Source organism: Microbulbifer bruguierae, assembly GCF_029869925.1.
In the GTDB taxonomy this organism is placed as follows: Bacteria; Pseudomonadota; Gammaproteobacteria; order Pseudomonadales; family Cellvibrionaceae; genus Microbulbifer; species Microbulbifer bruguierae.
The window spans coordinates 1973015-2030685 of record NZ_CP118605.1 but is presented as its reverse complement, the minus strand read 5'-3'; the positions used below and the strand labels follow the sequence as shown (position 1 = coordinate 2030685).

Sequence of the window (57671 nt, the reverse complement as noted above, 5' to 3'; positions counted from 1 at the left end):
CGCTACCGCGCGCGATGACAGCGCCTTCTGGAATTACTGCCGCACCATGGAGATCCCCGATACACTCGCACAGAAAATCGAGCAGTTCCGCGCAAGCGGCCGTATCGTCCGCGCCAACAGCGAACTGTTCAATGAATTGAGCTGGATGGAAGTGATGCTGGGGCAGGGGATAACTCCGCGCGGCTACCACCCCCTGGTGGATGCCATGCCGGAAGAGATGTTTGCCGGAAGAATGCGGGAAATAAAATCCGTGATTGAGCGCTCGGTGGAGGCGATGCCTGCGCACAAGCAGTTTATTGCTCGTCACTGCGAATCCAGCGCTTAGTCCGATTCTTCGTTCTAGTTTTGTGGCGGTGAAGGTCTCATAAGTTTGTACCCTGTCACGACACCTTCGCCCAAAGCCGCGGGTTCTTTTCTAGTATCTGCTGCGTCTTATTCACCCCACTAATTTGACTTTATCCACAGTGTGACACTTTGTCGCAGCCAGGTGGGTGTTATGCCCGAACCTGGCCCGTCCCGTCTTCAGCAGTAAACCCATAAAAGGTAGAAAAAGAGGACGCGATGATGAGAAACCCGTTTTATCGTAACGGCCTGACCGCACTGGCGCTTGCGCTGGTGGCGGGCGGTGCCTTCGGCCACGGCCTGATCGTCGAGCCGCCGGCGCGCAATGCGCACTGCGGCCTGAATGAAAAACCCGATCAGGCCACCACCCCCGCTTGTGTGGAAGCTGCGGCAATCGATTTCAGTGGCGGCTACCAGTTCATGAGCGTGCTCACCCACGCCCAGGGCCACGCGCAGGCAGACAGCACCAATGTGTGCGGCTTCGACAGTGAAACCTGGAACGGCGGCCCGACGCCCTGGGACTATCAGCTGGACTGGCCCACCAGCCCCATGAATGGCGGTACCCAGACCCTCACCTGGAACATAAGTTGGGGGCCCCACTGGGACGATACCGAAGAATTCCGCTACTGGATCACCAAGGAAGGCTTCGATTACCAGGTGGGGGGGACGCTTACCTGGGATGACTTTGACGACGAAGCCTTCTGTGTCCTGAAATACGATGACAAAGATCCCACCGGCAACCCGCTCGTGGTGGCGGAAAAAGCCAACAACCTGTTCCACACCACCTGTGAGGTACCGGAGCGGGAAGGGCGGCATATTATCTACGGTGAGTGGGGGCGCAATTACTACACCTGGGAGCGTTTCCACAGCTGTGTGGATGTGGAGTTTGACGGTAGTGGTTCGGGGGGTGGTTCCGGGGGTGGTTCGTCATCTTCATCCAGCAGCAGTTCTTCGTCCTCCAGCAGTAGCTCCTCTTCCGGTGGCTCTTCTTCCAGTAGTTCATCCAGTTCTTCTGGCGGCTCTTCCTCCAGCTCATCCAGTTCGTCTGGCGGCAGCAGCAGTTCTTCCAGTAGCGGTGGCTCATCCAGTTCCAGCTCCAGCTCCGGTGGTACCGCGGGTACCGGCGCGAACTGTGAGTATGTGGTGTCGAATGAATGGAATACCGGCTTTACCGCAGAAGTGCGCCTGACCAACACCGGCAGTGAAGCCCTGAGTGGTTGGCAAGTTGAGTGGGGTTACAGCGATGGAACCCAGCTGGTGAACACCTGGAATGCGGTGGTGAATGGCATGGGGCCCTTTAGTGCTACCAGTATGGGATGGAACGACACCATTGGTGTGGGCCAGACCGTGAGCTTTGGTATGCAGGGTAACAAGGGCGGCAGCAGTGCCGAAGTGCCGGTAGTGACCGGTAATGTGTGTGAATGATTTTTTGACGTAAGCCGCAGTAACGGAAAAAGCCAGCGGATTTCCGCTGGCTTTTTTATTATCCGTATCCCGTTCTTATTACCAGTCGTGCATGCCGCCATCTTCCAGCCGGTTCACCGGCAAAAAGGCGCGCTGGTAGGGAAAATCCTTGGCCGCTTCCTCGTCAATATCCACTCCCAGTCCCGATTTTTCTCCCGGGTGCAGGTAGCCATCGCTGAAGGTGTAGCTGTGAGGAAATACGGCGTTGGTTTCATCGGTGTGGTGCATATATTCCTGAATGCCGAAATTCGGAATCGACAGGCCGAAATGCAACGCCGCCGCCATGGTAACTGGCGACAGGTCGGTGGCGCCGTGGCAGCCGGTGCGCACGTTGTACAGCGCCGCCAGATTGGCGATACGGCGCAGGTGGGTGATGCCGCCGGCGTGTACTACGGTGGCGCGGATATAGTCGATCAGTTGTTCTTCGATCAGTTGTTTGCAGTCCCAGATACTGTTGAATACTTCCCCCACCGCCAGCGGCGTGGTGCTGTGTTGGCGGATCAGGCGGAAGTTGGCCTGGTTTTCTGCCGGTACTGCGTCTTCCAGCCAGAACAGGCGGTAGGGCTCCAGGTCTTTCGCCAGGCGCGCGGCCTCAATAGGAGACATGCGGTGGTGAGCATCGTGCAGCAGGTGGATATCCCAACCCAGCTCTTCCCGCGCTGCGGCAAACAGCTCCGGTACGACGCGCAGATACTTTTCCGTGGACCAGATATTTTCCGAGGGCAGGTCTGCGTCGGCGGGCTCGTAGCGGGTCTTGTCTTTACTCACGCCATAGGTGGAGCCCAGCCCCGGCACTCCGCACTGCAGGCGCACCGCGCGGTATCCCTGGGCAATATATTTTTTTGCCTCGGCAATGGTTTCGGCAATGCTTTCGCCATTGGCGTGGGCGTACACCAGGTTGCCCTTGCGGCAGGCGCCGCCCAGTAATTGATACAACGGCAGGCCGGCCACCTTCGCCTTGATATCCCACAATGCCATATCCACCGCGGCAATTGCCGACATGGTTACAGGCCCGCGACGCCAGTAGGCGCCCTTGTACAGGTACTGCCAGATATCCTCGATCTGATGGGCATCGCGGCCAAGCAGGCAGGGAACAATGTGGTCTTCAAGATAACTCGCGACCGCCAGCTCGCGGCCGTTGAGCGTGGCATCGCCGACACCGTAAGTGCCGTCTTCGGTTTCAATTTTCAGGGTAACGAAATTGCGTCCGGGGGAGCTGGTGATGACCCGGGCGGATTTGATATTCAGCATGCGGTACTCCCTCTACGCCGCTAGCGCATGATTTAGCCGGAAGTTATTTCAACTTGCCAATCGGGGTGAAAATCTGTGTTATGGTCTTGTTTTGATAGCGCTACCATTTTAGCCTCGGGAGCCGGCGTAAAGAAAGTCCCAATAAAGATCCGCGAAAGATCAAAGAAAGATACAAGAAAGTCCCGCGGCTACAGATTCCGTATCAGAAATAATAAAAAGCCCTCGAGGTCACCATGCATAGCGATGCGTTTTTTCCGCCCAGAACCCTGCTGCCGTTCTCGGTCCTCCTATTCTCCGCCTTCCTGTTTGCGGCAGCTGCCGCAAAAGCGGAAGACGGCTACGACCTGTGGCTGCGCTACCAGCCGCTGGAACAGGAAACCCGGCATCAGTACCGACCGCAGTTGCGCCAGCTGCTCATTCCCGGGCGCGAGCAGTCACCGGCCCTGAATACCATTGCCAGTGAACTTGTGCGCGGTGTCGGCGGTTTGCTGGAGCGGGCGCCTGCAGTTTCAGAGCATATTCGCGGCGACGGCTTTGTACTGGTGGCAACACCGCAATCGTCGCCTCTGGTACGCGCGGAAAAACTTCCGCTTAAGGGCCTGGGGGATGAGGGCTATCTGATTCGGTCTGTGAAGATTCGCGGCCACCAGGGAACGGTGATCACCGCCAATTCCGAACGGGGATTGCTGTACGGCGGTTTTCACTTCCTGCGACTTTTGCAGACCCGCACATCTATCGCGGAAGTCGATATTTCCGGCCAGCCGCGCATCGGCCTGCGCCTGCTGAACCACTGGGACAATCTCGACCGTACCGTGGAGCGCGGCTACGCGGGCCAGTCCATCTGGGACTGGTGGAACCTGCCGGATGTTCTCGATCCCCGTTACACCGACTACGCCCGCGCCAACGCCGCCATCGGCATCAATGGCACGGTGCTGAACAACGTGAATGCCAGTGCCGACAGCCTGACCCCGCGCTATCTCGCCAAGGCCGCGGCCCTGGCAGAGGTATTCCGGCCTTACGGTATCCGGGTGTACCTGTCCGCGCGTTTCAGTGCGCCGGTGGAAATTGGCGGGCTGACAACGGCAGATCCGAAAGATCCTGAGGTGCAGCGTTGGTGGCAAGGCAAAGCGGATGAGATTTACCGCCTGATCCCTGATTTCGGTGGTTTTCTGGTAAAGGCCAATTCCGAGGGGCAGCCGGGCCCACAGGATTACGGGCGCTCCCACGCCGAGGGCGCGAATCTGCTGGCTCGAGCACTGAAGCCCCGCGGCGGTGTGGTGATGTGGCGGGCGTTCGTCTATCAGCAGGACAATCCGGAGGACCGCGCCAAGCAGGCTTACAGCGACTTTGTGCCGCTGGATGGTCAGTTTGATGACAACGTCATCGTGCAGGTGAAAAACGGCCCCATCGACTTCCAGCCGCGGGAACCCTTCCACCCTATGTTTGGCGCCATGGCGAAAACCCCATTGATGATGGAGTTCCAGATCACCAAGGAGTACCTCGGTTTTGCATCCCATCTTGCCTACTTGGGCCCCATGTACGAAGAAGTGCTGAAGGCGGATACCTTTGCCAGAGGCGCGGGTTCCACCGTCACCAGGGTGGTCGATGGCAGCCTGTACGGGCACCGTCTCACCGGCATCGCCGGGGTGGCGAATATCGGCAGCGACCGGGACTGGAGCGGCTCCACTTTTAATCAGGCCAACTGGTATGTGTTCGGGCGCATGGCCTGGAACCCGGATCTGAGCGCGGAGGAAGTGGCGCGGGATTGGTTGAAAATTACCTTCTCGAACAATCCCACGCTGCTCGACATCGGATTGGAAATGATGCTGGCGTCGCGCCAGGCGGTCGTGGATTACATGACGCCGCTGGGACTCGCACACCTGATGGCCACCGGTCACCACTATGGCCCTGGTCCCTGGGTATCGGATCTGGCGCGGCCGGAGTGGAATCCGGCCTACTACCATCGCGCGGATCGCAACGGCATCGGCTTTGACCGCACCGGGGATGGCAGCAACGCCGTTGCCCAGTATGCGGCTCCGGTGGCCGCGCGCTTTGCCAGCCGCAGCGGAGTAGGGGATGACCTGCTGCTCTGGTTCCACCATCTGCCCTGGGACTACCCTGTGGCGTCCGGGCGCGACCTGTGGGGGGAACTGGTGTACCGCTACGATCGCGGTGTGGCCACGGCGCAAAACTTACAGGATCAATGGCACTCTCTGGAAAACCACATAGATCCCGAGCGCTTCGACAAGACCGCGCGCTTGCTGGCGGTGCAGGCGCGGGAGGCAAAGTGGTGGCGGGATGCGTCCGTTGCCTATTTCCAGTCGGTATCCGGGCGCAGATTACCTGCCGGTAGCGCACAGCCGTCGCACAGCCTCGAGTATTACCAGCAGCAGCAATTTCCCTGGGCGCCGGGGCACTGAGCCTGGCGTTTCCTCACTTCTTTTTTCATGTTTTTCTGATTTGTTCTGGCGGTGGCGCTCTTGGCGTCGCCACATCTGTCACCTGTTTCCGCTTCTCTCGCAGGATTATTTGTCCTCAGGGGGGACTATCCCCGCCAATCACTCGTCTCTCCAAATAGATAGGGACTAAACCGCTTGACTCGTCGAGTCAGCAGGCGTATCTCTATTATGGTAGCGGTACCATAAAGATCGAAAATCAAACAATAACCAAAAATGGCCGCCAAGTTCTTCCCGGAGCGATCCAGTCGGGATATAGCGACCGCGGCGAAATGCGAAGAGGGAAATCCAAAATGTTCAAACGCACAAAATTGTCCGGTGCCGTGGTAGCAGCCATTGCTTCCATGACCTGCGCACCGCAATTGTTCGCCCAGGAAGGCGCCGCGCTGGAAGAGGTTACCGTTACCGGTATCCGCGCTTCCATGGAACGGGCCATGGATATCAAGCGTGACTCCGCCGGTGTGGTTGACGCCATCTCTGCCGAAGATATGGGCAAATTCCCCGACACCAACCTGGCGGAATCCCTGCAGCGGATCTCCGGTGTGTCCATCAACCGGGTGAATGGCGAAGGTTCTGAAATTACCGTGCGCGGCTTCGGTCCCAGCTTCAACCTGGTGACCCTGAACGGACGCCAGATGCCCACGACGAATGTTACCACCGTTGGTGGTGACCAGGATTCCGACTGGAAATCTGGCACCGGCCGCTCCTTCGACTTCTCAAACCTCGCCTCTGAAGGTGTGTCCGGCCTTGAGGTGTACAAAACCGGCCGCGCTTCATCCCCCACCGGCGGCATCGGTGCAACCGTAAATATCAACACCGTGCGCCCGTTGGACAATCCGGGTATCCAGGCGTCCGTGGGTGTGAAAGGCATGCACGACACCGGTGTGAACTTTGATGGTGATGACTTCACCCCGGAAACCTCGGGTCTGTTCAGCTGGACCAACGAAGAAGAAACTTTCGGTGTGGCTCTGTTCGGTTCCTACCAGGAGCGCCATGGTGGTACCCGCAGTGCTACCGTCAACGACTGGGATATCCGTACCGGTGCCTCCATCAACGACGGTTCCAGCGAGTTTGTGGGTAACGATACGGTGATCAACAATGCGCCGGCGGACGATCAGCTGGTTGCGATTCCCAAAGACAGCCGTTACCACGTCTCCAGTAATGAGCGCGAGCGCACCAACGCCCAGCTCACCATGCAGTTCCGGCCCCGCGAAGATCTGACCCTGACCGCCGACGCGCTGTACGCGAACAACGAGCAGCTGGAACAGCGTACCGACCAGGGCAACTGGTTCAACGCCATCCGCAGTGAAATGACCTTCGACGGCAACTCCACCGTCGCCACGCCGCTGTATCAGTACCAGGACATTCCCGGTGACGTAAAAGACCTGGGCTTCGAACAGCAGTTGCGCTCCAGTGAAGACGAACTACAGTCCTTTGGTTTTAATGCGGAGTGGGATGCCTCGGATGATCTGAGCTTCAGCTTTGATGCCCATACCTCCAAGTCCGAGTCCAACCCGAATGGCCCGCTGGGTACCAGCTCTATCCTGTTCGGTATCGGTGCCTTCGTAGTGGATGCGCATAGCCTGGATGTAAGCAGCGGCTTCCCGGTAGCGGATATCGTGTTCAATGACGATCACTTCAATGGCAATGGCCAGATCGATGCGAATGAACTGTCCACGTCTGTTGCGCGCACCGCGACTTCCAGCCAGGAACATCAGATCGATCAGTTCAGCCTCGACGGCAGCTGGGAGTTCGACAATGGGCGCATCGACTTTGGCCTGAGTTCCATCGGCTCCGAAATGACCCAGCAGAAAATGCAGACAACCCAGTCTCTGGGTGGTTGGGGTAACCGCACCCCCGACATTCCCGCGGACCTGGTGGAAGCCTTCTGCATGACCTGCATGTTTGACGACTACAATCCGGGCAGTGCAGGTCTTACCGCTTATCGCGGCAACGCCGGTGAATTGCTTATGGCCCTTGCCGGGCCCTGGTCGGAAGACGAAATCGATACCCGGGAATACAACATGGTGGAGGAAGACATTCTGTCTGCCTACTTCCAGTTCACCCTGGAAGGTCAACTGGGCAACTTCCCCACACAACTGGTTATTGGTACTCGCTTTGAAGAAACCGATACCAAATCCACTTCGCTGGTGGCGGTACCCCAAAACATCATCTGGAAATCCGACAACGACTTTGGCCGCACACTGACTGGCGAACAGATGCCGGTGAGCCTCAGTGGCAAGTACAACAACCTGCTGCCGAGCCTGGATTTCTCCATCGACCTGCGTCAGGACCTGAAGGGTCGGGTTTCCTACAGCAAAACCATTGCCCGTCCTGATTACGGCCACCTGTTCGCATCGACCACCGCAAGCAACCCGTCCGGTCCCATCGCGCTCGGCGCTGTGCCCGGTGGTAGCCGCGGTAACCCGGGTCTGCTGCCGCTGGAATCGGACAACTTCGACCTGTCTGTGGAGTGGTACTACGGCGACAGCAGCTATGTATCCGCCGGTTTCTACGAGAAGCGCGTTGCCAACTTTATCGGTGACGGCAAGTTCAGTGAGTCGTTGTTTGACCTGCGTGACCCGACCTCTGGCGCGGCGGGAAGCCGTTCCGGTGATGCCCTCGCGGCCTTGGACGAGATGGGCGTAGATGCCAGTGAAGCGCACCTGTTTACCTTGACTGCGCTGATCGACAACTTTGGTATTGAAAGTGCCAAAACCATGTTCGAAAGCGAACTGGTGGATGGCAACCTTCCACAGGGCTATATCGATGAGATTCTCACGGAATACGATGTGGTCGCCGATTCCAGCGATCCGCTGTTCATGTTCGACGTGGCGGTGCCGGTGAATAACCGTGAAGCGAAGATTCACGGCTTTGAGCTTGCGGCACAGCACTTCTTCGGGGAGACCGGATTCGGTCTGCAGGCGAACCTGACTACCGTGCGTGGTGACGTGGGCTACGACAACGGTGCAGATCCGGCAGATACCCAGTTTGCGCTGCTCGGCCTGAGCGATAGTGCCAACCTCGCGGTGATCTACGAAAACTTCGGTGTGTCCGCGCGCCTCGCGTACAACTGGCGTGATCAGTTCCTGTCCCAGGTCAACCGCGGTGCGTCCAACAACCCGGTGTATGTGGATGAGTACGGTCAGCTGGATGTGAATATCAGCTACGAAGTGACCGATAATTTCACCGTGCTGTTTGAAGGCCTGAACCTCACCGAGGAGAGTATGAAGACCTTCGCTCGCGACGAGAACAACGTCTGGTTTGCTCAGGAACTGGATGCTCGCTATCTGATCGGTGCGCAGTACAAGTTCTGATATAAACCGGCAATGCAAACTTGCCAACAGAAAACAGATTGTTCAATCTGGAAGGGCCGCTGCGAATGCAGCGGCCCTTTTCTGCTTTGAAGTACTGGTTTGAATTGTTAGTGACTGAATATCCAAAAAAATAATAAAACCCAGGTGAGAGAAATGACCCAAAGTGTATTACTGGACAACGTCAATCATCACGACCTGAAAGTGATTACCGGTTATTCCGAGAAATTTGGCGACAATGTCAATCAGGTGTTAACCCTGCCCACGGAATACCTGGATATCCAGAAGGAATACCCGATTTTTTTTCATCGTGACAACACCAGTGGTGAGTATCAGTCTGTTGCCTTGTTAGGGCTGGACCGGGATGAAAACCTGTTTCTGGACGAGAATGGCTGGAATGCCACCTATATTCCCGCCGTGCGTGCCCGCGGCCCGTTTCTGATTGGCCTGCAGGGCGCGTCCGGCAGTCCCATGATTCATGTGGATATGGATAACCCCCGGGTCAACCGCGACCGTGGGCAGCCGGTATTCCTTACCCATGGCGGCCATTCCCCATACCTGGAGCGTATCAGCGGTATTCTGCAGTTGATTCACCGCGGTGTGACGGAGAGCAAGGGCATGTTCGCGGCCTTCGAATCCTGCGGTCTGATTGAACCGGTGAGACTGGAACTCAAACTCAACGAGGGCGAGCAGTACACCATTGAACATTTCAGTACCATCAGTCGGGAAAAACTGGCGGCTTTGGATGGAGCGCAGTTGGAGGCCCTCAACCGACAGGGATATTTGCAGCTAGCATTTCATGTACTCGCATCCCAGGGCAATGTCTCCCGTTTGATCGAGTTGAAGAACCGCCGCTCTGCCGCAGCGGTTACCTGAAACACTCGCGACTGACAATAACAATAACACCGGGATTGCCATGATCCAGATCGACAACAAAGTGCCTGAAATGGACGGCACGAAACTCGCACATTTTCCTCTGCAGCAGCTCATTGAGAGCGATGTGCCTGTGGTGGTCAAAGGGTTTGCACGCAGCTGGCCAATGGTGCAGGCCGGACTGGAATCGCCCCAGGCAGCGATGAACTATTTACTGCGGTTTTATAACGGCTCCCCACTGGTGGCTTATATCGGTACCGCGGAAATTGACGGGCAATTCGGCTACAACGACGATCTCACCGGTCTCAATTTTGCCAGCGAACGCCTGAAACTGGACGATTTTTTCCAGCATATTGAACAACACCTCAGCGAGCAAAAGCCCCCGGCTTTCTATATCGGCTCAACTACGGTTGACGCCTGCCTCCCCGGTTTCCGTGACGCCAATGACCTGGTTCGCCAGAGCGAAAACCTGGAACAGTTTGCGCCGCTGGCGAGTATCTGGTTGGGCAATCGCACTGTGGCCCGGGCACATTTTGATAAGTCCCACAATATTGCCTGTTCGCTGGTCGGAAAGCGTCGCTTCATCCTGTTTCCACCGGAACAGGTGGCCAATCTCTACCCGGGGCCGCTGGAGCCGACACCGGGGGGGCAGGTCGTGAGCATGGTGGATTTTTACCATCCGGATCACACACGCTATCCAAGTTTCCGCGAGGCCCTGAAGGTGGCACAGGTAGCGGATCTGGATCCGGGGGATGTACTGTTTTACCCGGCCCTGTGGTGGCATCAAGTGGAGGCGCAGGCCCCGTTCAACGCCATGGTGAATTACTGGTGGAACCCGTCGCCGGCCTTTATGGATACGCCGATGAACACGCTGCTGCACGGTATTCTCAGCCTGCGCGACAGACCGGACAGTGAAAAGCAGGCTTGGCGTGCGTTGTTTGACTACTACCTGTTTGGCCCAGCGGAAACACCGCGCGCGCACTTGCCAGAACACGCGCGTGGCGCCCTGGCGGAGCTGGATACCCTGAGTGCGCGCCGCTTGCGCGCACAATTGCTGCAGCGGTTGAACCGCTGAATGGGTGTAACACGGGATGACAGGAGAAAAGAAAAATGAACAATAACCAGGTTAAAAAAGTGGTGATCGCCGGGGGTGGCACCGCTGGCTGGCTCGCTGCCGCCGCGCTTTCCAAACAGCTGGGATCACTGCTGGAAATAGAACTGGTGGAGTCCGATGCTATCGGTACTGTGGGAGTGGGGGAATCCACCATTCCCACCATCTGTTCTTTTCACGCGCTGCTGGGTATCGACGAAGCGGAATTTATGCGCGCAACCCAGGCCACCTTCAAACTGGGTATCGAGTTTGCCAACTGGGGCCGGGATGGTGACCGTTATGTGCATGGTTTCGGGCATCTCGGCAAAGCAAACTGGATGGGTGAATTCCACCAGTTCTGGCTACACGCAAGAAGCCTTGGATTTGGCGGCGAACTCGGTGACTACTGTCTGGAAACCCAGGCGTTAAACAGTCGCAAGTTCGCCACTTCGGAAAAGCCAATGCTGAATTACGCCTATCACCTGGATGCCACCCGCTACGCGCAGTATCTGCGCGGACACTGTGAGGCGCGTGGGGTAGTGCGTAGCGAGGGAAAGATTCGGGAAGTGCGTACCAATGCTGCGGACGGTTTTATCGAGTCACTGGTACTGGAGTGCGGAAAGCAGGTGCGAGGAGACCTGTTTATCGACTGCACCGGCTTCCGTGCATTATTGATGGAGGAAATCCTGCAGTGCGGGTTTGAGGACTGGAATCAGTGGCTGCCCACGGATCGCGCCTATGCGGTGCAGTCGGAACTGGCGGGCCCGGCCCGCCCCAACACCCGCGCTATCGCCCGCAGCGCCGGTTGGCGTTGGCAGATTCCACTGCAATCGCGCATGGGCAACGGCATGGTCTTCTGTGGTGATTATCAGTCCGACGACGAGGCGCTCGCGCAGTTCCTGGCGGAAATTGATGGCGAGCCGCTGTTCGATCCGCGCCTGATCCGCTATCGCGCCGGTCGCCGCAAAAAAGCTTGGGAAAAGAACTGCATTGCCCTCGGTCTTTCCAGCGGCTTTGTGGAGCCCCTTGAGAGCACCAGTATCCACCTGATCATGATTGGCATCACTCGCCTGATGCAGCTGTTCCCATTTGACGGCATTGTTCCTTCGCTGCAGCAGCGCTTCAACCAGCAGTCCCGCGATGAGCTGGAAAAAGTGCGGGATTTTGTCGTGCTGCATTACAAACTCACGGAGCGCGAAGACAGCGAATTCTGGCGTTACTGCAAACATATGTCGGTACCGGACTCTCTCGCCGAGCGTATCGCACTGTTCCGTGAAAGTGCCCAGGTGCATCGCAACGCGGACGAACTGTTCCGCACCGACAGCTGGGTGCAGGTGATGCTCGGCCAGCATCTGTATCCACAAACCTATCACCCCATGGGGCGACTGATGAGCGAGCCGCAGTTGCGCCAGGCATTGGCGGGGCTGCAGGGAAATATTCGCAATGCGGTGGCGCGTCTGCCGGAGCATCAGGTCTTTATCGACCGCTACTGCAAGGCCGCTCCCGCAAATAATACCGCGATGAACAAGCCGGAAACCGCCGCGTTGTAGCCTTGCTGCTTGGCCGGACAAGGCCCGGAGTTGCCCACACCGATGGAACATTGGATCATTGGCCACCACTGAATTGATCGGGCCAGCGAAATCGTGAAACCAAAGCAGAGCCGCCGCCAGGGCAGCGGCCCCACCATAGCCGATGTGGCCCGCGAGGCGGGGGTCTCGCCGATGACCGTATCCCGGGTGATCAACGGTGAAGACAACGTGCGTGCGCGCACCCGCGAAATCGTCAATGCCGCGATCAAAGCCCTGGGGTATACCCCCAACAGTGCCGCCCGCAGTCTCGCCGGCGGTGCACAGATCAAGATCGGTCTGCTGCACAGTAATCTCAGCGCGTCCTACCTGAGCGCTTTCCTGATTGGCGCGCTGGAACAATCCAGCCGCTACAACATCCAGCTGGTGGTGGAGCACTGTGATGTGTCGCTGAACGCGGAAGCGGTGGCCGCACGGATGCTGAGTGGTGGGGTAGAGGCGATGCTGTTGCCACCACCGCTGTCGGATCTGCCCGAGGTGCTCGAAGTGCTGGAGAGCAGCGATACCCCCGCGGTGCTGATTGCCTCCGAGCAGGCGCGCAACAATATTTCCGTGGTCAAGATCGACGATTACCAGGCTGCCTATGAGATGACCCGGCACATCGTCTCCCTTGGTCACCAGCGCATCGGGTTTATCACCGGCGACTGTGGTCAGCAGGTGAGCCGGCGGCGCCTCGAGGGCTACCGCCGGGCGCTGAAGGATTCGGCGTTGCCGCTGATCGATGAACTGGTAGTAGACGGGCTGTTTACCTACCGCTCCGGCCTGAGGGGCGCGGAGCGCCTGCTGGATCTGGCGCAACCGCCCAGCGCAATCTTCGCCTGCAACGATGAAATGGCCGCAGCCACCATCTCCGTGGCCCAGCGCCGTGGCCTGGATGTGCCCAGAGATCTCACCGTGTGCGGTTTTGACGACACCGCGGTCGCCACCACCATCTGGCCGGAGCTGACCACGATTCACCAGCCGGTTGTGGATATGTCGCGCGCGGCGGTGGATCTGCTGGTGAGGAAAGTGCGCGCAGTGCGCGCCGGGGAAGCGGAAAACGGCCAGCAGGTACAACTGGACTTCACCCTGATCCGCCGCCGCTCCGACGCACCGCCGAAACGCTGATTTCTGTGCGCGCCGGTCTTGTGACTCGCGTGCGGGAGGCAAAGAAAAGCCGGCGCAAGGCCGGCTTCAAGCAGAGATACGATGAGAGAGTTCGGTCACCACACGCTTTCACGGGCGTGACCTGGGGGAACTGATTTCTTTGACGGGGCGCTGACGCTCAAGTTCCCCGAAGGCGTAAAAAAATCTGATTTTCTGCAAAACAGCGTCTTTCTAACTGCTTTTTAGCGTGTTCTTCGTCTTTTATGGCGCAATTCTTCCCATCGTCATCAAGCGGTGGTAGCTTTTCCTGTTTCCAAGCGATGATTGCCGTCTATTGGCGTGTTTATTGCTGATGTACGTTTACTGCTGATCTACAAAGCAGTGAACACTGAGCACAGAGAACTAAACGAGTGCTGAAAATCATCGACCTGATATCGACCTGATAAAGATGCGCGGGTAAATCCCGGAGAGGTATTCGCATCCAATAACCAATAACAAGAAAGCTACGGGGAGCGAACATGGCGGATCTGGTAATACTGGCAGCACCTGGTATGGGGGCCGTTGACGAAGATTTTGCCGCGCCCTTGTTCCGGGCGCTCGAACAGGCACTTGGCGACGACTGGTCCCGCGTTCATGCGGATACCATCCTCTGCCAGGGCCACCTGCAGCCCAATATCGAGCGGGTATTCGACGCCATGCAGAAGCGCGATATGGACTACCTGCGCGCGCGCAAATTCATGCTTTACGGCCTCGCCGAAGCCTCTGCACAACTGGCGGATATCGACCAGCGCGGAGGCAACTATGACAAAACCCAGCAGGCCATCTACCAGACTCTGGAACGCGCTGCCAAAGCCACCTCCGACACCACGCCGATCATTCTCCTCAGCCATTCCATCGGTTGCAGTATTCTTTCCAACTATCTGTGGGATGCCCAGCGACCAACCGTAAGCCATGGCATTTGGCGCGACGGTGGCCCCAAGGGCGTCCACAAAGGCTCTGCCAAAGATCTGTTCCTGCGGGGCAAAACCCTTGCCCACTGGTATACCCTCGGTGCCAGTAATCCCCTGTGGAGCGCCGGTATGGCGCGCGACCAGATCCAGGCCGTCACCTCGGATACCCGCGGCTACAACTTCCGCTGGAAAAATTTCTACCATCCCGACGACTTGTTCGGCTGGCCCCTGAAACCCCTGAGCCCTTCCTACAACCAGGCGGTTTACCGGGATTTCGAAACCCGGCCCCTGGCAGACTGGAGCGCCGCAAGCTGGGGACCCCAGCTGGTGTCGCACGATGGCTATTGGCAAAACGAGCTGGTGCAGAAGAGTCTGGTGGACGATGTAAAAGACGTATTGAAGAAGTCGAATGGGCGCAGAGCGAGCTCGTTACAGCGGGCCTCGGTTGCGGCAGTCTAGGTCAGTTAAGTCGTGGGGAGCAAAGCGCTACGCACCTGGGCCACCTTAGCCGGATAGGCGTGCGGGCGTTATACTCGGCACCGAAGACTCAACAGGTAATCCCATGGCTTTGCAATTTCACTCGGTCCCCGTCACTCCTTTTCAGCAAAACTGCACCCTGCTGTGGTGTGACGACAGCAAACGCGCCGCCGTAGTGGATCCGGGCGGCGATATTGACCGCATACTGGCTGCCGTCGAAGAGCGCGGCCTCAAGCTGGAAAAAATTCTCCTTACCCATGGTCACCTCGACCATGTCGGTGGCACCGCGCCCTTGTCCCGCCAGCTGCACTTGCCCGTAGAGGGCCCCCAGCAAGCCGACCAGTTCTGGATTGAAAAAATCGTCGTACAGGCCCAGATGTATGGCTTCCCCCCGGTGGAAACCTTTACCCCCGACCGCTGGCTCAACGACGGCGATACGGTCACCGTCGGCGACGAAGTCCTTGAGGTCGTACACTGCCCCGGCCACACCCCCGGCCACGTCATTTTCTTCCACCGCCCCACTAATCTGGCGCTGGTGGGTGACGTCCTGTTCGCCGGCTCCATCGGTCGCACCGACTTTCCTATGAGCAACCACCAGGACCTGATCGACTCCATCACCCAAAAGCTCTGGCCTCTGGGTGACCAGGTCAAGTTCATCCCCGGTCACGGCCCCATGTCGACCTTCGGTCAGGAGAGACAGACAAATCCCTTCGTCGCGGACAAACGCTTTGGCTGATTCAGGAATGATTCACCCGGGAGCGGGCTAAATAGAAACGGTGAACACCTTCGGTGGCGGTACCTTGCCGGAGGCCAGCGTTGGGTTTAACACATGGAATCGCAGGCCGGTCATGAAACTCTGGAAAATCCTCACCCTGATCTCGCTCTCTACGGCCGTGGCGCTGGCTGGTGGCTGCGCGGTAATTTCTGAAAATGAGTGCCAGGCGGGCCTCTGGTACGAGCGCGGCATCGAAGACGGCGCTCGTGGTCGCAGCCAGGCCACCGTCTACCAGATCGCGCAGAAGTGTCACGAATACGGCGTGCGCACCGACACCGCTGCCTGGCTGCGGGGCCATGAAGAGGGCGTGGAGCAGTACTGTACCCCGGAAAATGGTTTTACCGTCGGCCGCTACGGCCGCGACTACGAAGGGGTATGTACCGGCCCAACTGCGGATTTGTTTATGGCCAACTACCAGCGTGGACTGGTGGTGTACCAGGCGGAACAACAATATAACGCGTTGGCCAGCCGCTACGATAACGTAGAGCGGGAGTACTATCGGATCACCAGAGCGTTGGATGAGGCCACGACGGAAAAGGAGGCGCAAGCCCTGCGCAGTCAGCGGCGCTCCCTGATGCGGGAAATGCGTCATCTGGAAGGTGAGATGATGCGCTTTGGTGGCTTTGGTGCTTTCAATCCTCTGCTGTTTTACTGATATTCACTGCCGTTTATAGGTGAATTCAAAGAGGTGATCTCATGTCGATCTGGTATGGCAACCCCACGGTGGAAGAAGTGAATCAGAGTCTGGGTAGTTGCATGCCCGGCTATCTGGGAATGCAGGTGATTGAAGTCGGCGAAGACTACCTCGTAGGTACCATGCCGGTGGAAGATCGCACCCGCCAGCCGTTCGGTATTCTTCATGGCGGCGCCAGTGTGGCGTTGGCGGAAACCCTGGGGTCGGTCGCGGCCAATTTCGTTGTGGATAACAGCAAGTTTTATTGCGTTGGTCAGGAGATCAATGCCAATCATCTGCGCCCGGTAGTGGAAGGTACCGTTACCGCGAAGGCGTCGGTGGTTCACCTCGGTCGTTCCAGTCAGGTGTGGGAAATCCGTATCCATGATCCGAAAGGCAAACTCAACTGTATCTCCCGCATCACTATGGCAGTGGTGCCGGTGCCCACACGATAATTTTGCTGCTTGATGATATTTTTGTTGTGACTGCGGATCTGTTTACTTTTGAGGAAGTGTCCTACCGTTTATCCCGCTCGCCGCGCCGCAAGCGCCTGGGGTTGGTCGTAACGGAAAAGGGTGCGGAAGTGCGGATCCCACAGCGCTGTGCTGAACGTCACGGTCATCAGTTCCTGCGAGACAATATTGCCTGGGTGCGCGAGCAGTTGCGCGGGCTGGAGCATCGTCAGGCGCAAGTGCCGGATCACCAGTATGTTTTCGGTGCGCGCTTTCCATGGCTGGGTAAAACCCTGGAGCTGGACCGTGCTGGGCGCGCGGCGGATGCGGGAATTCGCGATGGCTATATCCAGCTGTATTGCCGCACGCGGGAGCCGGATGAAGATCAGATTCAGGCGGCGTTGCAGAAGCTTTATCAGCGCGAAGCACTGGCAACCCTGAACGAAAAATCCCGCTATTTTTCTGGCCTTTTGGGGCTTAACTTTTCTTCGGTAAAAGTCCGGCGCACCCGCAGCAAGTGGGGACATTGCACCATCCGTGGAGAACTCCAGTACAACTGGCTGGTTTGTCTCGCACCTGAGCCCGTGGTGGATTATCTGGTGATTCATGAGGTCTGCCATTTGCAACATCACAATCACAGTCGGGCATTCTGGGAACTGGTGGGAAGTCTTTGTCCGGAATACCGCGTGCTGCGGCGGTGGTTGAAAGAAAATGGACACCGGTTGCAGCTTTAGTTTTTGTTTTATCGCGGTCCCTGGGTATAGCTTCGTAGTGGTTTCGGTGGCGCCGGAGTGCTGGGGATTAGTTTTTGGAACCGGGCTAGGCGCCCCCCTTCAATACGTCCCTGTAAGCTGCGTCGCAAACGTCCTGTTTGCGACGAAGCGCCCAGGGATGGGTTCACAGCGGTCCTGAAAACCCGCGTCCGGCACTTTGCCGCCCCGGACTCGCTACTAAGAACCCCAGAACCCGAATCTCCATCCTGGTTCTGAATAAAGAACCATCCACAACCCAGCGCAAGTTTCTACTTATCCCGCCCAATCTGACGTAAACTCCCAACATTATTTTCAAGGCAAGCCGGTATGGAATTGGAACCTCTCGGAGACGATTTTGAGGAAAACTGCGCCCGCTTTCTGCCAGAGGCGGTAGAGCAAGGGTGTGTGTGGGCGTTGGAGGGGGAAGAGGGGTTTGCCCTGTGTGAATCGGAAACCCGTCCGGGTAGCGATGTCATGCCGTTCTGGTCCCAGCGGGAATATGCCGAAGCGCATATCGTCGACGACTGGGTGGACTACCAGGTTGTTCCCGTAGACCTTGAAGAATTTATGGACGACTGGCTCACCGGTATGCATGAAGACGTATTGCTGGTGGGCATCAACTGGAACGATGAGCTGGAAGGGGAAGAAATCGAACCCCTTGACCTGCTGGAACAGCTGGAGCAAGAACTGGAATAGTTCTGAGCCCGGCCTGCTCAAAATACAGACAACATAAAGTCGGCGTCAGCGCCGGAAATAATGCTCCAAACGGAGGTCTGAGGTGAGTCAGTTTTTGGGGTTACGCAGCATCATTTACGGTGTGAGTAACATACAGGAAGCGAAAGCGTGGTATACCACCCTGCTCGAGATTGAGCCCTACTTTGAAGCCGATGCCTACGTGGGTTTTAACGTCGGCGGCTTCGAGCTGGGGTTGGATCCCAATGCGCGCAATGTCACCAGCCGCGCGGATGGCGTTGTGGCCTACTGGGGGGTTGCGGATATCGCAGCCCAGGTGGAGCGGATCAATGGTCTCGGTGCGCGCCAGCACGGCGAGATTGTCGACGTCGGCGAAGGGATACTGATGGCCAGTTTTCTCGACCCCTTCGGCAACGTTTTCGGGTTGATCGAAAATCCCCACTTCAAACTGACAGACACACACTCAGATTGAGTTTACGAGTCGCCGTTGTGGAGCAGTAACGTGAGCAAGCCCCCTGCCAATCGGTTTCGCCCTTCCGATCACACCTTTGCTGCCGAGAGCCTTGCGCAGATCGGCCGCGGTTACGTGGTGCCGGATCGGGTGGCACTCATCACCGGCTGTTCCAGTGGTATCGGCCGCGAACTGGCGCTGGCGCTGCACGCTCGCGGTACCATCGTCATTGCCACCGCGCGTCGCGCCGAAAGCCTGCAGGAACTGGCGGATGTAGGGATTGCCACAGACGCGCTGGACGTCAATTCCCAGGCGGACATCAACCGCGTGGTACACGCCATCAAAACCGCGTACGGCCGCCTGGATATCCTCGTCAACAATGCCGGTTATGGCCAGATGGGGCCGCTGCTGGAGCTGGATACCCGCGCACTGGAAGCCCAGTTTCGCACCAATGTTTTCGCCCCCATGGCCCTGGCCCGGGCCTGTGCGCCGCTGCTCAAGTCCCGCCGCCACGGCATCATCTGCAATATCGGCTCGGTGTCCGGGATCATGCCGACGCCGTTTTCCGGGGCCTACTGCGCTTCCAAATCTGCCGTGCACACCCTGTCCGATGTATTGCGGCTGGAACTCAAACCCTTCGGAATCCGCGTGGTTACCGTGCAGCCGGGGGCCATTGCCTCTGAGTTCGGGCGCCACGCGGAGACGTCCCTGCGCGGCCTGTTGGCGCCGGATTCCTGGTACAAGCGGAGCGAAGACGCGGTGCGGGCGCGGGCGCTGGAATCCCAGCAGAACGCCACTCTGGCGCGGGACCTGGCCAAGCGACTGGCGGCGGAGCTGTTGCGCAAGCGGCCTCGCAGCCTGATTCGCATTGGCAACAAAAGCAGTCTATTGCCGTGGATGGCACGCTGGCTGCCGCGGCGTTTCCGCGACTGGCTGCTGACCCGCCGTTTTGGATTGCGTCGCCTGCAGTTGTCCAATCAGTAACGCCATTCCTCTTCTCCATTCCCCTCTCAGCCCGCATGCTTCCGCCTTCTGTGAAGCAGGGCTGGCACCATGCCGGGCAATCGCTTATCCACTATGGTTGTCAGTGCCCGGGTGAATTTCCCCGGGTCGCATAGTCGCTGGCAGACCCGGAATTTCCCCATCTATGACTCTCGATCAGATTGCCATACTGCTGATTCTCGCGGTCACCATCGTGCTGTTTGTCTGGGGCTCGTGGCGACACGACATGGTGGCGCTGGCCTCGCTGTTGGCCTGTGTGTTCGCCGGCCTGATAGAGCCGGAAGAGGCGTTTAGCGGATTTGGTCACCCGGCGGTCGTCACCGTCGCCTGTGTGCTGATATTGAGCCGCGGGTTGCAGAACACCGGCGCCATGGATGCGCTGGCGCACAAGGTGGTACCGCGAAAAGGCGGCATTACCCTCGCCATTGCCGCACTAACCGCACTGGGTGCCGCCATGTCCGGATTTATGAACAACGTCGGTGCCATGGCACTGTTGATGCCGGTGGCCACGGATCTTGCCGACCGCTACCAGCTGCCGCCGGGAAAAGTGCTGATGCCACTGTCGTTCGGCACCATTCTCGGGGGTATGACTACCCTGATCGGTACGCCGCCAAACCTGATCGTGTCCGGTTTTCGCGCCAGTGCCGGCGCCGGCAGCTATGGCATGTTCGACTTTACCCCCGTTGGGCTGGCGGTGGCCCTGGTAGGCGTGTTGTTTGTGGCGCTGATCGGCTGGCGTCTGGTGCCGGCGCGCAGCCAAGCGGGCGCCGCGACCTTTGAAACCGGCACCTATCTGACCGAGGCGTTGGTGGGTGAGAAAAGTGCGTCGATCGGTAAATCCCTGGCGGAACTGGTGAAAATGATCGGCGATGAAGACGCTCAGGTTATCGGAGTCGTGCGCAACAATGCGCGGGTATCGACCGCCATGCCGGGCCTGCGGATTGGCGCTGGCGATCTGCTGGTGATCGAGGCAGAACCGGAATCCCTGTCCGCGGTACTTTCCAGTCTGGGATTGACCCTGGCGGCGGAGCAGGGTGACGGCGAAAAGGAAGGCGATGGCAAGAAAAAAGAGCGAAAGAAGCCCAAAGAGCAGGGCCCGGATATAAACGGCAAATCCGCTGAAGGCCCGGGTGTGGTTGAGGGGGCGGCACCGGTAAAACTGGCCGCTGAAGAGGCGGCGCGTTGGGACCTTCACCGTGGGAATGTGGACATCCCGTCGGTATTGAATACGGCCGATGAGACCGCCAACGGCATTTCTGCGGCGCTTACGGAGGAGGCCCCGGAAGAGGGCAAAAAGGACGAAAAGAAGGAGGGGGAAGAAAAGCGCGCCCGGGCCCAGGCCGAGCTGGTGCTGCGGGAACTGGTGGTGATGCCGGACTCCTACCTGGTAGGGCGAAGTGCACAAAACCTGCGTCTGGCGGGGCGCTATGAAATCAGCCTGCTGGCCCTGTCGCGCCAGGGGCGCCGCTCGGTCAAGCGGCTGCGTTCCACGCCGCTGATGGTAGGCGACGCCCTGATGATGATGGGCACGGAAGAGAACCTGAGCAATTTCGCCAACGAACAGCGCTGTGTGCCCCTGGCCCAGCGCGATATCACCATCCCCAATAAAGAGAAGGCCTACGTGGCGCTGATCGCCATGGCGTTGGCCGTGGCCGGTGCGGCATTCGGACTACTGCCGGCTGCGATTTCGTTTGCCACCTGTGCGCTTGCCTTTATGGCTCTGAAAGTGGTGCCCCTGCGCAATGTGTACGAAGCGGTGGACGGCTCGGTGATTGTATTGCTGGGCGCGCTGATCGCGGTGGCCGGGGTGATGGAATCCACCGGGGCCGCGGATGTGGTGGCGAAGTCGATGCTGGACAATCTGGCGCGGGGAAACCCGGTGTTTGCGCTGGTGCTGATCCTGGTGGTGACCATGACCCTGTCGGACTTTATGAACAATGCCGCCACTGCCGCCGTCATGTGCGCTATAGCCATCAGTAGCGCAGAGCAACTGAATGTAAACCCGGACAGCTTCCTGATGGCGGTGGCTATTGGCGCTTCCTGCGCTTTTCTGACCCCTGTGGGGCACCAGAACAATACCCTTATTCTGGGGCCCGGGGGGTTTAAGTTCGGGGATTACTGGCCCATGGGACTGCCGATGGAAATACTCGTCGTCGCCATTTCAGTACCCATGCTGCTATGGGTCTGGCCGCTGTGAGAGGCGGGGTTGCGATCAGGCGACGTCGTCGTCGGGGGTGCGAGCCAGATCGGTGAGGAAGTTGCCGCAGAAGCGCAGTGCATCGGTTACCGTAATAATGCCCGCCAGTTCACCTTCCTTCATCACCAGCACCGAGCCAATTCCGGTATCCGCCATCGCCAGCAGTATTTTATCCAGAGGGTCATGGATATCCGCGATGTAGGGGCGGCGGGCGCACAGGTCCCGTACATAGAGCTGTTGCTCTTCCAGACGGTGTCCGGGAGACTGCACGCGCTCGATATCCCCACGGGAAATGACCGTCTCCAGATCGCCATCCCGGGTGACTGGAAGGTGGTGGACGCTGTGTTGCTCCATCAGTGCAGTGGCAGCCTCGATGGGCGCGTCGATGTCGATATGGTAGGGAAATGGTGTCATCAGGGCCGCCAGGGTTGGCATATGATGAATATCCCGAATCTTGGTCATGTCAGGTCCCCCTTAACCAGTTTTGTCATCTCTAATGGCGTTGAAAAGTCTGTGCAGATACATTTCCAAAGCTTTCCAGCAGCTGCTATCCAACACTACACAAGTTCCACCCAAGAATAGAACAAGGAAAAGAACCAAATCACGCCCGGGTAAAAAAGATATACAACCTATTGGCGGTCGGCGGACAAATCAGTATTATGCGCAGCGCTCAAGACCGTGCCCCGAGGCGGCTTTTATATTGATTCAGTTTTGATTGAATAACCAAATCAGACTTGAAATGTCGGCAATCGGCATCAATATTTAGGAGTCTTCTGATATTCGAGACACCGGTATTCAATTAAAGAGAACTATTTGCATACAAGCTTTTCACTATGAGTATTCCGGCGCTGTCGACTCAGTGGCTCCGGGTATTGGTCGCCGTTGCTAAGCAAACGCTTTAATTGTCATTCAATTGTTCAATGTTATGTGCTGTATTTCCGCGTTTTTACAGGGAATTGTATAAATTGAATTCGATATCGATGTGGAACTAATCCGTCGCGTCTATATTCCTGTATACATTGATTCGGTTATGCACCGATAACACATTGAATTGGTAACCACCGCGCGGGTGAAAACCCGGTGCACTCTGTATAGCGGCTATCGAAGTTGCCTTTGGAGTAACGGGCCAAGTAACCGACGGTTGAGAAAAAAGGATATAAGCCAAACTTCATCCTGGGCTTTGTAAGACTCGGAAGTCACATTTTAAATACTGGTGATTAATCACCGCAAATAACACTATCAAACCACCTACGTTTTACATATATCGAGGCTCAACATATATGTTTCAGGAATACGACCAGATCGAACAACAAATCGCTGAACACCAGGCCAAAATCGAGGAACTGCAAGAGCAGATGGCTCTGGCCGAGCGCAAAAAACAGGGCGTCATCGCGTTTGACAAGGCGTTGATCAACCTGGCCGCCGAATACGACATGGAAGAGGAAGAGTTGTACAGCGCTCGCGGCGAGCAGATTGTCGAGTGGTTGATTGGTCAGCTTAACAATGACGATGCGCCGGACTTCGTGCGCACCCTCAAGGCCCGCATTGCCCGCAGCCTCAAGCGTGAAGGCGAAACACCGCGCCGCGCTACCCGCAAGGTTGCCAGCAACAAGCCGGCGGAGCCGAAGCTGGAAACCGGTCACTACCGCAACCCGTACACCAACGCCACCATCGAAAAGAAAAAGCGCAACCCCAAGCAGCTGAACCAGTGGGTTGCCGAGCACGGCCTGGACAAGGTGCAGTCCTGGAAGATCTGATCGCTCCCCGCTAACGGCGATTCCGGCGGTACTGCCGCCGGAATCCCTGCCTCCATTCCCTCTGTTACTCATTCCCTCCCTCAGTTTTCGTCCTCAACGGTTGAAATCCACCGCCGTGACTTCTCACCCCTGTTTACGCAAGCGGCGTTGATTTCATTTAAACGGCTGCTAACTTCGCTCTTTTTACGTCAATCCGATTATTCCCGCGCTGTCCCCCGGACAACCTCGGGCGCGGTCAGCAATACTTTTCTGAGATCTGAATCGCGCAATTTCACCAAGCTGTTGATCCACAACAGATTGACGCATGATCGACAAGGAGTACCCCGTGCCAGTGAGGCCAGTCCCACCGGGTGTCGACAGGTTCCGCCAGTGCCTGATTTCCAGTCTGTGCCTGTGCATTTGCCTGTGGTTGTGCGGGTGTAATTTCAGTAGTGATTCCGGCAATCGCGCGCTGGGTAGTGGCAGCGGCTCCGGAGGCGGTTCTGGCAGCTCAAGCAGTTCCGGCAGCGCCAGTCCCGGTGCGCCTGGCGGCGTGGAAAAAACCGGAAAATTTATTGCCGGTGGTATCCAGGGGTTGCACTACGAAACCCCCAGTTTTTCCGGTCTCACCAATCGCAATGGCCGCTTTCGCTACCGCGAGGGGGAGACGGTGACATTTTCCCTCGGCGGTATCCTGCTGGGCTCCGCCAGCGGTGCGCCGAAGCTCAATCCGTTTGACCTGGTCGGGTCTTCACCCCTGAGAGATGAGCTGGCACTGCGTGCGGCGCTGGAAGACCACCAGCGGGTAGACGCGCTCGACCTTGTCGCCAACATGATGCTGCTGTTCCTGACCCTGGACCGGGATCAGAATCCAGAGAACGGGATCGATCTCACGGACTGGAATCGGGATCTGGCGGATTACCGTTTGGACTTTGCCTTCGACCTCTACGGATTTCCCGCTCGCCGCGGCCTCGATTCCCTGTCTGCCATCAAGACCGCGTTTGCCATCCAGTACCAGCTGCCCCTGAGCGAACCACTGTTGTACCTGTACGATGCCCTCGGCGTAGAGGTTCCCGTCCATGTACCGGTGCGGGAAACCCGGGACATTGAAGACAATGGCTCCATCGAACAGGAGGTGCTGCTGGTCTACAACGACTTCGGCCTGCCCGCTGAGCTGCGGCTGTTCTTTCTGCCGGATACCGCACAAAGCTGGCGCGAGCGCCTGACTTTCGACTATGACGATCGCGCCCGCCTGGTTTTCAGCTTGCGGGAATCGGATATCGATGAAAATGGCGTTGTAAATTTTTTCTACCGCTCCGAACGCCTGTTTAACGGGCAGGGTTTTCTGGTCGAAATCGTCGAGGAAGACGGCGTGCTGGTGGTCAACGAACGCCGAATTTACCGCTTCGACTATGACGACGGCAGTAACCGGGTGCTGTTTACCTTTGAGCAGGACGACGATGTAGACGGTATTGTCGATGCCATTTTTCGCAGCGAGCGCTTTTTCAGTGACGATGGTTTGCTGGAACTGCAGCAGGACGAATCGGATCTGAATGCCGACGGCCGTGTGGAAATCCGGCGAAGTTTCAGCTTCCGCTACACCAGCGCCGGGCTGCTGCTGGAACAGATCGATACGGAAGACAATGGCGACACTACGCCCGCCGATGGCGTCGTGGATAAGCGCACGGAAATTGATTTCCGCCACGACAGCCGCGAGCGCCTGATACGGGAAACCCAGCGCATCGACGACAATGGCGACGGCGTGGTGGACCGTGAAAACACCTACCGCTTCACTTACTTGAGCAACGACCTGCTGCGGGAGCAGGTGTGGGAATTCGACGTGGATGCGGACGGCACTCCAGACGTACGGCGGAGGTTTGAATATCGCTACAACAGCCACGAGAATCTGCTGCGGCGGGAAATGCAGCTGGACACCGACGCCGATGGTCGCCCGGAAGCCCGCGAAGTGGTTGAGTATCGGTACACCAGTAACCAGCAGCTGCGGGAAACGGAAATTACCACCTACAACAGCAGCGATGAGGTTCAGGGGGTACTCACCTTCACCCGCACTTATGGGCGAGACGGCGAACTGAGGGACTGGTACCGGGAAGGGGAAGGCGCTACCGGTATCGTCAATACCCCCATCCGGCTCCGCTGGCAGTACGCGGACATGAAGGACGGCCTGCGCTACCTGATCGAGCACTTCCGCTTCCGCCAGCCCGCCTACCCGCAGGAGGGCGTCAGTGACCTCAACCAGCCGTGCCTCGAATACCGCTTCGCCGCAGAGAACACCGTGTGTGCCGCAGAGTTCTGGGATACACAAATCTGGTTTGAGAACCCGCGCTACTGGGGCCTACCCTGGTAGGCCCGGTAATTCGCGACGGAAGTATCCCGTTTAGTGGTCGATGCGGAAAGTTCGGTAACAGAGGTGCAGAGTCAAGGCGTCCCGATCAATGCATCTTCAGGCGCGGTTTGACGAAGCGGTTGGCCTGTCCGATCACGTACAGCAACATGGCCTTGGGCCAGCCGTGCAGGGCCGCCAGATGCATGCGGTACAGGGACCGGTAGGCGAGGCCGGCGAGGCGCCCCTCGATGGTCAGGCTGCCTTTCACCAGACCACCCATCAGATTGCCCACCGCGTCGAACTTGGACAGGGAAACGAGCGAACCGCGGTCTTTGTAGGTAAACCGCTGGAGTTCGGCCTGTGGGTTTTCCACCAACTTGATCAGATTGTCGCTGGCAGTGTTTGCCATCTGCTGTGCAGATTGCGCGCGCGGCGGCACTTTGCGGCCGTTTGCATCTTCGCAGCCGGCGCAGTCACCGAGTGCGAAAATAGCCGCATCGGTTTTACTGCGCAGAGTGGCTTCCACTTCGATCTGGTTTTGCCGGTTGACGGAGAGACCGTCGAGATTCTTCAGAAAATCCGGCGCCTTTACCCCCGCTGCCCACACGCGGATCACCGCGGGTATTTCCTCTCCCTCTTTGGTCACGAATCCCGTGGCGGTGGCTTCGGCGACCTGGGTATTGGTGAGTACACGCACACCGATTTTGCTCAGTTCCTTTTGCGAGCTGTTGCCGAGGCGCGGTGGCAGCGCCGGCAGCAGATGGGCGCCGGCTTCAATCAGGGTGACCTTCAGATCGCCATTTTTGATACGCCCGTAATGGCCCATCTCGTGCACAGCGTCCACCAGTTCCGCAGCCAGTTCCACACCGGTGGCACCGCCGCCGACAATGGCAATATGCACGGAGTCCACCACCTGGCTCTCCAGCTGCAGGAATTGATCCAGCAGACGATTGTGGAATTTTTGCGCCTGCTCGGCGCTGTCGAGAAACTGGCAGTGCGCGCGCACGCCGGGGGTATTGAAGTCGTTGCTCTGACTGCCGAGGGCAATTACCAGGTAGTCGTATTCCAGTTTGCGCGCAGGTATCAGCGGTGTGCCGTCTTCGCTGCACACCTCCGCCAGTTCGATGGTTTTGTGTTCCCGGTCCAGCCCCTGTAAGGAACCCAGTTCGAAGTGGAATCCGTTGGCGCGGGCGTGCACCTGGTAATTCAGCGCATCCAGGCTGGAGTCCAGAGCGCCGGTGGCCACCTGGTGCAACAGCGGTTTCCAGATATGGGTGCGATTTTTGTCGACCAGGGTGACCTGGGCGGCAGGAGTGTCGATGCGGCGGTGGAAACGATTGAAGGAGAAGTGACGGCCGAGGCTGGTGGCGAGCTGCAGCCCGCCGGCACCACCGCCGATAATGACGATTTTTTTCATACCAGAGTTTCCTTAAGAGCAAAAAATGTATGTGCTCCAGGCTCTCTGTAGGTCTCCGTAAAAGCCCTTGAAGGCCCTTGCGATGATAGTGGCGAGTATCACCGGGCGTCTGTTTTTTCGCAACGGGAGAATGGTTTCAGGGGAAATCATTGCTGCGGGCAATCGGCAGCAAAGTGTCTATTTACCCGTTATTTGGCGGTATCGCGGCTGACATCCACATCGCGCAACACTTGCTCACGCTGGCCCGTATGCTCGGGGTCGCCGGGGTACCGGCGCCAGTGGTCTTCCCGGAGCCGCTCCGTGAGCGAGTAGGTCTTGTCGGTGGTGGCGGCAACCAGGTTGTTGAGGGAGGCGAGGAATTTGCGGTTGCGGCGATCTTTCCAATGCCACAAGGTCGCACCGATGGCGGCGAAGGGGCTGCCGGTGAAGATCGCGCGTTTTGCCCCGCAGCTCAGCAAGTGAGGAGAGAGCCATCGCGGACGGTAGGGTTTGAGGGGTTTTTTCTCCAATGTGGCGCGCAGATTCCGGTACAGCACTCGCCCCTGTTGCAGGGCGTGCAGACTTGCTTTGGCGACTGGCCTCGTACACAGGCTGGCCACATCGCCGGTGGCGAATATGAGCGGGTTGTCCACCGCGCGCATATACGGATCCACGCGCACGAATCCGCGCGCGTCCAGTGACAGCCCGGATTGTTGCAGCCAGGGCGGTGCCGAAACCGAGGTGCACAGCATCACGTTGTCCAGCGGCAGGAACTGCCCCTCGTCACTGTGAATGCCCTGTCGGGTGATTTCACATACCCGGCAGTTCCGGTGGACGTGAACCTTGAGCCGGCTGAGTTCGCGTGCCACCAGCCGTCGCGCCAGCAAAGGGTAGTTCGGGGGGAGTTTTCTGCCGGCCTGTATCAGGTGTATTTCCACCCGCCCGCTGGAGACCTGCTCTTCCAGAGCCCACGCCATCGCCATCGCCAGTTCACAGCCGCCTACACCGCCGCCGATAACCCCCAGACGCAGGGGCCGGTAACTGTCGTCGATCTGCTGCTTGAGCTGTTCCCAGTGGCGGTGAAATTGGCCAACAGGTTTGACCGGAATGGCGAGTTCAGATCCGCTGATACTGCGATCGGAACTGGCACCCACGTCCAGTGACAACAGGTCGAACGCCAGGTCCGCTTGCCCGAGCAGGGCCACTTTTTTTTGTTCGAGATCGATGTGGTGAGCACAGGCGCGAATAAAACGCGCGCCGGCGACATGACAGAGTCGCTGCAGGTCGATGTGAATTTCGCTATCGCGATAATGTCCGGCGATCATCCCGGGCAACATATCGGAATAGGTGGTGTGGGACTGGGGAGATACCAGTGTCAGTCGGGCGCCGCGCAGCGGGTTCTTCGCCCACATCTGCAGCATCGCTGCGTGGCTGTGACCACCGCCAATCAGCACGATGTCTTTAAGGGGAGAATGATTCCCAGGGTGAGAATTGTCCCCCCGGTGAGAACTGCCCCGGGGCTCAGAACGCTCCTGCATATACTGCCTACCTTCCTGGTTCACCGTGCAACGCTACGACGCTGGAGCGGTTGCTGCGGTGATACGACGGCCTTGGGCCTGATGGCGCGGCCAGCTACAGAGCTCGCCATAAACTGGTCGAAATACATACAGTGTAACGTCTGTTTTTCCGGTGGCATGGGACCGGGAGCGGCTCGGGTGGCTTGTGGCGCCGGCAATTCTCCTGGCAAACACCGCAAGAAATAAAACGGCCTTAAAAATTAGTGCGGCGTTGGCATTGGTGCCAGTGATTGGGCGGGCGCTGGTCTTTAATGTAGGAAGCGCACAGCCCCGTCTTCTGCACCGGTTGCGGTATGTTAAGAGTGCGCGAAAATCCTTTTGCGCCGAGTATTGATGTCCACTTCGCCCTCTTCAGAGTCCAGGGAATCCAGAGGAATACGCCGACTGCTTTGGCTGTTGGTGGCGGTCCTGCTGTTGACTGGCGCGCTGAATATTCTGGTCTCGATTATCCTGCCCGGCGCCTTGCAGCGCTGGTTGCAGGAGCGCGGACTGGAGGCGCGGATCGAACACTTCGACGTCTCCCTGCCGCGACTGCGCGCACATCTGCGCGGCGTCCGTCTGCGCAACGAGTTTGATCGTGGTTTCCATGTTCGCGAAGCCACACTGGGGCTCAGCTGGTGGCATCTGCTGCGGGGAAAAATCCGGATCAATCTTGCCCAGCTGGAGGGTGCTCACCTGGATCTGGAGTCGGAGCCCGGCGAGCGCGGGCGGGTGTGGGAAATAGGCGGCTGGCGCCTGGGGGAAGGGGAAAAGCGACCGAAAGACTGGCGTGTGGATCTGTCTGCGGCCAGCCTGCGCGACAGCGTGGTCTGCTACCAGCACAAACCCCAGTGGTCTACACCCAGTTGTGCCCGTATCGGCTTGCTGGAACTGGAGGATTTTTTTGTCGCCGGTCGCCGGATAAGCGACGAACCGCTGCAGTTCTCCATTGGTGCCGACGACCTGGGCTTGGAAAATCTGTTGGCCTGGGACGAGCTGCCGGAGCCGCCCGGCGGTACCAGTAGCGGCGGAATCCAGGACCCGGGCGAGGGGGATATGCGCAACTCCCCCACGGAAAACCCCACCATGGCGGTAGTCCGGCTGAAAATCGAAAACGGCCGCTTCGATCGCCCGGGCAACCTGCTGATTGCGTCGAACATTTTCACCCGCAAATTTGCCGGTTGTCCTCCGGATCGGTGGGCGCAAGCGCTGCCGGCACTGAACCGCATCAGAGGCCACTGTGCAACCGCGCGCCGTTTGCAGGTCAAAGGGGCAGTGCGTTTTTCCTTTGGCAAGGACGCCGCGATTGCCTGGCGCCGCGCCAGTGGTGGCGAGGTTCGCCTGCGCTACCGCAATCGCCGCCACCCCAACTGGCACGCGCAGACCATCGCCATTAACGGTTTTGATTTCCTGCGTCAGCAGAAAAGCCTGCAGTGGCAGAGCGCTGGTGCCAGCGGTTTTTCCTGGTGCCCCAATGGATTGCGCAGCCGGCAACATCACTACTGCGTGAGCGCCGGCAGTTTGCGCCTGCCGCTGCCAACGAGTTTTGCCTGGCGGGACGGCTTTGAGGTCAATGCGGCAGAAGCCCTGCTCACCCAGGGCAGTGTCAGTGACCTGGATGCGAGAAAGCCGCAGCCCAATCCCCTGAATACCAACAATCTGCGCCTCGCCGCACTGCACTACCGCAATAACGAGCGCCGCCTGCAGCTACACCAGATGAGTCTGGATGGCGCCTCCGGATGTATTCCCGGGCAACTCTGGGGGCGTGAGGACCAGTGTATTTCCCTGGCTCAACTGCTGGTGCCGCAAGATTTCGTCCTGCAGTTTCCACGCAGAACCTCGCGCACAACCCCAGGCGCAATCCCAGGCGCAATCCCAGGCACAACCCCAGGCACAACCCCAGGCACAACCCCAGGCACAACCCCAGGCAATAATCGCCCCGCACAATCCTGGGCCGTGGAAAGTGGCCCCGTCAGCCTGGCAAAACTGCAGTGGGGACGACGCCTGTTAAAAAAAACCGACAGTGTTTCTGGCACAAGAGAGCCCCTGGCGCTGGCGAATGTGCAATGGGCGCGGCTGCAGCTGACGCCGGACGAGCGACGTTACCTGGTGGAAGATATCTCACTACAGCGCATGAACGGCTGCGTGCCCGGAGGAATCCTGCCGCGACGTCTGTCGCCACTGTGCACCCGCTTGCAGAAACTGCACGGCAACGGGGATTTCGTGCTGGAACTTGGGGATTCCCCCTATCTGATACTCGGGGAACTCGGGCTGGATCGCCTGCTGCTGTCGGACCATCTGTCCGCGCAGCCGGGAACCGAAACCGGGCTGGTGCTGAACCAGCTGCACACTGGAGCTGGGCTGTTACGTATCCGCCACCAGCAGTGGCAGCCGGGGGAGTATTTTGCCGATGGTGCGGCGCACTGGTGGTCCCAGAGTGAGGAGGCGGCTGGCGCGACTGCTGCAGGGGGCGACTCGGAGGAGGGGGCGGAAAAGGGAGTGCTGGCGGATACGGCAACAGCTGCCGCTGTCACGTCCGGTTCCTTACAGCGCGGCGAACAGGGCGAGCGTTTTGGGGAAGCAATCGGTTCAGCAATCGAAGCCCGGGAAACAGAGCTGGAGCTGGCGTCCCTGTCGCTCGCCAGTCTGGAAGGCTGTCTTCCCTCGTCCTGGCAGTCGCTGCTCGGCAGCGATTCCAGTAAGCGTCGCGCCGCGTGCTTCACCGTCCTCAAACTGAGCCAGCCGCAGCCGCTGGCCTTGACCCTGGAGCAGCAGCGGGCAGTCACGTCTGCCAACATGAACGAAGGTGCAGCCCCGCCAGACCCGATTGCGACCGAGAAATCAGACAGCCGCTTCCGTCTGGCATTTTCCGCCGCGGAACTGAGTTTGCAGACCGCGCGGGTAACCAGTGCAGACGACAGCAGCCTGCTGACGGTGGAACAGTTGCAGCTGCCCAGTGCGGAAGTTCACCTGCAATCTTCCCCCGGCCGAGTGCGGGTGGATATTCCACAAGCGGCACTGGATCGTGCGGCCTTCTGTCTCAGTCCCGGCCGCTGTGTGGATATCGCCATGCTGCGCACCGGCGAAACCTTCACCCTGGCCTATGGCCGGAAACAATTTTCCGCGGATCTCAACAACCTGCTGCTGGAACATTTCTCCCTGACCGGTGATGAGCGCGACGTTACCGCGAATATCCGAGCGTTGCAGAGCCTGTCACTGCAGGTCAATTTGCCGCGCAATGCCGGTGCCGAGGCCTACTGGCAGTTGGATAGCCTCAGCGCTGCAGAAATGGACGTCTGCTGGCCGCCGCGCGGTGATCCAGAGCGACAACTGCCGCGCTGTGTGCGCGGCCGCGATCTGCATTCCGTCGGCAATGCCATTGCAATCAACCAGCTGGGGTTGCACCAGCGCCTGGAAGACACCGCGCAATTGCAGCTGGGCAAACTGCGCATCGAACAACTGGGGCTGGTGCAACCGCGGCAGCCCGGCCCGGTACTGGTCAACCTGCACAATGTCCACCTCGACGGCGTCGATGGCTGCGGTCTCGATGACTGGCTGGCGGCCAGCCCCGGACTCACCCGCTGGAAAGGCTGCCTGTCTTCCACAAACCTGCATCTCAGTGGCGACAACCTGATCCCTCTGGGCGGGCAAAAACAGCAGGACCGGGGTGGCGACTACGCGAAACTGATTCTGGGCCCGGTGCGCGCCAGTAACCTGCAGCTGCAACAGCGCGGCGCCGCCACGCCGTTGTTACAGCTGGCGGAACTCCAATGGGAGGGCTTGCGCTGGCCCGGAGGCGGCGATTTTCAGGTGGAAAATTTATTGGTGCGGGATTTCTCCGGATGCCTGCCCGGGCAAGGCACTGAAAAGCGCGATTCGCGGTGCGCCTCCGTGGGTCTGCTGCGCACCACTGGCAACCAGCATCTGGAGTTTGGAAAAGAATTTCGCGCGAGCGGGCAGGTTCAGGTAGAAAACTTTGTACTGCGTCGAGGGGGCCGCCGACAGCTCGGATTTGAACATCTGGCGGTCAATGGACTCGCACTTTCTTCCGCTGCTCTGGTACTGCAACGGGGTGAGCTGTCCGGTCTCAGCGGCTGCCTAGAGCCAATGGCGTTTGGGGGAAAGCAGCTTAAACCCTGCTATGAAGTCGGCCGCGTGACCGTTGGCAGTGAGCACAGGGTGCGCTTGGCCGGTTCAGCGGGTGGTGGCTTGCGACGCCACTTCCACAACATGCAGATGGAAGGACTGCGCGTCACTCAGCAGGATTTTCCCACCGAGCTACCGTCCCGGCTACTGGAGGTGGAATCCCTGCAGGTAACAGAGCTGGGCATTGGTGGCGGCCAGCTGATTGGCGAGCAGTTGCAACTGAATAACGTCAGTGGCTGTATCCCCCAGGCCTACATCAAGGGCATTCACCACTGCATCCATGTGCAGAAAATTCTCGCTGGCGGTTACTTTGATTTGGCCAGTCGCCAGTTGCAGCTGGATAGTGCCGCGCTGGAAAAACTGACGGTGCAGGGGGCCGGAGGCGATCGGTTACTGGAAACAGACCACGTCGAGGCCCGCGCCCTCCGCGTATCCCGGGATCGGGTACAGCTGCAATCACTGGCGGTCGCCAACAGCAAACTGTTCCGGCGGGACGAACGGGCCCAGGAATTTGTAAATCACCCGTGGAACACGGAGTTCGAGCGCCTGACGCTGGATAACTTCGAATATTTTCTGCCGAAAAAAATTCTGACGATAAAAAATATCGAGCTGGTAAAACCCCACAGTATCCTGGCGCGGGGACTGCGGGGTGATCTCGGCGCGTGGGAGCGATTTCGCAGTCAGACGCCGCAATTGCAGCGCTACCGCTTCCACCGCGAAGATGTCGCCACCGAAGCCAATCGCTTCCGCTACCGTATCAATCAGCTTTATGTGGACCGCGGCCATTTTCTGTGGCTCGATCAGACTGAGGAATACGAGGCCAAGTTACCGGTGCGCAGAGTCAACCTGCTGTTGGCAGGACTCAGTAATTATCCGGAAGATCCCCCGGCGATTATGGTGTTCAACGGCAGCCCCGGTGGCTACAGCGAAATGCACCTGGGGGGGAATATCAACCTGCTGGAAAATAATCACTGGGATGCGGGGTTGCTGGGTTACGTCGAGGGCGCCAACCTGATTCCGGCAACGCCGTATATCGCCCGCCTGCTGGGCTACAAAATTTTGCAGGGCCAGCTGGATGCGGAAGTGACCATGAAGATTGATGACAATCAGGTGGACGCGCTGGCAAAAATGGAATTACAGAAAATAAAAGTGCGCAGGGTAAGGGAGTCGGATCAACTACAGGTCAAAAAAAGCATTATTCCCCTGGGTTTTGCGCTGGCACTGCTGAAAGATGGAAATGGCGACGTGCGCTTTAACATGCCAGTCAGCGGCGACCTGTACGATCCAAAATTCAGCATGAGCTTTATTTTCAGCGACCTGTTGCAACGCGCCATTCTTGAAGCACTGTTTGCCTATTTCACTCCGGTGGGTTTTTACAGTCTCGCCAAATTGGCCTGGGCGCGCTTCCGTGCGGTAAGCTTTTCGGACCTGGAATTCAGCCCCGGCAGCGATCTGTTGAGCGAGTCCGCCAAGATCAGTCTCAATGGCATGATTGAAAAAATGCGCGACAACCCACGGGCGCGCCCGGGTATTTGCGGCGTATCAACTGCACTGGACCTGACGGAAATGTTTCCGCTGGAAGCCCATGCCGCGCATGGCAGCAAAGAACAAAAAGAATCCTTTTTCCGCGAGCCGCCGCGGGGAATGCGCGAGGAACTGCTGGACCTGTCGCGTCGTCGCAGCCGCCATGTGCAGAAATACCTGATCGATGCAGGGCTGGATCAGGAAGATTTTATCCAGTGCGCACCCGACTATATCGGCAGTGATTTCGATGCCCCCCGGGTTGAGTTTTCCGACTAAAACAAACTACACCGATACCATTGCGTGGAGGTAATACCATGGCCAAAAATCTCGCCCATAAACTGATCGAGCAACATCTGGTGTCCGGCAAGATGCAGCCCGGCGAAGAAGTACAGCTGAAAATCGATCAGACCCTTTGCCAGGATGCCACCGGCACCATGGTCATGCTGGAATTTGAAGCACTCGGGTTACCGAAGGTGAAAACCGAGCTCTCCGCCCAATATGTGGATCACAACCTGATCCAGGCGGATTTCAAGAACGCCGACGACCACCTGTTCCTGCGCAGCGCCAGTCGCAAATGGGGAATCTGGTATTCCCGCCCTGGCAACGGTATCAGCCACGCCGTGCACATGGCCTGTTTCGGCAAGCCGGGTAAAACCCTGCTGGGTTCCGACAGCCATACCTGTGCCGGTGGTTCCATGGGCATGCTGGCGATGGGTGCCGGTGGGCTCCAGGTGGCACTGGCCATGGCCGGCATTGCGTTTTCCCTGGTAATGCCGGAAGTGGTGGGGGTGGAAGTGACCGGCAAGCTGCCGCCCTGGGTCAGCGCCAAGGACGTGATACTGGAAATGTTGCGTCGCTACGACGTCAACGGCGGCGTCAATAAGATCTTTGAATACTACGGCCCCGGGCTCGAAAATCTCACCGCTATGGACCGTCACGTGATCGCCAATATGGGCCAGGAGATGGGCGCCACCGCCAGCGTGTTTCCCGCCGACGATCAGGTGCGCGCCTTTCTTAAGCAGCAGGGACGCGAGGACGATTTCACGCCCTTGCACGCGGACGACGGCGCCGGCTACGATCACAACGACAGTATCGATCTGTCCACGCTGGAACCGCTGGTCGCCTGCCCCTCCAGTCCAGGCAAGGTAGTGACCGTGCGCGAGGTTGCCGGCAAACCCATATACCAGAGCTACATCGGCTCGTCCGCCAATCCCGGATTGCGGGATTTTGTGGTGCCCGCGCTGATGCTGAAAGACCGCCAGGTTCCCGAAGAAATTTCCCTCGATATCAATCCCACCAGCCGTCAGGTACTCGAAGAGCTGAGCAACAGCGGGCACCTGAACAGCCTGCTGCAGGCCGGCGCGCGTCTGCACCAGACCGGGTGCAACGGCTGTATCGGCATGGGGCAGGCGCCGGCTACCGGCCGCATTAGCCTGCGCACGGTACCGCGCAACTTCCCCGGACGCTCCGGCACCAAGGAAGACCAGGTCTACCTGTGCAGCCCGGAAACTGCCACCGCCAGTGCCCTGCTGGGAAAAATCACCGACCCGCGGGACCTGGATATGGATTACCCGTCTTTCTCCGAGCCATTAACCCTCAAGGATATGCGCCCGTTGTTACTGGCCCCGCAGGAAATTCCGGTAAAGGTGGAACTGGAAAAAGGTCCGAATATCCAGCCGCTGCCGGAATTCGATTCGCTGTCGGAAACCCTCGCTGGCCCCATTCTGCTGAAGGCCGGCGAGAATGTTTCCACCGATGAAATCCTGCCCGCTGGCACCGACATACTGCCGCTGCGCTCCAATATTCCCGCCATCAGTCACTACACCTTCTCCCGTATCGACGAATCCTTCTACCAGCGCGCCAAAGACTACGGCGGTGACAGCTTTGTGATCGGTGGCGAAAACTACGGCCAGGGCTCAAGCCGTGAACACGCCGCCATCGCACCCCGCTACCTCGGGGTACGCGCAGTGATCGCCGTATCAATGGCGCGCATACACCGCCGCAACCTGATCAACTTCGGTGTCGTCCCCCTGCTGTTCAAGGCACCCGCAGACCTGGCGCGCCTGCATCAGGGCAACGAACTGAAAATAACGAACCTCCCCGCACAGTTGCGCAACGGCAACGCCATTCAGGTAACGCTTGAGGATGGCAAGCAACTCGAAGTTATCCACAATATGAGCGCCGACGAAGTCGCCACGGTGATCGCCGGCGGACTGATCAATAAAGTGCGCGAGAATGAACTCGCGGATGCCAGGGAATCATCCAAAACGTAAGAGGCCAGGGAAATGAGCCAGCAGAAAATTAGCGAATTACAGCAGCAGATCGGCAAACTGAAACAGGAACTGGCGCTATTACAGCAACAGAGCGTCGGCGACGATGTGCCCGATTACACCTTCAACACCCTGGATGGCGAGGTTAGCCTGCTGAGCCTGTTCGGCGAGCGTGACACCCTACTGGTTATCCACAATATGGGGCAGGGCTGCCGCTACTGCACCCTCTGGGCAGATGGCTTCAACGGCCTGTTGCCACACCTGGAATCCGCTATGTCCGTAGTACTGGTTTCCAAGGACGCCCCAGAAGTGCAACGCCGCTTCGCCAACAGCCGCGGCTGGCGCTTCCGCCTGGCCAGCCACGGTGGTGGCGACTATATCCGCGAGCAGTCTGTGATGGCGGGGGAAGGCAATGGACCCGGCGCAGTCGTGTATTCCCGGCAGGGTGACAAGATCCTGCGCAAAAACGCCAGCGTCTTCGGCCCCGGTGATAATTACTGTGCAATGTGGGATCTGTTGGGCATGGCTGGTATTGGCATCAGTGACTGGACACCGCAATACAATTACTGGCAGCGGCCCCAGAAAATGGATGATGGTGGGGAGAATTTGTTGGAGAACTGAGAGGCACCAAAAGCGCTTTTTCTCTTAGTTGCCAATCAATAGCCACACATATCGCGAAATCGCAATCGGGTTCACACCGATGTGCTCTATACATCAATAATTATATTTTTTTCTCATTCTTGTATTCGAACTGTGTGATACCTCAATCCTATGCAGAAGGGGGCGGCCGATGCCATTTTATAAACCGTTAAAACGTTTCTCTGAAGTGGACCGTAAGCGTACAGTAGCTGGCCTCAAGCGACTAAGGGAGCAGTTTACGAAAGATCAGTTTCCGGAAAAAACCGCATCAAAATCTTTGATACTTGGTACCTGGAATATTCGCAACTTTGACGATGATCGGTTCAACTACGGTCCCAGATTGCAGGAGTCTTTGTATTATATCGCTGAGATTGTTTCACGTTTTGATGTGATTGCCGTGCAGGAGATCTGCGAGGACCTTTGGCCATTGGACGAGTTGATGAACCTGTTGGGTAGGCAATACCGCTATATTCTAACCGATGTGACCCATAGTGGTTTGGGCGGAAACAGGGAGCGGCTTGGATTCATCTACGACAAGAACAAGGTATCTTTCAAAGGTGTTGCTGGCGAACTCGTTCTTCCAGACAAAATGCTGATTAGCGAAGTTGAGGAAAAGAAACGGCAGTTTTCCAGGACTCCCTTTGGGGTTCTATTTCAATCGGGTTGGTTCGAATTTATATTTTCGACTGTCCACATATATTTTGGTAATGACTCTCCGAATGCACCGGAATATGACCGTCGAGTGAAGGAAATTGAGGCCGTGGCGAAGTATCTAAAAAAAGAGGCCGTTTCCAGTAATGCAAATCAAATACTTGTCGGTGACTTTAATATTAAAGAGCCGGGAAGTAAGGGGTTCAATGCGCTGGAGAAAAATGGGTTTACTACCGTAAAAAATAAAAAAGGAAGTAACCGAGATCAAACCAAGTTTTACGACCAGATTTCATTCCTTTCACGACGAAACGAACTCGTCCTCATGCAGCCAGAACGAGACGACCAGGTTTTTCAGTTCTTCGACAGCGTATTTCGCGCTGACGATTTCCAAATGTACAAGCCAATAATAATGACGCGAATACAGAAGAAGCTGAATAAGGCGGAAGAAAATTTGGCTGCTGCAACTTCGCAGAGTGCAAAAAATAAAGCGGAGGGGCAAATTGCCCGCCTTTCGGCAGTAAAAACCTCTGACGTATTGCTGGAAGAGTACTACGAGGAGTGGCGAACATTTCAAATGAGCGATCATCTTCCGCTATGGGTTGAGTTAGAAATTGACTTTTCCGATAGCTATCTAGACTACTTGAGTACGTACGAAGCCTAGGAACTAGCGCGATAAATCTCGTAAATAAAAATTTGTGGCCTAGGTTGGATCATGGCTAATTCGTGCTCAGGTCTCTCGTTACTGCACTGTGTACTATCCGACAAAAAATGATGCTTTCGTAATCGTCCCCGCCCATAAAACAACCTGTGCAAAAGGGTTTGCGCCGCCACAAATGTACTGAATTCGGATCCATCCCGTGGGTGTATATAACCAGTATCTGGTATTTTTCCGAAATTAATACCTAGTCTCTGGTCGATCGCGATGCCGGGTACAAATACACTTCTGGTTTAAAGTGATCATTGCTGAAAATGTAATCGCCGCAAATGAATGTAATGAGTGTTCTGAAAAGAAATCGTGACGCGTGAATCATTTTGTGGCTAGATATGTGAATTGTCTACGTAATCATGGTGTTTGAAGTAGGTGCACGTTTTGTGGGTGTTTTTGGTAAATCCGGTCTGTAAGTCCATTATCGCGCATAAAGCACCAAAATTTGACCGCGACTGATCGCGACGTTAGAGCTTGAATTCATGATTAAAAAAATACTATTCCCTTTACTGTTTTTAGCAAATTCCGCATATAGCTCTGACTTGAATCAGATCTATTGGTCTACTTACGCGTGTGATGGATACATTTATCATTTCAATCAAATAGGGAATGAATTTAAAATTTATTCAAAAATCGAAGTTTCGGATAAACAGGGTAAGTACAATTCATATCAGCTTACGAAAGGCGATTTAACTCTTCTCGAAAGTGGGCGGTATTCACTCAAAGGTAAAAGCTTAGAAGGTACATTGAAGTATACCGGTGATGATAAAGCTTATGTTGAGTCTGCCCAGTTTGGGAGCACAGAGCTCATCACGTGCAACTCTGATAGTGCAAAAAAGTTAATAAATGAGGCGGAGCAGTACTTCAAAACATGCCCTCTAAATGTACTCAACTGCAAAGGGCTCTAACAATGTGCTGCAGGCCGACGGCTTACTTTGGGCACCTTTTAGGTGGTCGCTGCGCTCTTATTTTTGCGTAAAACATTCACAAATTTAGCCAAGGTTGAGCGCGGCGTTAGCACCCTGATGAAAAATTTAACCACTATCACGTTTTTGATCATATGCAGTCTTGCAAGAGCGGAATTAATCCCGGTAGATGATTCGAAGTTCAATCTGTGCAAACCCTATGGCTGTACTTACCACGAGTGGTACTTTGAATCTGATCCAAGCTTGAGGTATATCGCTGTCGGCTATGAAGATGGCATAGATTACTCATTAGAAAGAGTAGGAAAAGATGGTAAGCTCAATTTACTATTGAAAGTAAACCCGATAGTTAAAGATTCAAATAACAAATTTTGGTGGGGCTATCCTTGGTCTACAAAAGATATACTTATTCAGAAAACGGACGGTAAGATTTACCTATATGCCAGTTTCGAGCACTGCATTGAAAGAGATGGAAACATTATTGTTCCAGAGTGGCAGGCTACTATGCCTGCGCTTCTACTTTCGGGTGAATACGGAAAATGGAATTTGGCTCAAGAGCAATACGATTATCAGCTTTATTCATTGAGTGAACTTGCTGTCAAGTCAAACATTGCTAACAGGTCAATCAGCTGCGCGTCTTCGGCGCCGGGTGCGCAATAGCTCGCCGGTTATTGAGGCGTTATGTGACAAGTAGATTATAAAGAAGCTCACAGTAATAGTTTTTATTTCATTCGCTGCCTCGGTGGCGGATTTAGAAACTGACAGTTTCTTCATTGATATAAAATCAAATTGTGGTGAGGGGGATGTTTCTTGCAACTAAATAATCTACAGAGGTACTAGTAAGAAAACTGGGCATAGCATCACATTGGAAGGGAGTTCTTGGCATGCTTTGTGTGCTGACGGCGTTACCCCGTGCCGCTTCCTTGGGTATAAATTCGATAACGGTAATATAACTTACTACGTGCATCAGGATGGTCTGCTAGAGGTTGTTCGTAATCGCGATGAGGTATTGGTTGGCGAGCAGGGCAAGTGGCAATAGTAGCGCGTAACAAGGCGAGGGCATTTTTTTCCAGCCCTGCGGGCCTCGGCTGGATAGCTTCCTTCGTGCACTTTATGCGCAGGTCGTTCGGTCCCGATTTTCGCGCACAAAGCGCACCAAGCAAGCTGCCGCTGTTCGCGGCATTATGTGTCACTATGGAGCTAAGATTTGTTCGGGTATCTACCAGATAAAGAGCCAGTAGGATTTGAGATTGCGATCTTCAAGTGGGTATTTCTTCCTGTCATGGCGCTGGGCGCTTTCGCTGTGTTCTCAGATATTAGCGAGGGGCGTAGTAAATGCGAGGCCATATGTATGGAAAGGGGGTTTCATGGTTTTAGATATACGCCAAGTGGACGTTATGGTATCGGCGGCAATAACTGTTACTGCCTGACGGAGGAAGAAAGTAATATGAAAAAACGCATCCCAAAAGGTACGCAGGTATTTTAGTGCGCAGGTATTTAGACGGCCGCATATAACAAGGCGCAGATCTGATGGCGATATCCCTCCACGTTAACGGACACCGCCACGCAAATTTCCAAACTCCGTGCACCCATAATGTTGATACTAATCAGCATCTCATATTTTGCCGCAAATAATCGCTGATATCTGGCCTATCGCTTTACTGGTTACGGCATACGATTCCAACTCAAAATCACCGTTGCTGAAAAAATAGTCACCTTTTTTGGATTCAATGAGTTTTCTGTGAAGAGGTCGTGACGCGTGAATCATTTTGTGGCTAGATAGGGAAATTTTTCCCGTATTCATAGTATTTGAAGTAGACGAACGCTTTGTAGGTATTTTGGATAAAGCCGGTCTGTAAGCCCACTATCAAACTGTTAAATTTCAGGAGATCACTCATGCAGGAGTTCCATTCTAAAGTCGACACGTGGTTGGCCGTGATTATTTGGGGGAGCGTTGCGTTTAGTATGATCATTGCTATCTATTTATTGATGGCTCAACCAATATCCGGCGCAAATGCCGCGATAGTTGCGGTCGTTGCTGTACTTGGAGCAGCTCTGCCGGCCTGGATAATGCTCTCCACAAGTTATATTGTTTTTAATGGAGTTCTAAAGATCCATAGTGGACCTTTTTCATGGTCAGTTCCAGTAGATGAAATATCTTCGGTATCCGCTACCCGTGATACGTTGTCGAGTCCTGCATTGTCCCTAGATCGACTTCGCGTCACGTATTCTGGCGGCAAGTCAATTATGATATCGCCACAAGCCAAGAGAGAATTCCTAAGCGCAATAGGTAGATAAATTTAATATGGCTCTGCAGGGAGACGGCTTACCTTATTTACTTTTTTGCGTAGTCACTTCGTTCCTGTTTTTCGAAAAATATACATAAGGTAAGCCGCCCTGGGAGCGGTGTTAGACAACCAAGGTATGTCAGCTCCGGCGGGCGTCGTTAAACGTAAGTTTAGAAAGAATAACGAAAATTATGAAAAAGCTAGCCATCCTTTTTTCACTTTTAATATCCGCCTGCGCATCTAGTGGTGGACATGATCAAGTTTCGAGCGGTATGGGAAAATTGCCACTTGATTATTCTGAGGCCACTACTGTAGAAGAAATTAGACAGTTAAAGCCACAATCTAAATTGCCGCTAAATATCGCGGTTATGCCTCCAAAAGGGTGGAGGTCTGAGCTTACTTTTGAAGAAAGGAAGGTGATCAAAGGTTGGGAGGAGGAATTAAAAGAAATAGGATTCGTCAATTGGTTGCAAATTGTTCCAAAATCTTTGATTCCGGAATGTCACTATAGAAGATCAGATAGAGAGTGTTTCTTTAATGACTCAAGAGTGGCTGGTGCGAGAATGAAAGCCGATGCCATACTGTTTCTCAATGCTAGCAGCGTTACCGAGGAATATGTGAATCCATTAAGTATTCTGAATCTCTCAGTTGTTGGCATGTGGTTTGCTCCGGCTCATCACCGAGACACCAATTCGATCTATGAGGCAGCGCTGTTCGATGTAAATAATGGCTACCTTTATGCTGTTTCAGAGGGGCAAGGTGAATATAAAAGCTTGAGGCCGTATATGTATGCTGATTCCGATACAGGTGAGGCTGAAGCCAAAAAAATGGCTTTGGATGACTTGGGCAAGCAATTGATTGCACTTGCCAAAGATCACGTAAGCAAAAATATAGCGCTTGGTAAGTAGCTGCGACGAATTGTGAAGGTAGCATAGGGCTGTCAGGCGCTCTGATTTCTTCTTCCCGTTTCAGTTAGTTCGCCTCACCATACAACCGATCCAACCGTAACCGCTCCCGCCCATCAAACAACCGCCGCGCACAGATCGATACCGCCACAAAAGTGCCAAACCCGGTACCCGCCGCAATCGTGAACATAATCAGTATCTGATACTTCACCGCCAGTTCCGGTGGCGTGCCGGCGAGTATCTGGCCGGTCATCATTCCGGGGAGGGAGACGAGGCCGGCGGCGGCCATGGCGTTGATGATCGGGGTGAGGCCGGCGCGCATGGCTTCGCGACGGAAATCCCCCAGGGCCTGTTGCCAGGTCTCCCCCAGCATCAGCCGGTTTTCGATGATGTCGCGAGAGCGGCGCGCGCTTTCTGTGAGCCGATCGAGCCCGAGGGCGACGCCGGTCATGGTGTTGCCGAGCAGCATGCCCAGCAGAGGAATCGCATATTGCGGTGTGTACCAAGGGGCAGGGCGGATCACGACGATCAGGGTGAGTACGGTAACGGTGAACGCGGAGATAAACATCGACAATGTGCCGATACCAAAACTCCAGCCGCCGCCGAGGCGATACTTCTGCCGCGCGACTACTTCGCGTCCCGCGAGCAACAGCATCGCGAAACCCATAATCGCCACCCAGTGCAGGCTGCCCACGGAAAACAGGGCTTCCAGTACCAGGCCAACCAGGGTGAGCTGGATGGCGGTGCGGGCGGCAGCGATCAACAGGGTTTTGCCGACCCCCAGACGTGCGACAAAGGTGCAGGCGGCGAGGGCGATGACCAGTGCCGCGGCCAGGGACAGCTGCCACCAGCTGAGCGCAATTACGTTCATCGGCTCACCTCCCGCGCTTCAATATGTTTATCCACTATCACAAAGTGCCGGTCCGCCACCCGCTGTATCTGGTCTTCGTGATGCGCGACCCACAGGGTGGGTAGCTGCTGTTCGCGAATAATCGTGCGCAGCCAGGTTTCTACTTTTGCGGTGTTTTCCCGGTCGAGATTCGCGGTGGGCTCGTCCAACAGCAGCGCGGCAGGCCGGCGCGATAGGGCCCGCACCAGCGCCAGGCGATGCTTCTCGCCGGAAGAGAGTCGCGCTATGGGCCACTGACATACATCATCGTCGAAACCGAGTTGTTCTAGGGCACTGGTATTATTCCCAACCAGGTGTGCACCGACGGTGTCGTGCCACCAGGCGCTTTCTGCCGGTACCAGCATGACGGCAGCACGCCAGCGATGGCCCGGTACCTCGCCCTGACGGATCTTCCCCAGTTGCACGTGGCCGCTGTGGGGTTCCAGGTCGGCGATGGCGCGTAGCAGTCGGGTTTTGCCACAACCGGAGGGGCCGGACAGACAGACGATTTCCCCGGGGGATATTGTCAGGTCAATCTCTTGAAGCTGACCGATCGTCACACGGTGAAGATTCAGTTTTGCCAAGGACGTTCTTCTCTATTTTTCCTGGTTTTGGAGTCAGTTGATGACCCCAATAGCTGTTGTGATCGGTGTGGACATAGTGCCATATCCTCCTGTATTCGGTGTCCAAACGCTGCAGTTTGCTCACCACTACTGCGCCCAATTCGGTGCCGGTGCAATTTTCGCTATTGTTCGTTCAGTGAAATGTTTCGATCCTGTGTTTGTTAAACGACACGGTGATTCTTCTGTTTCGCCTGCGCTAGCCTGCCGTTGGCTCGTCCTGCACCTTGTAATCGTCAAGTAACAAGGACAAGAGTTTAGTACTAAAGGGTTGGTCATATAGCCCTTTGGGGGCATGGAGTTGCCGTTTTGCCAAATGATAAAGTTCTATCTGCTATGGAGTGGCTTTTGGGCGCGGTAGCCTGCTGAAGTGCAGACCCTGCAATATCTTGGTTTTGCATTCTCGCAATTGATAGATTGTTGACTGTTACCGGTAATTTCGTACTCATTTCTGGACCTGTTTCCTCCCTGGGTTTCGATCATTCGCCCACGGCAAAAAGTCGTCTTTTGACAGCTCGGTAATCAAGACTGTATCCAGGAATGCATATGAATCTAACAATCCCATTTTCAGCTTCGAAGTTGCCTCTATGCGCGACGGTTTTATTTGCTGTGCTATTGAGCGCTTGCGGTGGAGGGGGCTCTAGTTCAGGAGATGGTGGTGGTTCCAGTTCCAGCTCCAGTTCCAGCTCCAGTTCCAGCTCCAGTTCCAGTTCCAGCTCGAGTTCCAGTTCGAGTTCCAGCTCAAGTTCTAGTTCAAGTTCTAGCTCCAGCTCCAGCTCCAGCTCGAGCTCGGGGTCAAGTTCCAGTTCAGGTTCCAGCTCAAGCTCCGGGGGCAGTTCGTTCCTGTCTCTCGATGATGCCTACGTTTCCGTTAACAGTTTCCCACATGCAAGTCTTGTCGGAGCCCCTAATGGCGCTCGGATTAAATGGGCGGACGGCGGTGATTATGTGATCTTCCATTCCGCACATGGAGATCTTGATGAGTTTCGGGTGAGTCGTGTTGATCTCAACGGCTATCAAGTTGTCTATAGCTATTCTTACAACGGGTATTCGATAAGGTCGAATGACTACGGCATGTTGGGAGAAAATACGATATTCACTACTTATCCAACCGGTGGGTTCAGTGGATGGCAATACAACCGATACGATGGCTACAGTGTGACTTCCGAACAAATCTCGTCGTTCAATACCAACCCCGACCGGTACGGCAAGGGGGATCTGGGGATTTACCGCCTCGACGGGAAAGATTATGTCATCCACGCTTCGCTGATAAATGACGCTGTAGGATCAAGCGAATATTACTCCCTGTTTGAATTGGGAAGTCCGCAGGTGACCGAGGCCATCGTTTCTTCGGTAACCGGTGAAAAAATTCAACCTCGTTCGGGCAGTTTCAATCGCCGCATGAAAAATACTGGAATATTCGTAGGGTATGAGGATTATTACTCTACGCCCACACAGTATTCCATGGTTTACCGGCTTACTTCGGTTGCAGAGGCGGTAGCAGAGCCATTGCTGGATACGGAAGCGAATCTTGATTATGTGAGTGCTGATGGTGATGTGGTCGCCATCTTTTACCATTATGAAGATCCGAATGCATTAAGCCTGAGGTATTACAACGGTGACCAGGTTAATGACACAGCATTCGAACGGGAAGGCGGCACCAGCTTGACGAGCGTTGTCGTGGGCAATCACATTTATTTTACGTTGGGCAGCACGATTGTTTACAAACTTGACGCGTCCACGGGAGAGATTGTTCGTCATCTTGAGATGGATACGAACAACTTCTGGATGCGAAAAAATGAGCAGAATGTTCTTGCGATATTCTCCAGCGGCAGAGATTCCGATTATCTTTCCCTGAGCTGTGGAAGTGTGGAGTACCAATATACCGGGGTTGATGCTTACGAGACTGATCACGCAACGGTTGCCGGGACGCGCTCTGATGTAAAAATCGCCATATCCCGTGATCTTGTATTTCTTTCCAAAATGGTGGGAGAAGAATTGGACGTGGGGTATGTGCCAATTCCTGCAGAATTGAAGGAACTGTGTGCCAATGATTCGGCTAGTGGCACTTAGGGGAGCTTTGAAGACTGAGGTATCGTTGTCACTACAGTTTTACAGTGACGGCCTGGATACTCCAGCGCGATTGAAGTGAAAGTAAAAGGGAGGCGTTTATCGCGCTCCCTTTTTTGTCTTTGACTTTGTCTTTTTTCCCAAATTTTAGAGACGGCGTAACGTCGTCTTCTTCTGCTCAAAAATATCCGATGCCCTTGGCCATCAGCGCGCCGCACAGGGCCATGCCTACCACTGCGGTCAGTTCCGCGTGCACGATGATACGCAACCAGCGCCGGCGGTTGTCTGGCAGTTGCGGTACCTGGCCGCGGGCGATTTCCCGGCGCCATCTCAGGAACTGTACTGTAGGCAGGGCGGATAGGGTGGCGGCGAGGGCGAACAGGGCCAGCTTTGCGTGAAAAGCGGCGTTGTGGAAATAGTATTCGGGGCCCTTTTCAAAGTGATACACCCGCAACAGGCCGACGATCAGCAGCGCCACCGCGGAGGCGCCAACGATGCGGTCCACAATCTGCAGCTTGCGTGCGCTCTGCAGGGTCAGTGGCTGGCCCAGTACCACCAGCTGCACGGTGAGGGTAACGGTAAGGGCGAGAAACGCGAGGTGGTGCAGAAAGGCGAACAGGGCGGGCATGGCGGCAATCCTTGCTGGTCGGGGCGGGCGTGGTCCGGCGGGTCTTTGGAGTTGATGTTTTTAGCAGCTATTCATCGGTCACTGCCATGCGCGGCCGGTCTATTTGCGGTACAAACCCGCTGCACAAACCCGGATTGTGGTCGACGAGGTCTTTGAACCCCCGGCGTCTGTCCGCCATAATCCCCCACTTCTATCTCTATACCGAACAGAATAACGAGACTCTCGCAGTATGACCGAGCCCTCTGTCTACGAAGCTTCCGAGCGCCAGCATCTGGCGGAATACACCGAGAAGGCGTACCTGGATTACTCCATGTACGTGATCCTCGACCGCGCCCTGCCCAATATCGGCGACGGCCTGAAGCCGGTACAGCGCCGTATTGTCTACGCCATGAGCGAGCTGGGGCTGAAGAACACCGCCAAGTACAAGAAGTCCGCGCGCACCGTGGGCGACGTGATCGGTAAGTACCATCCGCACGGCGACAGCGCCGTGTACGAGGCGATGGTGCTCATGGCGCAGCCGTTCAGCTACCGCTATCCGCTGGTGGACGGCCAGGGCAACTGGGGCTCCCCGGACGATCCCAAGTCCTTTGCTGCCATGCGTTACACCGAATCCCGCATGGGCAAGTACTCCGAAGTGCTGCTGTCCGAGCTGGGCCAGGGCACCGTGGACTGGCAGCCGAACTTCGATGGCACCATGGATGAGCCGGCGGTACTGCCGGCGCGGGTACCCAACATCCTGCTGAACGGCACCACCGGTATCGCGGTGGGTATGGCTACGGACATACTCCCGCACAACCTGCGCGAGGTGGTGGATGCCACTGTGCATATGCTGGAGAACCCCAAGGCCACGGTCAGCGAGCTGTGCGAGTTCATTCACGGCCCGGATATGCCCACCGAGGCAGAGATCATTTCTCCCCGCGCAGACCTGCACAAGATGTACGAGACCGGCAAGGGCTCGGTGAAAATGCGTGCGGTGTGGACCAAGGAGGATGGCGATATCGTCATCACCGCGCTGCCGTACCAGGCCAGCGGCTCCAAGGTGCTGGAGCAGATCGCCGCGCAGATGCAGGCGAAGAAGCTGCCGATGGTCAGCGACCTGCGCGATGAATCCGACCACGAAAACCCGACCCGTCTGGTCATCGTGCCCAAATCCAATCGGGTGGATCTGGAGCAGGTGATGAATCACCTGTTCGCCACCACTGACCTGGAGAGGAGCTACCGGGTCAACATGAACATGATCGGTATCGACGGCCGCCCGCAGGTGAAGTCCCTGGACAAAATCCTGTCCGAGTGGCTGAGCTTCCGCACCGTCACCACAAGGCGCCGCCTGCAGTTCCGCCTCGACAAGGTGGAGAAGCGCCTGCACTTGTTGGACGGTTTGCTGATCGCGTTCCTGAACATCGATGAAGTGATCGAGATCATCCGCACCCACGACGAGCCCAAGGCGGCGCTGATGGAGCGCTTCGGTCTGTCCGATGTGCAGGCGGAATACGTGCTCGACACCAAGTTGCGCCAGTTGGCGCGCCTGGAAGAAGTGAAGATCCGCGGCGAGCAGGCAGAGCTGGAAAAAGAGCGCGATATGCTCACCAAAACCCTGGAAAGCGAGCGCCGCCTCAAGACCCTGATCAAGAAGGAGCTGCTGGCGGCGGCCGACGAGTTTGGCGATGACCGCCGCTCCCCGATCGTCGAGCGCGAAGAAGCGAAAGCCTTCAGCGAGACCGACCTGCTCACCAGTGATCCGATTACCGTGGTGCTGTCGGACAAGGGCTGGATTCGTCAGGCCAAGGGTCACGATATCGACCCCACTTCGCTCAGCTACAAGGCCGGCGACAGCTTCAAGTACGCCGCCCACGGCAAGAGCAACCAGATGGCGCTGCTGCTCGACAGTACCGGCCGCAGCTACGCCATCGCCTCCCACACCCTGCCGTCTGCGCGGGGCCAGGGTGAGCCGCTGTCCGGGCGCATCAACCCGCCCTCCGGCGCCACCTTTGAAGGCCTGCTGATGGGCGCTGACGAGCAGAAGGTGTTGCTGGCAAGTGACGCGGGCTACGGCTTTATCGCCAAGTTCGCCGACCTGCAGTCCCGCAACAAGGCGGGTAAGGCCATGCTGTCCCTGCCCAGCAATGCCCGCGTGTTGCCGCCGCAGGAAATTACCAACCCCGCGGCAGCGCTGCTGGCGGCGGTCTCCAGCGAGGGGCGCATGCTGGTGTTCCCGGTAACGGAGCTGCCGGAACTGGCCAAGGGTAAGGGCAACAAGATCATCAATATCCCGTCCGCCCGCGCCGCCAGCCGCGAGGAAATCCTCGTCGGCGTTGCGGTGCTGGAAGCCGGCGACCAGCTGGTGATCCACGCCGGCAAGCGCCACACCAAGATCAAGGTCTCGGAGCTGGAACACTACCAGGGCGAACGCGGCCGTCGCGGCAACAAGCTGCCCCGCGGATTCCAGAAAGTGGACAAGGTGGAAGTGCAGAGGAAGTAGACGTGCAGGCTTCTCGCCGGGATATGAGTGAAAAAAAAGGGCCGCCCAATGGGCGGCCCTTTTTATTTTGTGTGTCCCGATTCGCGTCAGGCCGGTTCTGATTCCAGTCGGACGTTTTGAACTTTGCTGCTTTCGCTGTGAGATGGCGTCTCGGCGACTGCCGCGCCGGCTTCCGGCGCAACCGTCGCTGCGGGCTTGGCGGCCAGGTTGTCGATCCGCAGCAGCCAGGCAATCGCCGGCACCAGGATCAGCGCACCGAGCATATTCCACAGAAACATGAAGGTCAGCAGCAGGCCCATATCGGCCTGGAACTTGATCGGTGAAAACACCCAGGTGGCTACGCCAATGCCCAGGGTCACTCCGGTAAAGGCCACCGCCTTGCCGGTCTGGTGCAGGGTATAGGTGTAGGATTCCACCAGATTTTTGCCTTGTGCCAGGGCTTCGCGCACCTTGCTGAAAATGTAGATGCCGTAGTCCACGCCGATGCCGACGCCGAGGGCGATCACCGGCAGGGTGGCCACCTTCACACCGATGCCCATCAGCGTCATCAGCGCCTGGCCCAGCAGGGACGTCAGCATCAGCGGCAGCACCACCGCGAGCACAATGCGCGGCGAGCGGAAGGTGAGCAGGCACAGGGCGATGACCACGCCGTAGACCCAGATCAGCATTTCCGTCTGTGCCTTTTCGATCACGTCATTGGTGGCGGCTTCGATACCGGCGTTGCCGGCGGCCAGCAGGAACTCCACCGAGTCTGGAGTGCGCTCGGCGTTGAAGACGCGCATCGCGGCGACCACGCGATCCAGGGTTTCCGCCTTGTGATCGTTCAGGAACACCAGTACCGGCGCCATGGTGCACTCGGAATTGATCAGTCCTTCCGGAGCTTTGGCGACCGACGCGTTGGTGATGAACTGGTTGCGGTTGAGGCCGTACCATTTCAGCGAGCCCTCGTTCATACCGAAGTTGCCGAACTTGGAGACGTCCGCCACCGATGTGACCTTCTGCACGCCCGGCACATTGCTCAGGTGGGCCGATAGTTGATCCATCCACACCAGATTGCTGTAGGCCACGCACTGCTCGGCTTCGGTTTTCGCCATCACCACGAACACGTCGGTACTGGTGCTGTAGTTTGCCACCAGGTAGGCGTTGTCACGGTTGTAGCGGGAATCCGGGCGCAGTTCCGGGGCGCCGGCGTCGAGGTCGCCGATCTTCATGAACTGCGCGTAGTAGGCGCCGGCACCGCAGAGAATCAGGGCAACCGCCAGCATCGCCTTGGCCTGGCGCGGGCGCGCGAAACGTGCGAAAAGGCGCTCCACCAGCGAGGCCTTGTCCTGTTGCGCACGCGCATAGGCCACGCCGCCTTTGGACACACCCACATAGCTGGCAATGATCGGCAGCGCCACCAGATTGGTGACGATGATCACCGCTACACCGATACTGGCGGCAATCGCCAGTTCGCGGATAACGCCGATGTCGATCACCATCAGGGTGGTGAAGCCGATGGCGTCGCTCACCAGCGCGGTGATGCCGGCCAGGTACAGGGAACGGAACGCGAGTTTGGCCGCGTTCAGTTTGTCGGCACCCTGCACGGTGTTGTGCACTACGGCGCTGATGATCTGCACCCCGTGGCTGACACCAATGGCGAACACCAGGAAGGGCACCAGCATGGAGTAGGGGTTGATACCGTAACCCAGCAGGTTGAGCACACCCAGCTGGCAGAACACCGCAAAGATGGAGCAGGCGAGCACTGCAAAGGTGCTGCGCAGGCAGCGGGAGTAGAGCCACAGCAGGGTGAAGGTGATGAGTACCGCGAGTACGAAGAACAGCACCACCTGCACCGCGCCGTCGATCAGGTCACCGATGACCTTGGCGAAGCCGACAATGCGAATCTGCGCCTGATCGCTGCTGTATTTGTCGCGCACATTCTGCTCGAGGAAATCCGACAGCTCGCGGTAATCCAGTGGCAGTCCGGTTTCCGGGTTCACGTCCTGTAGTGGTGCCAGCACGATCGCGGAGCGGAAGTCGTTACCCACCAGCACGCCAACCTGGCCGGATTTGAACACGTTGGCCTTCAGGCGTGCGAGCATGGCCTCACTGCCATCGTAGCCGTTGGGAATCACGGCGCCGCCAACAAAGCCTTCCTCGGTGACTTCCTGCCAGCGAACGTTGGGTGTCCACAGAGACTTCATGCCATCGCGATTGACCCCTGGGACGTAGAACACCTCGTCGGTGACCTGCTTCAGCACTTCCTGGAATTCGGGGGTGAAGATGTCACCTTGCTTACTCTCCACCACGATACGCACCACGTTGCCGAGGTCCGCGAGTTCCTGGCGGTAGTCCATGTAGTTATTGATGAACTCGTGGTTGCCGGGAATCATCTTGGTGAAGCTGGCCTCGGGGCGCACCTGCAGGCCCTGCCAGCTGAGGAAGACCAGAAGCAGTGACAAGACAGACAGCGCCAGTGCGCGCTGGCCGAAGACCAGGGATTCGAAAAATGCCTGTACCCGGGAGGCGGGCGCGGCAGCTTGTTGATTCGGGGATGTATTACTCATGCTTGCCACTACCTCAGTTCATGTTCCACGCGGTGACGCCGAACTGGCCCGCCAGAATCAGCTGTTCACCTTGTACGGCGACCGCGGAAAAGGCGGCGCCAGAGGGGTGCTTGCGTACGGAAATTACTGCGGGCTCCGCGATCGCGAAGCTGGCAATCAGGCCGCCGTGGCCCACCAGCACGACGCGGCCGCTATCGTCGATGGTGCCACCCAGCAGACTGGCACCGGCCTCTACCTTGTGGTGCTGCCAGCTGTTGCCGCCATCGCGGGACACCAGCACGTGTCCCTGCAGGCCAAAGGCCACCAGGTTGCCGGAGCCCGCCTGGCTGACGATGCCAAACAGGCTGCCGTCGTAGGGCAAATCCATGGTTTCCCAGCTGTCGCCGCCGTCGCGGGAAACGAAGCCGAGGCCGCTCTCGCCGACGATGTACAGGCTGCCGTCGTCACTGCGGGTGATGGCGCTGAGGTGGAAGCGATCGGGATTATCGAGACTGGCGCTGCGCAGCTGCCAGCTGTCGCCGCCGTCGTCACTGCGCAGCAGGGTGCCGTAGGCGCCGATGGCGTACAGACGGTTGCCGCCGGCGACGACGATGTCGAGCAGCGGTTTGTTGGGCCCGCTTTCCAGTTCGGCCTGACTGTCTTCGAGGGCGAACTCCAGCTCTTCCAGCTGGTATTCCAGTTCTTCGATATCGGCGTCGTCTTCGGCATTGTTACCGGTATCGTCGATAAGCTGCTGCAGCTGGTCGCGGCGCGCTTCCTGGGCGTTGATCTGCAGGCGGCTCAGGTCGTAGCCGTCAAACACTTTCTGCCAGGCGCCATCGCGGGTGCGGCGCAGGATCGCAGCATCCTGGCCCACGGCCACGGCACTGCCGTCCGCAAGCAGGGTGACTGCGGTGAGGCCAACGCTCACCGGGGAATCCTGCTGTTGCCAGTGGCCATCGGCCCGCCACTGCAGCAACAGGCCGCGCTCGCCGGTCAGCAGGTAGCCGTCATTCAGGGGTTGCAGGTTAGTGATGACGCTGTGGGCGGCGCGGGTGCTGTGCAGCGCCGGGGTATTTAGTAGCTCTACGTTTGCGCTGGCCATCAGGGGCTGGGAAGCCATCAGCGCTGGCAGCAGGAGTCGGGGGATAAAAAGTCGGAAAAGTCTCATAAGTCGCTTGTGTGCTTATTATTCGTCCGCCCGATTATCTGGTAGCCGATTCGCGTCTCGATATGTCATACGCGCCAAATCATTATCCGAGCCCGCAGGAGGCACTCACCTTAGCTCTGCGCGGTTGGTATCTTAGCGGTGAATTCAAAAGGCCCTGGAGTCACAAATTCTGCCGCCAGCAGGCGACATTGTTACGGCATCATGAACTGAGTGTTGATAGACTGGCGCGAAAATGCATTCACTGTCATAAAAGTCAGGATAAAAAAGTGAATTTTGAACACGCGGTAATGAGCGGCTGGCTGATCCTGATGGTCAGAGCCATGCAGGCTTGCGATATCGATGTGCCGGAAGCGTTGGCTGCCTGCGAAATTCAGTGGGAGGAACTCGGGGATCTGGAATCCAGGGTGACCCTCAGCAAACTGGTGGAGCTGCTGAACTACGCCAGCGCCCGGGCGCCGGAGCACGACATGCGGGTGATGATGGCGGAAAACTTCCATCCCAGTATGTTGCATGTCCTGGGCTACGCGATGATGTCCGCTCCCAGCCTGTGCGACGGTCTCGATTACATCGTGCGTTACCGGCGCATTGTTTCCAGTCTGTGCAATGTGCGCCTGCAAGAGGTTGCCGGTGGCTTTGAATTTGGCATACGCCCGGTGCGTATTGAGCAGCGGGTGGTGCCGGGGCTGGGCATGCGCGAGGCCGAGGTGTTTCTCGCATCCCTGGTAAAGTTCGCGCGAGATCTGGTCTCCAGTGACCTGACACCGCTGTGTGTCTATCTGGAAGCCGAGCAGCCCAGTCAGCAGGTCGACCCGCTGCAGATATTTTTTGGTTGCGAGATTCATTACGGCCACAGCTACAACGCGGTGGTATTCCCCCGCGAGCTGGCAACACGCAAGCTCCTGACCCACAACAGTTTTCTCGCACGCAGCCACGAGGCCATGCTGGATGAATACCTGGCGCGGGTGGACAAGAGTGATCTGGTCAATCTGATCCGTTGCAAAATCTACGATTACCTGCCGGGCAGCGCGCCGGCGCAGACTGAGGTGGCGGAGGCTCTGGGGATGAGCCTGCGGAATCTGCAGCGCCGGCTCAGCGAACTGGGTACCAGCTACAAGGACATCCTCGAGCAAACCCGCAAGCAACTGGCGGTGAAATATATGGGGCAGTCGAACCTCTCCCTTGGGGAAATTGGCTACCTGGTGGGCTTTTCTTCGGTCACTAATTTCAATCGCGCCTTCAAGCGCTGGACCGGGCAGACGCCGGGCGACTACCGCGAAAACCGAATTGTGAACCAGTTAAATTAATGGGTGTTTCTGTTTAAACGGGACTGGATGTGACGCCAGTCCCCGTCTGCCGTGACTGGCGTACTCGCTTCTGTCTTTGCTCAAGCCCTGGTTATCCCTCTTGGTCCATTTACCTCCCTGTGCGGCATGTACGGATAAGAATCTGGCATATTGCGCACATTGAACGGGATCGACCCTTGCCTCCTCTCGCCTTAAGTTTTCCCATGTATGAATGGGAGAACAGCAATGGCTATAAGAATAAATGTATCTGGTTTCAGTCGAGCTCTGCTCGCTGCGGCGATCAGCGCAGCAGTAGTGCCTGCACAGGCGGCCGAGTTTTACTTCGGTGCGGATGAAGATATCTCTTTGCGTATCAGCTCGCAGCTGGATGTCGGTGCGAGCTGGCGTCTGAACGAAGCGGATCCGCGCTTTATCGGTTATCTGAACGGCGGTGAGGGTTTCACCAGCACCACTGACGACGGCAACCTGAACTTTGAAGAAGGCGAGACCTTCTCGAAGATCATCAAGGGTGTACACGATATCGAACTGTCGAAAGACAACTTCGGTGTGTTTATGCGGGTCAAGTACTGGTACGACAAGGAGCTGGAAGGGGAAAACCGCCCCCACGGCACCAACTCCAACAACTACGCTGCCGGTGAGCCGCTTTCAGACGAAGGCTTCTCCGAGTTTGCGAAATTCTCCGGGCTCGCGCTGCTGGACGCCTACACCTACCTGGATACCGAAGTCGCCGAGATGCCGGTCAGCCTGCGCCTGGGGCGTCAGGTATTGAGCTGGGGTGAGAGCACCTTTATCCAGGGCGGTATCAACGCCATCAACCCGGTGGACGTAAGCGCATTCCGCCGCCCGGGCGCAGAGCTGAAGGAAGGCCTGCTGCCGGTGGGCATGGCCTACTTCAACGCCGGCGTCACCGAAAACCTGAGTGTGGAAGGTTTTTACCAGTACGAGTGGGAGAAGACCCAGATCGAAGGTTGTGGTACCTACTTCTCTTCCACCGACTACGCTGCCGATGGCTGTGATCGCGTCACCATTATGGCTCCGGATGCGATGGCCGTAGCCGGGGGCCTGTACGCCCAGCGTCAGGACGATATCGAGCCTGAAGACGGCGGCCAGTACGGCTTTGCCGCGCGCTACTACGCAGCGGCACTGAACGATACCGAGTTCGGTGTCTACTTTATGAATATTCACTCGCGCATGCCTTATGTCAGTGCGATTCGCACGGCGATCCCTGCAGCAGTCGGCGAGGGCGCTCCGGTCTTTGTGCCTTCTTCGCACCCTGAATTCGGTGCGCTCTCCGTGTATAACCCGGCATACATGGTCAGCTTCCCCGAAGACCTGAAAGTGTACGGCCTGAGCTTCGCCACCAATGTGGCCGGCGTGGCGCTGTCCGGTGAGCTGTCCTACAAGCCGGACACCCCGCTGCAGGTCAACGGCTCCGACATCCTCAATGCCGCACTGTCCGAAAACCCGATGTTCGCGTTTACCAGTCGCGTGAATGAGGTTGGTTACGGTGAGGTGGTCCGGGGTTATGACACATTCGACCAGACCCAGCTGCAGGTCACCGCGATCAAGTTCTTCGACCGCGTACTGGGTGCCTCGCGTCTGGCGCTGATCGGTGAAGTGGGCGTGTCCATGCTGGACGGGGTGGAAGACTCCGACCAGCGCTACGGCCGCAACACCGTGTTTGGCCTCGGCGACTTCACCCTGCCCAACGGCACTACGTGCAGCAATCTGGTGGCTCTAGGGGCGATCGATGGCGACTGCAGCGCCGAAGGTTACGTTACCGACACCGCCTGGGGTTACCGCGCGCGCGCTGCGCTGGAGTATCCGAACGTATTCGCCGGCATTTCCCTGAATCCGACCCTGGCCTGGTCACACGATGTGAACGGCTATTCGGCGGAGCCGGGCCAGCAGTTCCACGAGGGTGCCAAGTCCCTCGGCCTGGCAGTGGAAGCCGTGTACAAGATGAAGTACAGCGCCACCCTCGGCGTCACCGCGTTTGACGGCGGCAGCCACAACATCCTGGAAGACAAGGACTTCGTGTCCCTGAGCTTCAAAGTCTCCTATTAAGAGGTAGCGATATGAACCCGACAATCAACAAGAAAATGACCGCAGCCGCGCTGCTGCTGGTGTCTTTGATGAGCGGCACCGCGTTCGCCAAGGTATCGGAGCAGGACGCGGCCAAACTGGGTGATTCCCTGACCCCACTGGGTGCGGTAAAGGCGGGCAATGCGGACGGTTCCATCCCGGCCTGGACCGGCGGCCTGATCAGCGGTGCTGAAGTGGCCAAAAACAGCAGCGATCCCGGTCGTCCGGTCGACCCCTTCGCGGGCGACAAGCCGCTGTTCGAGATCACCAATGCCAACCTGGACCAGTACAAAGACAAGCTGAGCCCGGGCCAGATCGCCATGTTCAAGAAGTACCCGGAATACCGCATGCCGGTGTACCAGACCCGTCGCTCCGCGGCCTACCCGGAGTCCCTGTACGACGTGGTGAAGAAAAACGCCCTCAATGCCGAGCTGGTGTCCGGCGGCAACGGCGTCACCAATTTCGATACCGTGATTCCCTTCCCGATGCCCCAGAGCGCGCTGGAAGTGGTGTGGAACCACATCACCCGCTACCGCGGTGGCTCCGCGATCCGCAACACCACCGCAATCCCGGTACAGGCCGATGGCTCTTTTGTGCCGGTGAAGTTCACCGACCAGCTGGTGTGGCCGGAATTCCTCGACGGTGGCCGCGACGCCCAGGGCGATGACAATGTGCTGTTCTATTACCTGCAGCAGATCACCGCACCGGCGCGACTCACGGGTACTGCGCTGCTGGTGCACGAGACCGTGGACCAGGTAAAAGAAGCCCGCCGTGCCTGGGTATACAACGCCGGCCAGCGCCGCGTACGCCGCGCCCCGAACGTGGCTTACGACGGCCCCGCCGAGGGTACCGATGGTCTGCGCACCGCGGACAACCTGGATATGTACAACGGTGCTCCAGACAAGTACGAGTGGAAACTCATCGGCAAG

41 protein-coding genes (2 of these 41 running past the window's edge) are annotated in these 57671 nt (G+C 57.1%); 32 read left to right on the top strand and 9 right to left on the bottom strand.

What is annotated here, in order from left to right; all coding sequences use genetic code 11:
- Together PVT68_RS08695 and PVT68_RS08690 are read left to right on the top strand one after the other, a co-directional pair.
- A protein-coding gene (locus tag PVT68_RS08695; RefSeq protein ID WP_280322343.1) for a tryptophan halogenase family protein crosses the window boundary here: on the top strand, nucleotides 1-325 show its 3' portion. It extends 1184 nt beyond the left edge of the window; 325 of the gene's 1509 nt are visible here — the last part of the coding sequence; the start codon falls outside the window, past its left edge; it ends in the stop codon at nucleotides 323-325.
- A gap of 236 nt (nucleotides 326-561) precedes the next feature.
- Nucleotides 562-1767 (top strand): lytic polysaccharide monooxygenase, encoded by a 1206-nt coding sequence (locus PVT68_RS08690; protein ID WP_280322342.1) that lies wholly within the window; start codon nucleotides 562-564, stop codon nucleotides 1765-1767.
- A gap of 78 nt (nucleotides 1768-1845) precedes the next feature.
- Here PVT68_RS08690 and manD read toward each other — a convergent pair whose 3' ends face one another.
- Nucleotides 1846-3057: a D-mannonate dehydratase ManD gene (gene manD / locus PVT68_RS08685; protein ID WP_280322341.1), complete on the bottom strand. Its 1212-nt coding sequence runs from the start codon at nucleotides 3055-3057 to the stop codon at nucleotides 1846-1848.
- A gap of 233 nt (nucleotides 3058-3290) precedes the next feature.
- Between manD and PVT68_RS08680 the strand changes: the two genes are divergently transcribed.
- The 15 genes from PVT68_RS08680 (at nucleotide 3291) to PVT68_RS08610 (ending at nucleotide 21884) form a co-directional block, all read left to right on the top strand.
- Nucleotides 3291-5477 (top strand): alpha-glucuronidase family glycosyl hydrolase, encoded by a 2187-nt coding sequence (locus tag PVT68_RS08680; protein ID WP_280322340.1) that lies wholly within the window; start codon nucleotides 3291-3293, stop codon nucleotides 5475-5477.
- Between the two features lie 329 nt (nucleotides 5478-5806).
- Nucleotides 5807-8830, top strand: coding sequence for a TonB-dependent receptor (locus PVT68_RS08675; protein ID WP_280322339.1), 3024 nt, complete (start codon nucleotides 5807-5809; stop codon nucleotides 8828-8830).
- 153 nt (nucleotides 8831-8983) lie between these two features.
- Nucleotides 8984-9703, top strand: a complete 720-nt coding sequence (locus PVT68_RS08670) for a SapC family protein (RefSeq protein WP_280322338.1) — start codon at nucleotides 8984-8986, stop codon at nucleotides 9701-9703.
- Nucleotides 9704-9743: 40 nt separating this feature from the next.
- Nucleotides 9744-10775 carry a cupin-like domain-containing protein gene (locus PVT68_RS08665; protein WP_280322337.1) on the top strand — a complete coding sequence of 344 codons (1032 nt, stop codon included), beginning with the start codon at nucleotides 9744-9746 and terminating at the stop codon, nucleotides 10773-10775.
- 35 nt (nucleotides 10776-10810) lie between these two features.
- Complete coding sequence (locus PVT68_RS08660) at nucleotides 10811-12340, top strand: tryptophan halogenase family protein (protein ID WP_280322336.1); 1530 nt, start codon at nucleotides 10811-10813, stop codon at nucleotides 12338-12340.
- A gap of 93 nt (nucleotides 12341-12433) precedes the next feature.
- Complete coding sequence (locus PVT68_RS08655; RefSeq protein WP_280322335.1) at nucleotides 12434-13483, top strand: LacI family DNA-binding transcriptional regulator; 1050 nt, start codon at nucleotides 12434-12436, stop codon at nucleotides 13481-13483.
- A 497-nt stretch (nucleotides 13484-13980) separates the two neighbouring features.
- Nucleotides 13981-14871, top strand: a complete 891-nt coding sequence (locus PVT68_RS08650; protein ID WP_280322334.1) for a hypothetical protein — start codon at nucleotides 13981-13983, stop codon at nucleotides 14869-14871.
- Nucleotides 14872-14974: 103 nt separating this feature from the next.
- Nucleotides 14975-15625, top strand: coding sequence for an MBL fold metallo-hydrolase (locus PVT68_RS08645; RefSeq protein ID WP_280322333.1), 651 nt, complete (start codon nucleotides 14975-14977; stop codon nucleotides 15623-15625).
- 112 nt (nucleotides 15626-15737) lie between these two features.
- On the top strand, nucleotides 15738-16319 hold the full coding sequence (locus PVT68_RS08640; RefSeq protein ID WP_280322332.1) for a DUF2799 domain-containing protein: 582 nt from the start codon (nucleotides 15738-15740) through the stop codon (nucleotides 16317-16319).
- A 41-nt stretch (nucleotides 16320-16360) separates the two neighbouring features.
- Nucleotides 16361-16792 (top strand): hotdog fold thioesterase, encoded by a 432-nt coding sequence (locus PVT68_RS08635; protein ID WP_280322331.1) that lies wholly within the window; start codon nucleotides 16361-16363, stop codon nucleotides 16790-16792.
- Nucleotides 16793-16818: 26 nt separating this feature from the next.
- Nucleotides 16819-17523: a M48 family metallopeptidase gene (locus PVT68_RS08630; RefSeq protein WP_280322330.1), complete on the top strand. Its 705-nt coding sequence runs from the start codon at nucleotides 16819-16821 to the stop codon at nucleotides 17521-17523.
- Nucleotides 17524-17868: 345 nt separating this feature from the next.
- Nucleotides 17869-18237 (top strand): DUF2750 domain-containing protein, encoded by a 369-nt coding sequence (locus PVT68_RS08625; protein ID WP_280322329.1) that lies wholly within the window; start codon nucleotides 17869-17871, stop codon nucleotides 18235-18237.
- Between the two features lie 82 nt (nucleotides 18238-18319).
- A complete protein-coding gene (locus PVT68_RS08620; protein ID WP_280322328.1) occupies nucleotides 18320-18706 on the top strand; it encodes a VOC family protein in 387 nt (128 codons plus the stop codon).
- Between the two features lie 30 nt (nucleotides 18707-18736).
- Nucleotides 18737-19669: an SDR family oxidoreductase gene (locus tag PVT68_RS08615; RefSeq protein ID WP_280322327.1), complete on the top strand. Its 933-nt coding sequence runs from the start codon at nucleotides 18737-18739 to the stop codon at nucleotides 19667-19669.
- Nucleotides 19670-19832: 163 nt separating this feature from the next.
- A complete protein-coding gene (locus tag PVT68_RS08610) occupies nucleotides 19833-21884 on the top strand; it encodes an SLC13 family permease (RefSeq protein WP_280322326.1) in 2052 nt (683 codons plus the stop codon).
- Nucleotides 21885-21899: 15 nt separating this feature from the next.
- On the opposite strand, the gene PVT68_RS08605 is transcribed toward PVT68_RS08610, so the two are convergent.
- Nucleotides 21900-22346 (bottom strand): CBS domain-containing protein, encoded by a 447-nt coding sequence (locus PVT68_RS08605; RefSeq protein WP_280322325.1) that lies wholly within the window; start codon nucleotides 22344-22346, stop codon nucleotides 21900-21902.
- Nucleotides 22347-23164: 818 nt separating this feature from the next.
- Between PVT68_RS08605 and PVT68_RS08600 the strand changes: the two genes are divergently transcribed.
- Both PVT68_RS08600 and PVT68_RS08595 read left to right on the top strand, forming a co-directional pair.
- Nucleotides 23165-23641, top strand: a complete 477-nt coding sequence (locus tag PVT68_RS08600) for a hypothetical protein (protein WP_280322323.1) — start codon at nucleotides 23165-23167, stop codon at nucleotides 23639-23641.
- A 325-nt stretch (nucleotides 23642-23966) separates the two neighbouring features.
- The gene (locus PVT68_RS08595; RefSeq protein WP_280322321.1) at nucleotides 23967-25985 is read left to right on the top strand and encodes a hypothetical protein; all 2019 of its coding nucleotides are present in this window, start codon (nucleotides 23967-23969) and stop codon (nucleotides 25983-25985) included.
- Nucleotides 25986-26070: 85 nt separating this feature from the next.
- On the opposite strand, the gene PVT68_RS08590 is transcribed toward PVT68_RS08595, so the two are convergent.
- Both PVT68_RS08590 and PVT68_RS08585 read right to left on the bottom strand, forming a co-directional pair.
- The gene (locus tag PVT68_RS08590) at nucleotides 26071-27381 is read right to left on the bottom strand and encodes an NAD(P)/FAD-dependent oxidoreductase (RefSeq protein ID WP_280322320.1); all 1311 of its coding nucleotides are present in this window, start codon (nucleotides 27379-27381) and stop codon (nucleotides 26071-26073) included.
- Between the two features lie 188 nt (nucleotides 27382-27569).
- Entirely contained in the window at nucleotides 27570-28898 is a 1329-nt protein-coding gene (locus PVT68_RS08585; RefSeq protein WP_280322319.1) for an FAD-dependent oxidoreductase, read from the bottom strand.
- A 372-nt stretch (nucleotides 28899-29270) separates the two neighbouring features.
- On the opposite strand from PVT68_RS08585, the gene PVT68_RS08580 reads away from it, so the two are divergent.
- The 8 genes from PVT68_RS08580 to PVT68_RS08545 all read left to right on the top strand — a co-directional run bounded on the left by PVT68_RS08580 (nucleotide 29271) and on the right by PVT68_RS08545 (nucleotide 42971).
- Entirely contained in the window at nucleotides 29271-34862 is a 5592-nt protein-coding gene (locus tag PVT68_RS08580; RefSeq protein WP_280322318.1) for a DUF748 domain-containing protein, read from the top strand.
- Between the two features lie 38 nt (nucleotides 34863-34900).
- Nucleotides 34901-36859 carry an aconitate hydratase gene (locus tag PVT68_RS08575; protein ID WP_280322317.1) on the top strand — a complete coding sequence of 653 codons (1959 nt, stop codon included), beginning with the start codon at nucleotides 34901-34903 and terminating at the stop codon, nucleotides 36857-36859.
- A 12-nt stretch (nucleotides 36860-36871) separates the two neighbouring features.
- Complete coding sequence (locus tag PVT68_RS08570; RefSeq protein WP_280322316.1) at nucleotides 36872-37477, top strand: DUF899 family protein; 606 nt, start codon at nucleotides 36872-36874, stop codon at nucleotides 37475-37477.
- Between the two features lie 169 nt (nucleotides 37478-37646).
- Nucleotides 37647-38807, top strand: a complete 1161-nt coding sequence (locus tag PVT68_RS08565; RefSeq protein WP_280322315.1) for an endonuclease/exonuclease/phosphatase family protein — start codon at nucleotides 37647-37649, stop codon at nucleotides 38805-38807.
- Between the two features lie 995 nt (nucleotides 38808-39802).
- Nucleotides 39803-40435 (top strand): hypothetical protein, encoded by a 633-nt coding sequence (locus tag PVT68_RS08560; RefSeq protein WP_280322314.1) that lies wholly within the window; start codon nucleotides 39803-39805, stop codon nucleotides 40433-40435.
- Between the two features lie 547 nt (nucleotides 40436-40982).
- Entirely contained in the window at nucleotides 40983-41261 is a 279-nt protein-coding gene (locus PVT68_RS08555; protein WP_280322313.1) for a hypothetical protein, read from the top strand.
- A gap of 410 nt (nucleotides 41262-41671) precedes the next feature.
- Nucleotides 41672-42073, top strand: a complete 402-nt coding sequence (locus tag PVT68_RS08550; RefSeq protein ID WP_280322312.1) for a PH domain-containing protein — start codon at nucleotides 41672-41674, stop codon at nucleotides 42071-42073.
- A 181-nt stretch (nucleotides 42074-42254) separates the two neighbouring features.
- Nucleotides 42255-42971, top strand: coding sequence for a hypothetical protein (locus PVT68_RS08545; RefSeq protein WP_280322311.1), 717 nt, complete (start codon nucleotides 42255-42257; stop codon nucleotides 42969-42971).
- A 64-nt stretch (nucleotides 42972-43035) separates the two neighbouring features.
- Here the strand turns inward: PVT68_RS08545 and PVT68_RS08540 are convergent, their stop codons facing one another.
- Together PVT68_RS08540 and PVT68_RS08535 are read right to left on the bottom strand one after the other, a co-directional pair.
- The gene (locus PVT68_RS08540; protein WP_280322310.1) at nucleotides 43036-43839 is read right to left on the bottom strand and encodes an ABC transporter permease; all 804 of its coding nucleotides are present in this window, start codon (nucleotides 43837-43839) and stop codon (nucleotides 43036-43038) included.
- The gene (locus tag PVT68_RS08535) at nucleotides 43836-44441 is read right to left on the bottom strand and encodes an ABC transporter ATP-binding protein (protein ID WP_280322309.1); all 606 of its coding nucleotides are present in this window, start codon (nucleotides 44439-44441) and stop codon (nucleotides 43836-43838) included. The genes PVT68_RS08540 and PVT68_RS08535 overlap by 4 nt, the downstream gene beginning before the upstream one ends.
- Before the next feature lie 984 nt (nucleotides 44442-45425).
- Here PVT68_RS08535 and PVT68_RS08530 point away from each other — a divergent pair.
- Nucleotides 45426-46550, top strand: a complete 1125-nt coding sequence (locus PVT68_RS08530) for a hypothetical protein (RefSeq protein WP_280322308.1) — start codon at nucleotides 45426-45428, stop codon at nucleotides 46548-46550.
- A gap of 175 nt (nucleotides 46551-46725) precedes the next feature.
- Here PVT68_RS08530 and PVT68_RS08525 read toward each other — a convergent pair whose 3' ends face one another.
- Entirely contained in the window at nucleotides 46726-47175 is a 450-nt protein-coding gene (locus tag PVT68_RS08525) for a DUF2214 family protein (protein ID WP_280322307.1), read from the bottom strand.
- A 229-nt stretch (nucleotides 47176-47404) separates the two neighbouring features.
- Here PVT68_RS08525 and parC point away from each other — a divergent pair, with 229 nt between their 5' ends.
- Nucleotides 47405-49654, top strand: a complete 2250-nt coding sequence (gene parC, locus PVT68_RS08520) for a DNA topoisomerase IV subunit A (protein ID WP_280322306.1) — start codon at nucleotides 47405-47407, stop codon at nucleotides 49652-49654.
- An 86-nt stretch (nucleotides 49655-49740) separates the two neighbouring features.
- Here parC and PVT68_RS08515 read toward each other — a convergent pair whose 3' ends face one another.
- Both PVT68_RS08515 and PVT68_RS08510 read right to left on the bottom strand, forming a co-directional pair.
- Nucleotides 49741-52203, bottom strand: a complete 2463-nt coding sequence (locus PVT68_RS08515) for an efflux RND transporter permease subunit (protein WP_280322305.1) — start codon at nucleotides 52201-52203, stop codon at nucleotides 49741-49743.
- A 13-nt stretch (nucleotides 52204-52216) separates the two neighbouring features.
- Complete coding sequence (locus PVT68_RS08510; RefSeq protein WP_280322304.1) at nucleotides 52217-53305, bottom strand: sialidase family protein; 1089 nt, start codon at nucleotides 53303-53305, stop codon at nucleotides 52217-52219.
- 314 nt (nucleotides 53306-53619) lie between these two features.
- Here PVT68_RS08510 and PVT68_RS08505 point away from each other — a divergent pair, with 314 nt between their 5' ends.
- The 3 genes from PVT68_RS08505 to PVT68_RS08495 all read left to right on the top strand — a co-directional run.
- The gene (locus PVT68_RS08505) at nucleotides 53620-54657 is read left to right on the top strand and encodes an AraC family transcriptional regulator (protein ID WP_280322303.1); all 1038 of its coding nucleotides are present in this window, start codon (nucleotides 53620-53622) and stop codon (nucleotides 54655-54657) included.
- Between the two features lie 225 nt (nucleotides 54658-54882).
- The gene (locus PVT68_RS08500) at nucleotides 54883-56724 is read left to right on the top strand and encodes a DUF1302 domain-containing protein (RefSeq protein WP_280322302.1); all 1842 of its coding nucleotides are present in this window, start codon (nucleotides 54883-54885) and stop codon (nucleotides 56722-56724) included.
- A gap of 11 nt (nucleotides 56725-56735) precedes the next feature.
- Nucleotides 56736-57671, top strand: partial view of a DUF1329 domain-containing protein gene (locus tag PVT68_RS08495; protein WP_280322301.1) — the 5' portion only. The gene runs 444 nt beyond the window's last position; only the first 936 of its 1380 coding nucleotides appear in the window; the start codon lies at nucleotides 56736-56738; the stop codon falls past the right edge of the window.

Bases quoted from the DNA above. Each gene is read 5' to 3' on its own strand.
- PVT68_RS08665 (WP_280322337.1), top strand. From the start codon at position 9,744: ATGATCCAGATCGACAACAAAGTGCCTGAAATGGACGGCACGAAACTC.
- PVT68_RS08635 (WP_280322331.1), top strand. From the start codon at position 16,361: ATGTCGATCTGGTATGGCAACCCCACGGTGGAAGAAGTGAATCAGAGT.
- PVT68_RS08625 (WP_280322329.1), top strand. From the start codon at position 17,869: ATGGAATTGGAACCTCTCGGAGACGATTTTGAGGAAAACTGCGCCCGC.
- PVT68_RS08660 (WP_280322336.1), top strand. From the start codon at position 10,811: ATGAACAATAACCAGGTTAAAAAAGTGGTGATCGCCGGGGGTGGCACC.
- PVT68_RS08545 (WP_280322311.1), top strand. From the start codon at position 42,255: ATGAAAAAGCTAGCCATCCTTTTTTCACTTTTAATATCCGCCTGCGCA.
- PVT68_RS08580 (WP_280322318.1), top strand. From the start codon at position 29,271: ATGTCCACTTCGCCCTCTTCAGAGTCCAGGGAATCCAGAGGAATACGC.
- PVT68_RS08575 (WP_280322317.1), top strand. From the start codon at position 34,901: ATGGCCAAAAATCTCGCCCATAAACTGATCGAGCAACATCTGGTGTCC.
- PVT68_RS08540 (WP_280322310.1), bottom strand. From the start codon at position 43,839: ATGAACGTAATTGCGCTCAGCTGGTGGCAGCTGTCCCTGGCCGCGGCA.
- PVT68_RS08650 (WP_280322334.1), top strand. From the start codon at position 13,981: ATGGCGGATCTGGTAATACTGGCAGCACCTGGTATGGGGGCCGTTGAC.
- PVT68_RS08590 (WP_280322320.1), bottom strand. From the start codon at position 27,381: ATGAAAAAAATCGTCATTATCGGCGGTGGTGCCGGCGGGCTGCAGCTC.
- PVT68_RS08565 (WP_280322315.1), top strand. From the start codon at position 37,647: ATGCCATTTTATAAACCGTTAAAACGTTTCTCTGAAGTGGACCGTAAG.
- PVT68_RS08605 (WP_280322325.1), bottom strand. From the start codon at position 22,346: ATGACCAAGATTCGGGATATTCATCATATGCCAACCCTGGCGGCCCTG.
- parC (WP_280322306.1), top strand. From the start codon at position 47,405: ATGACCGAGCCCTCTGTCTACGAAGCTTCCGAGCGCCAGCATCTGGCG.
- PVT68_RS08550 (WP_280322312.1), top strand. From the start codon at position 41,672: ATGCAGGAGTTCCATTCTAAAGTCGACACGTGGTTGGCCGTGATTATT.
- PVT68_RS08680 (WP_280322340.1), top strand. From the start codon at position 3,291: ATGCATAGCGATGCGTTTTTTCCGCCCAGAACCCTGCTGCCGTTCTCG.
- PVT68_RS08670 (WP_280322338.1), top strand. From the start codon at position 8,984: ATGACCCAAAGTGTATTACTGGACAACGTCAATCATCACGACCTGAAA.
- PVT68_RS08690 (WP_280322342.1), top strand. From the start codon at position 562: ATGATGAGAAACCCGTTTTATCGTAACGGCCTGACCGCACTGGCGCTT.
- PVT68_RS08525 (WP_280322307.1), bottom strand. From the start codon at position 47,175: ATGCCCGCCCTGTTCGCCTTTCTGCACCACCTCGCGTTTCTCGCCCTT.
- PVT68_RS08600 (WP_280322323.1), top strand. From the start codon at position 23,165: ATGTTTCAGGAATACGACCAGATCGAACAACAAATCGCTGAACACCAG.
- PVT68_RS08500 (WP_280322302.1), top strand. From the start codon at position 54,883: ATGGCTATAAGAATAAATGTATCTGGTTTCAGTCGAGCTCTGCTCGCT.
- PVT68_RS08510 (WP_280322304.1), bottom strand. From the start codon at position 53,305: ATGGCTTCCCAGCCCCTGATGGCCAGCGCAAACGTAGAGCTACTAAAT.
- PVT68_RS08585 (WP_280322319.1), bottom strand. From the start codon at position 28,898: ATGCAGGAGCGTTCTGAGCCCCGGGGCAGTTCTCACCGGGGGGACAAT.
- PVT68_RS08570 (WP_280322316.1), top strand. From the start codon at position 36,872: ATGAGCCAGCAGAAAATTAGCGAATTACAGCAGCAGATCGGCAAACTG.
- PVT68_RS08515 (WP_280322305.1), bottom strand. From the start codon at position 52,203: ATGAGTAATACATCCCCGAATCAACAAGCTGCCGCGCCCGCCTCCCGG.
- manD (WP_280322341.1), bottom strand. From the start codon at position 3,057: ATGCTGAATATCAAATCCGCCCGGGTCATCACCAGCTCCCCCGGACGC.
- PVT68_RS08610 (WP_280322326.1), top strand. From the start codon at position 19,833: ATGACTCTCGATCAGATTGCCATACTGCTGATTCTCGCGGTCACCATC.
- PVT68_RS08645 (WP_280322333.1), top strand. From the start codon at position 14,975: ATGGCTTTGCAATTTCACTCGGTCCCCGTCACTCCTTTTCAGCAAAAC.
- PVT68_RS08675 (WP_280322339.1), top strand. From the start codon at position 5,807: ATGTTCAAACGCACAAAATTGTCCGGTGCCGTGGTAGCAGCCATTGCT.
- PVT68_RS08640 (WP_280322332.1), top strand. From the start codon at position 15,738: ATGAAACTCTGGAAAATCCTCACCCTGATCTCGCTCTCTACGGCCGTG.